The organism is Streptomyces coffeae, from assembly GCF_016741875.1.
GTDB classification, from domain to species: domain Bacteria; phylum Actinomycetota; class Actinomycetes; order Streptomycetales; family Streptomycetaceae; genus Streptomyces; species Streptomyces coffeae.
Map to the genome: position 1 here is coordinate 1 of NZ_JAERRF010000036.1, position 57,671 is coordinate 57,671.

Here is a 57,671-nt window from a genome sequence, read left to right on the forward strand (position 1 = left end):
TGCGGGTGCCGATAAATCATCCATGCAGGTGGGGGCTTGATCAGTAATCTTTGGCTCTGTTTGGGCTCGCTTTGGCGTCTTCACCAGCGCAGGGCCCCGGCGGCATCATGATCTGTCGTGCTGCTGCGTCTGGCCTACCTCGCCGCGACCAACGCCCTGGCCTTCCTACGCCTCCTGCCGATGAGCGACAGGGAGAAGGACGTCGAGATCCTCGTACTCCGGCACCAACTGCTCGTCCTGCAACGCCGGGTCAGCAAGCCGACCTTCACCGACACAGACCGCGCCATCCTCGCCGGCCTGCTCCACCACCTCCCCAAAGACAGACCGCGGCACCTTCTGCTCCTGGTCCGCCCCGACACGGTCCTGCGCCGGCATCGCAGCCTGCTCAAGCAGCGCCATGCCGCAACCTGCGTACCCCGACGACGCGGAGGCCCACGCACGATCCGATCGATCCGCGCCCTGGTCCTGCGCCTGGCCAAGGAAAACGCCTCGTGGGGGTATCGCCGGATCCACGGCGAACTCGCAGCACCGGGTATCAAGATCGCCGCCTCCACCGTCTGGGAAATCCTCCGCCAGCACGGCATCCCACCCGCACCCGAACGGCAGAGCACCACCTGGGCGGACTTCCTCCGCAGCCAGGCCAAAGCTCTACTCGCTTGCGATCTCTTCGAAGTCCGCACGCTGACCGGAGCGCGCCTGTACGTCTTCGCCGTCATCGAGCACACCACCAGGCGCATCCGGATCCTCGGCGCCACCGCGCACCCCACCGGGGACTGGATCGTGCAGCTCGGACGCAACCTCCTGATGGACCTTGAGGACGTGGGCAGCAGGGCGAAGTTCCTGATCCGCGACCGCGACTCGAAGTTCACCGACGCCTTCGACGCCCTGATGATCGACGCCGGCCTTAAGATCGTCACTACCGGCATTCGGATTCCGCGGATGAACTCCCTCATGGAGCGCTGGATACAGACCTGTCGCACTGAACTCCTGGACCGGACCCTGATCTGGAACCAGAGCCACCTCCTCCACGCCCGGCGCGAGTACGAGGCCTTCTACAACGAACACCGCCCGCATAGAGCTCTGCAACAAGCCGCTCCATGTCGCCCACTAACCACACCCATCACGCAACGAGCCCGACTCGCTCACCTGGAAGTCCGCAGACGAGACCGACTCGGCGGAACCCTCCACCAGTACCAGCATGCTGCCTGAACTGCACGGATGATTTATCGGCACCCACAAAGCCAGTCGCAGCAGCACGATCGATCATCATGACGTGCTGACGGCAGCTGCGCGACAGCGTCGGCTCAGACGACCGCGGCCAGATTTCGGGAAACCCGATGCACCGGCCCCTACCAGGGCGGATGAGGTTTCTGGCAAGGGCAGAGTCGAAGAAGGCAGCGGAAACACCGGGATCGTGAACTATCCCTCACGGCACAGGGGTTCGTCCGGCAGGGGGACGCCCAGGTTCCCCTTCTCCTCCTCGGTGAATTCCCGGTTTCCGATCACGCGGCACAGCTGCTTCTGCCACTGTGCGGGGGCGAGGTGGACCGGGCGGAGGTAGTCGCCGAGGGTGTTGCTGAGGAGAAGGACCTTCCCGTTGGCGGAGGCGTCGCGGTAGGAGTACTGGTCTTCCACGTCGCCTTCGGGAACGCCGAACGTATACGTATCTGTCGCGCGGCCCTCTCCGACGTCGTACAGGCGGGCCGTCGTCGTCGCGGCCTGTAGAAAGGTTCCACTGCCGGTGAAGCCGGCGACGAATTCCTGGTCGCCGTTGCCGAGGAGCAGCGGGCCGATCTTCTTCTGCCGCGGGCTGCGTTGCCACAGTTCCACCGTCAGGCCGCGATGCAGGACCGAGAAGTATTCTCCGGACGGGTCGAACTTGATGGAGGCGGTGTCCGATCCGGTGGTGAGGATGCCTGTCCGGCGGCCTGTCGCGAGGTCGATGATGTGCACCTTCGGATCACCCCACACGACGACGGAAATGTGGTGCGGCGTGTAGTGGCCCAGCACTTGGTACTGCATTCCGCTGCGGACTCCCGGGATGGCTTTCCGCACGTCGACGCGTGCGTTCTGGGTTCCGGTTTCGGGGTTCCACTGCTGCACCACGGAGCCGGACGACGTCACCAGTTCGCCGCGCTGGAAAAAGAACCCGTAGGGGATGGATTCGGAATCGGCGTCATAGGGGGGAGGTTTGGCGCTGGTGATCTTCCGCAGGGGCTTGAGGTCGGATGCCCGCCGGATCTCTACCGTGTTCTTCCCGACCTTGTCAGCGAGGAACTTTCCATTGGCGCCGTATTGGAGCAGCTCTTCCTTTGAAGTCAGCGGGGATGCCTGCCGCTTCGCCCGGTGGAGGACTCGTCCGCTCTCGTCCGTGGTGCGGGTCTCGATTCCCTTCCCCCCGCTGGTGTAGCCGGTCACGGTGTCCCCGTCGGGCGACAGGCGCGGCATGGCCAGGGGCTCTGGTGCTTTCCCGCCGGGTGGCAGCGGGGAGAAGGTGATCTTGTTCCCCAGCGGTGACGTCAGGGCCGTGGGCGTGCCGTCGACGGTCATCACCCCGACCAGCATCGACCCCACTGCCTCGGGGTCCGTCACCTCGGAGGCGACGCGGTTGCGCTTCAGGTCGAGAAGACGGAGTTTCTCTTCGTCCATTGCCGCAGCCCATCTGCCGCTGTCGTCTATTCGGTACTCGGCGGGGAGGTCCAAGGAGGTGATGAGTCCCTTGCCGGTGTACCGGTGCACCACCTTTCCGTTGTCGGTTCGCCGGAGGGTGAGCCGGGAGTCGTTCTTTCCGTACGAGACCGCGGCGAATTTGCCATTGTCCGACATTTCGATATGTGAGGTTTCGGGAATGATGGTGTGGGAGCGACGTGTCAGGCGGTCGAAGGCCACCAGGCTGGCCCTTTCACCCGCGTCCTCTTGTATTTCCGCGAGGACGGTCCGGCCGTTGGACCCGAACTCGAGCCCGGCGAACCTTCCCAGCTTTCCGGCTTCGGACGGAATACGGATCTCCGGGCCCGTCGTGCCCTTCTTGAGATCCCACGACGTCAGCCTCCTGGCGTCTTCGCCCGTCATGGCGACGAACCGTCCGTCCTCGGACATTGCCGCGTTGTCGCGCCTGCTGATGCGGGAGGACGTCAGCTGCCCGCGCATCCGGTGGGCCTCCCCGACGAGGTGTCCGGCGCTGCCGTCCGGATCGACGTCGAACCACACCAGTTCGCGGTCTTCCGTGATGAACCCGGCCCGTCGCCCGTCGCCCGAGACGACGTCCCTGACGGACTGGTGGGGCAGATCCAGCCGCTGTCGGCGTACCGTTCCGCTTGCCGCGTGGACGTACAGGGTGGGCTTTCCGTCTCTGGAGTGGAGGAGGATCACGTTGCCGTCCTGGCTTGTCGAGAAGCCCCCGACGGAACCGTCGGAGCCCGAGAGCATGCGCTGCTGCGGATGGTAGGAGAGCTTCGCGTGCAGGAGGGCGTCGCGCGCCTGTTCCGTGGGGGCGGTGCGGTACGCCGCGAGGGCCGTCATGACGGAGACGACCGGGTCGGTCTTGTCGAGGTCGGCGCTGCTCTGCGCCAGGGCGCGCGAGGCGGACTCGGCGGCTCGCTGATGGCTCACGTGGCGGTAGTAGGCGAACAGGGAGCTGAGGATCAGGGCGAGCGCTGTGAGGCAGGCCAGCGTCGAGGTGAGAATGCGGCGCTTGCGGGCGCGAGCTTGCTGGTGTTCCCGGCCGAGTCGCAGGTAGGTGTGTTCGTCGTCGGTGAGGTAGGAGGGCCGGTCGCGCAGCCACGGTTGGGCCGCTTCCAGCGCTGCCGGGGTGGGCAGGAGATCCGCCGGGCAACCGCCTTGTTCCCAGCGCTGTTTGTCCTGGCGGAGGGTCTCCCTCCAGGTGAGGAAGTCGCGGTCTTCGGACGTCCAGTCCGCCAGCCGTCGCCAGCCGCTGATGAGGGCTTCGTGGGCGAGCTCCACCGTGTCCCTGCCCTCGGGGCTGCGGCCTGTCACCAGCAGGCGTACGGAGGCGAGGTTCTGTGCTGTGTGCCAGGCATCGTCGTCGAGTTCGTCGCGGAACACCGTGCGGCGGGTGGCCGCGTCAGAGCCGGCGGGCACCCGCACCAGCGCGGTGAACAGGCGTCGCGCCGCCGACGCCGCCTCGTTCGGCACATGGGCGGTCCACAGCCGTTCGGCGTGGTGGCCCAACGCCCCGGTCACACCGCCGAGTTCCTCGTACGCCCGGTGAGTGAGCAGGCCGCGGCGCTGGTGCTGCCAGAGCCGGTCGAGGGTGAAGGCCAGCAGGGGAAGGGCGCCGGGCTCGTCACCGGTGTCGGCGAGGATGCGTTCGACGAGCCCGGACTCGTAGTCGACGCCCGGGACCGCCGCTACCGGGGCCGTGACGATCTCCCGCAGCCCTTCGGGGCCGAGCGCGCCCAGCGCGTAGAGGCGCTGTCGGAATGCGCGGCCCAACTGCGCGTGAGACAGGGCCCGTTCCAGGAAGTCCGCACGGAGAGTGGTGAGCACGTGCACCGTGGTCGGCAGGGACTCGGTGTACAGAGCCTGGGCCAGCTCGTCGATGAGGGAGGGGGTGGCGGCGAGGAGTTCCTCGAACTGGTCGACGACGACGAGGAGCCGACGGGTCCCCTGCGCCTCCAGGACGCGGGCGGCGGTGTCGGCCACGCCCTGCCGGGCCAGGACGTCGGTCAGGGCGGGAAGCCGGGTCAGCCGGTCCACTTCCGTCGAGTCCGGTTCCAGTAATGGCAGGAGGGCCGCGGCGAGCGCGGAGAGCGGCCGGCTTCCGGAAGCCGGCCGCAGCAGGGCCACGGACCAGTCCTGTGCGCGCAGTTGGGGCACCGCGCCGGCCAGGGCGAGTGAGGACTTCCCGGAGCCCGAGGGGCCGACCAGACACACCCAGCGGTCGGCGGTCACCTGTGCCGCCAGCTCGCCGCTCTCCTCGTCCCGGCCGTGGAAGGAGGCCGCATCCGCCTCCCGGAAGGCGGCAAGTCCCCTGAACGGCGAGGGCGGCAGGGCCAGTTCGCGCAGCGGCTCCCAACTGCGCAGCAGCGAATCCACGGGGATCAGGTAGCTGGCCGGGGGCTCGCCGGACTCCGCGGCCGTCACCATCCCGACGACGGCGCCCAACTCCTCGTCCCATACGGGGCTTCCGCTGAACCCGCCGGACACCCGGTAGCCGTCCGCCGCGAGATCGGCCTGAATCCATCCGTCCGCCTGCCGGGACCGCAAGACGCCGGCGTGCCAGACCCCCGCTGGGCGGCCCGCCGGGAAGCCGAAGGCCCGGGCCGGATGCCCCCACACGTCGGAGGCGTCGACCAGCACGGCCGGCCGACCACCCGGCAGGGCAGCCTCCAGCCGCAGTACGGCCACGTCGCCACCGCCGCCGGAGCCGCCGGGAACGAAGTGCTGGATCTCCGCCGGCACGGATCCCGCGCCGGAGCGCCGTCCGGGAAGCAGCGGCAGGTCCACGTGCACGCGTGCCGTGGGTGAGGGCTCGTGCCCCTCAGGGGTGCCGAGCGCTGCGCTCACGACGTGTGCGCAGGTCAGTGCCGTCTGCGAGCCCACCAGGAAGCCCACCCCCCAGGGGTTGCCGTCCTGGTCCGCGATGCTCAGCACGGCCGCATCGAGCGCGGCCGGGCCCCGTCCGGACGGCTGCGCCGAGTGCTCTGCCACCATCCGTCACGGCCCCATCTCGACGGGGTCGGCGGGCGCGGACTCTGACGGCTGCTCACGCCGATCCCACTTGAGTACGACCGCGAAATTGGCCTGCCCGGTGCTGCTGCTGATCACCACGTCCGCCTTCGCGGACAGCGACAGGCCGAACTGCACGGTGATCTCCTGCGGCCCCTGCGGCATGTCGGCGAAAGTGTCCACCAGGTTCTGTGCCACGGGCCGCACTCCCGAGAGCATCTCACCGAGAGACCGCGTGGCGCGGGCCACGACCTGCCCCGGCCGCGACACCTTGACCAACCCGTCCGCCGCCTGCTCCTCGATCTCGACCTGCACCACCCCGGCAGACTCGTCCCCGCTGTCATCGAGCGGCAGCTCCACCAAATACCCCATGACGATTCCCCCCTTCGTCCGACGCTCAGGCCCGCGTCCACCACGCGTCTCATTCACACGCCACATCACATGGACATATCACGAGATACTGTCAACGCCTGCGAGGCAAGCGATTTTCCGGCCAACGCACGTGCGGAGCCGGAGCTTTCCCCGGGCACGGCGGTCAAGCGGCGCCTCAGTGGCGCGCGTACACGGGAAGCCCCGTAATGCGGCCGCGCTGGCTGCGACGGCGGCCAGGAAGGCCAGGGCGAGCATGGCCAGGGTGATGTGCCGGTGCCACGAGGTCCAGTGCCTGACCTGGTAGTGATCCAGGCCGACCTGGCGCTTGGCGGCCTGGAAACACTCCTCCACGCTCCAGCGGGCGCCGGCCACGCGGACCAGTGCCGACAAAGCCACCTCGGTGGGTGAACAGCACAGGTAGAAGGCGAGTTCACCAGTAGTGCGGTTGCGGCGGACCAGCAGGTGGCGATGGCCGCCGGTGCCGATGTGGATCCAGGCCCAGTCGTAATAGCGCGGGCCCTTCGCACCAACCCCGGCGCTGTTCCGCTGCCAGGCCGTGGAGGGCAGGCCGTGGGCCAGGGTGTCAGCGCGGACTGAGGTGCGGCCCTGGTTGATCCGGACCCGGGCGAAACAAGCGACGGCCAGCACGTAGCCGATGCCGCGTGCCTCCAGAGCAGTCCGCAGGTGCGGGGTCCTGGCCGTAGGCTTCGTCGCCGGTCACCCAGGACGCGGTGATCCCGGCGTCCAGCGCAGCCTCGATCATCTCCGCCGCCAGACGGGGCTTGGTCGTGAACTGCACCTCCTCGGGTATCCCGGCCGCATGGCGGCGTTCGAGATCATTGCACCAGGAGTGTTCCGGGAGGTAGAGCCATCGGTCGATCAGGGCCCGTCCACGGCTGGTGGCCAGGGCCAAGAACACGCCCACCCGGGAGTTCTCGATGCGTCCGGCGGTGCCGGGGTACTGCCGCTGCACCCCTGCCGAGGACCGGCCCTTCTTCACAAAGCCGGTCTCGTCCACGCTCAGCACCGCGTCGTCGGTGCCGAGGTGGTCGGCGACGTAGGCGCGAAAGGTCATCACGGACCGCCTCGGCGTCCCAGCGGGCGTAGCGCAGCAGGCGCTGCGTCGGCTGGGCCGCACAAGGCCCGCCTGTTCGGCCAGCTGCCAGCAATTCTTCCGCTCGACACTCGACAGCAGCCCGAGCAGGTAGGCGCGAACTGAGGCCCGAGGCTCAACTCGCCTGAACCGCCCTGCGATCGAGCGGCACCGCGGATCCTGCTCAGCAGCGGTGTCGACGACGTCGACGAGATGCTCGGCCGGGTGACGGCGCTGGGCGGCTCGGTCCGCGGCGGCCCCAACGACATGCCGTGGGGACAGCGCGTCGCCCACATCCAGGACCCCGACGGCTCACTCATCCGCTGCCACACCCGCTCGGCCACGGCGAGCTCATCCCGCTCAGCCCGTACCTCCGACAGCTGCTTGACCAGCTGTTCTTCGAGCCCGTCCAACTCCGCACGCCGCGCGGCGATCCGCTCCAGCACTTTGGGATCCATGATGCGCCGGAGCGTAGGAGCGGCACCCCCGACGGACAGGAATCCGCAAACCCACCCCTGCCCAACGATCTACACCCCAGACTGCCGCCCACGACCAGCACGAGCACCCCGAACCGGCGTCACACCAGCACCCTGACCAGCTACTTCAAGATGGCGCAGCTTCACTGGGCGAAGCGCTGGACGAAGCACCGGCATTCGCGTTTTACCTGCGGCGGCGTCCGGATCTGGTCCCCGTCCGACCACCTCCGCCCGCACTGAAGCAGGACGGCCCCTGCAGACAGGTGCCGGCGTGGCAGAACTGCCTGCGGAGCCCGCTGCCCTTGATCCCGGACGTACTCGCTGGCCCGGTTGTTTCTCGGTCACCTGACGCGGGTGAGGTTGTGCAGGCGGGCGATGCCGGGCATGCCTTGGTGGACGCCGTCGCCCTTCAGGCGGCTGTCGCGGAGGATCGTCCAGCCCTTTATCCGAGCGAAGGCATGCTCGACGTGGCCGCGGGCCCGCGCTTCGCTCGGCCACTCCACGCCCCACCCTGTGGGGGCCGGCGGTTCTGGGGGAGGAGTTCGTGGCGCATGTACCGACGGGCGTTCTCAAAGGATCAACCGGTGGCCATCCGGCCATCCAGCCTTGCTACGACGTCGAGGCAAACTCCCGGATCAGACAGAACCCGGTGCACCACTTCCAGGGCGCAACCGCTTGGTGGCGCCGATCTCCGTGAGGATCGACAGGGCGCGGTCCCGGCTGGACCGCGCGGCTTGAGGTCTGCCCGTTGCCTTCATCAGGTCGGCCAAGGCCATAATGGTGTCTGCCTGCCCATGCCGGTCGGCGATGCGTTGGCGGATGGTGAGGGCCGCGTTCAGGTGCCGTTCGGCTTGGCCGTAGTGCCCGAGAGCTGTGCAGGCGCTCCCGAGGCCGGTCAGGGCTGTGGCCTCCGTGAATGGTTCAGCGGTTCTCCGGGCCAGACAGAGGGCTTTGTGATGCCACGCCGCGCCTTCCTGAGGTTGTCGGCGGACGCCGGAAGCGAGACCGAGCGTGAACATCGCCAGAGCCTCGCCGTGCGGATTGCTGAGATGCCGGGATTGGGCCAAGGCCCGCTGGGCCGTTTCTGTGCAGCTGCCGAGCCGTCCCGCGGAGAGCTTGGTCAGGGACAGGCCGAGGATGGCGTTGGACTCACAGTGCCGGTCCCCGATCGTCTGGGCGAGTTCGAGCGCCTTGTCGAGGTGCTCATGGGCTTCCTCGGTGCGCTTCAGACGCTGGCAGAGGAAGCCGAGGGACGTGAGCGTCCACGCCTCGGTCTGGCGGTTGCTGATGCTGGTGCCGAGCGTGAGGGCCTGGTTGAGGAGTTCCTCACCCTGGTGGTACTCACCTGTGACCCACTGTACATAGCCCAGGCGTTGCAGCGAGATGGCCTCCCCACGCCGGTCTGAGAGCTTCCGGAAGACGTCGAGGGCATACAGGTGGTGATCCCGCGCAGCGCCGGGTCGTCCGAGGTGCCAGGCCGCCAGGCCGAGCCCGTGGCGCGCGATCGCTTGTCCGCGCAGGTCACCGCTTTGCTTGAACAGGGCGAGTGCCCGCCCGTGGTGCCGGGCGCACTGCTTGTAGTTGCCGAAGACCCAATGCGCCAGGCCCAGGTTGCTGGCTTCGTGCGCCAGCCCGCGACCGTCGCCGGTCGTCTCGAACAAGGTCTTCGCCCGCAGGTGTTCCCTTGCGCTCTTGTGGTGATGCCCGGAGATGAACCAGCTGGCCATCCCCAGCCCTCCGTGCGACCGGGCCTGGCCGTGCCGGTCCGCGATCTTCGTGAACAGCGAGAGGGCCCGTCGGTGCTGCTCGGCGCTCTGTGGGTAGTGACCGAGGGCGTACGAGGTGCGGCCGAGCCCGGCGAGCGCCTCGGCCGCACCGCGCACATCCCCCGCCTCTTCGGACAAGGCCAGAGCGACATGATGCTGCGCGGCGCTCTCCTCGTGTCTGCCAAGCCCGTCGTACATGCCGCCCAAGTCCCGGAAGCACTGTGCCTGCTTGACGGGGTTCGACATCCGACGGGCAGCCTCCAGCCCCAGCCGGAGGCCCTCACGGCTGTCGGTGCCGTACGAATGCTGCGCGAGGAATGCGTGGGCCGCCGTCGCCAGCCGCCAGGTGCCGTGGTGCCAACCGGCGGCGTCGGCCTCACAGGAGACAGTCAGCAGGTTCGCGCGTTCTTGCTCCAGCCAGACGCGTGCGGAGATGGGGTGGGACAGCGAGGTGGGAATGCCGATCGGTTCCCCGTCGGCATTCCCCGTGCCGGGACCGGGTCGGCTGCCGTCCCCAGGGAGTTGCCGCCGCCAGGGTTCCAGGACGTGCCGGGCGGCCTCGGCGGCGCGGCAGTACCAGTCCACCAGGCGTCGCATGGCGGTGGACCGCTCCCGCTCGTCATCCTCGGAGCGCGCGAGTCCGGTGGCGTACAACCGCAGCAGGTCATGGTAGCGGTAGCGGCACGGTGCGAGGGTCTCCAGCAGTGAGATGTCGACCAATGACTCCAGCAGCTGCTCGCTGTCGTCGATGTCCAGATCGAGCAGAGCGGCGGCAGCCGACAGGGAGATGTCGGGGCTCTCTGGTAGTGCCAGTAGCCGGAAGGCGCGCGCTTGTGGAGGGTCCAGTTGTCGGTAGCTCATCGCGAAGCTGGCGGTGATGGTCTGACCACCAGCTTGGAGCGTGCTGAGGCGGCGGTGCTCGTCACACAGCTTGCGGGCCAGGTCGGTGATGGTCCATGCGCGACGGGCGGAGAGGCGTGATGCGGCGATGCGGACAGCGAGCGGCAGGCGCCCGCAGTCGGCGATGACTCGTGCCGCGGCCCGGCAGTCGCCGTCGGCGGGCCGTGGGCCAGCGATGCGGGCGAACATTTCCAGAGCCTCTTCGCAACCCATGACGTCGAGATCCACCAGGTGTGCGCCTGCCAAGCCGAGAAGTCGAGTACGGCTGGTGATCAAGACGGCGCAGCTGGCACTCCCAGGAATCAGGGGGCGAACCTGTGCGGCATCGCGCGCGTTGTCAAGCAGGACAAGGATGCGGCGGCCGTCGAGAACGGAGCGGTAGAGAGCTGCGCACTCCGCCGCCGTTTCCGGGATGGCGTCGTCCTTGATGCCCAGGTGCCGCAGGAAGGCGCCGAGGATGGCTGTGGGGTCGGCGGGCGTGTTTCCTGCTCCCTGCAGGTCCACATACAGCTGTCCGTCTGGGAAGTGCTGCCGCACGCAGTGGGCCACGTGCACGGCCAGGGTCGTCTTGCCCACCCCGCCCATTCCCGCGATGGCCTGGATCGTCATCCCCTGGCGTTGCTCCGCGGCCAGTGGACCGCGGAGTGCCTCCACGAGGGCTACGCGTCCCGTGAAGTCTGCGATGTCAGCGGGAAGCTGCGCGGGGTATGCGACCGCCACCATGTCGTCACCGCTACCGCGCGGCGCACAGAGTGCAGCCGGTCGGGCCCAAGCGTTCGGGCTGCGGTCAGCGGGCGGTGCTTGAAGCTCCCTTCCTTTGCGACCTTCGTCATCAGCGTTGATTGCCGCGGCAGCAGCGGTCCAGCGCGCTTCCCAGTCCGCGCGCTGTCCTCCACATGCCGTTGCGTAGGCGATCGCAACGTCGAGCGCTGGCAGACGGTCACCTTTCGCCGCCTCTGCCAAGGTGCTGGCCGCATAGTGAGCTCGACTCGCCAGCGTGCGGTAGCTCGGCCTGCCCGCCCCCTCCCGCAAACGGCGCAGCTCCCACGCCAGCCGTTCCACCGGTCCGGCCTCGGGATCCACCGGCTTCTCCGGCCGGCCCAACCGGGCACCACGCAACTTCGCAGATCCTTCCTGGCTGTCCCCCTCCACGAGCCCCCCTTGTCGTTCGGCGCTGTGTTGCAGCTGTACTCAACACTCAACCGCCATTATCCGATTTGTTTGTCGCGTGTGATCAGCACTTTCGGACAACTCAGCGCCATTGCAGAGTCGTTGACATCGGCGCCGCGACAGCGCCGACGGACGAACCGTTCAGAACATCCATTGAGAGGGGAAGACTTTGACGACGATGCGCCGTGTCGCTGTTGCGGGTACCGCGGCCTTGGTGATGGGGCTGGGTACCGTGCCTGCCATCGCCCAGGGCCAGGGACACTCCCAGCCCGATGCAGCACTCGCCGTGGCGCCTGCCGCCCGGCAGATGGCCCCCGACCAGAGCGAAATCCGGCGGCGGATCCCGTGGAAGACGAGCGGGCACGGCTATGTCAAAGAGTGTGCCCGCCACGGCAAGAAGTACGAGTTCAAGGTGAAGCTCCACAACAAGTGCAACCGCGGCGTCTTCACCTACCATCTGGAGATCGTGCGGGGCCCGGACCGGTGCAAGACGGTGCCCGCAAACGCGACGAGGACCGTGAAGTGGCGCTACCCGGGCCGTCTGGCGAAGGTCAGCAACGGCCGTTCCACCGGCCGCTGCTGACCTCCCGGCTGCCGGGGGGCGGGCCCGGAACACCTGGGGTGATGCCGTTGGCTAATTCGGTCTCTGCTGCTTCGTCCCGCCGGTCAGCCGGCGGGACGAAGTGGTTCGAAGTGGCTAGCGCGGAGCGGCGCTCACGTCAGCTCTCGCTCGAACGGCCGGCGCCGCGGTCGTCATCTATGGCCGTCAAGCGATGATGCAGGCCAGAGTACTGTGAACCCGTAAGTAGCTGTTGTCTTTCCGACCTTGAGGGGTGTGTGTCGAACGGGAGTCGCTGGGCTTCACCTCTGCACTCCGGCGCGGACGGCCACGCTGCAAGGCCGGGCCCACTGGTACGAACGACGCCGTTCCCGACACCGCGTGGCAGCCGATCCGCTATCCCCGGGCGGTCGTCGACCCGGACAGCGGCGAGCTGATCTCGGATGCGGAGGTCGCCGAGATACCCGACTACACCGGCTTCACCGGCCGGAAGAACGCCGAGCACGTCACCGCCCGGCTCATCGTGCGCCGGGTCCGTGACCTGGTCCAACCCGCCACCATCGGCGAACAGGACGAGCTGCTCCCGGTCTGGCGCTACCACCCGTTCTTCACCGTTCCCCGTCAGGCGTCATTTCCCATCTCAGGAAATACGGATCTGGCTTCTCAGGACGTCTTCAACATCCTCTCGCTGCTGATCCCCTTTATCCTGCTGCCCTTCCACGAGCTGACGGTCCAGTAGAAGACGTGGTTCTCCGCTATCTGGCGGCCGAAGTTGCAGATCTTCCAGCTGCCCTTGTAATTGCCATAACAGCGGTAACCTGGCATGCCGTTGGAGTTGACGGTGCCGCGTACCTCGATACGCAGGCCGTCCTTGAGGGTGTCCTTGAGCCAGATCCGGTCCCCCTTGGCATGGAAACACGCCTGGCTTGGCGGTCTCCATGTCGTGCAGACTGCCTGCGGGGTGTTGTCCAGCCGAGTTCCTGCGGTGCAGACTGGGACTTTTCAAGGGGGAACTGATGCAGGACATGGCGCGTGTGCCGCTTGAGGGTGGCGGATACATCCTGTTCGACGGGGTGCAGGAACTTGAGGGTCCGGTCAAGGCTGGACGGGTCGGGGACGCTCTTCACGACATGCCGGGTACCTTGCGGGAGTCTTTGGCTCCAGTTCGGGAGACGGCACGGACGGTCTTGGAGGAGTTGCGGCAGGCCGGTCCGGAGGAGGTCGAGGTGGAGTTCGGGGTCAACGTTTCCGCGAAGGCTGGGGCCGTGATCGCCAAGGGCGACGTCGCCGTCCATCTGAGGGTTCGCCTGATGTGGAAGAACGGCGAGGCCGCAGAGAGCGCGCGGTGAGGCACGGGGGATGAAGGACTCGGAGAGGCCCCCGTTAGATACGGGCAGTGGGAGCGAAGGGCGTACCGGGAGCGGCCCCCGCGGGCGTGCGTTTCCCACTGCGGTCGCGCAGATTTTCGGCGATGACGGCGGTGTGGCCGGTGCGGGGTTTCTGGTCGGGGAGGGCATTCTCGCCACCTGTGCACATGTGGTGGCCGCCGCCGGGCACGGGCCGGAGAGCAGGGTCGAGGTCGGCTTCCCCCAGTTGCCGGAGGCGTCACGCGTGGCGGGGTCTGTCGTTGCTGAGCAATGGCGGGCGCCGGAAGGGGAAGATATCGCCTTCGTTCAGCTGGAGAGCATCCCAGCAGGTGCCCATGAGCTGCCTTTGGGGTCGAGCGCAGGGGGCAGAGGGCATCGGGTGGCGTCGTTCGGCTTTCCCTCTCAGGCGCCCCAGGGCGGTCACTTCGGTTATGGAACGGCGGGCAACCTCCTGCAGGGCCCCGATGGTGTAGGCCCACTACTGCAGTTGACGGGGGCCAACGATCTGACCACCGGGTTCAGCGGCGGGCCGGTCGTGGATGAGGTAACCGGGCTGGTGATCGGCATGGTCACCTCGATCACGTCCCCGGATAGCCATCTCAAGGGGCTGGGCATTGCCTATTGCACCCCCATGGAGGTCCTCCGGCAGGTCCGGCCGCAACTCACCGAGTGCCAGGTGCGTCCCTATCAGGGGCTGGAACCCTTCACCGAGGAGCATGCCGAGTGGTTCCACGGCCGGGATGCCGCCGTGGAGAGTGTGCTGGCCGCGCTGGGTGGACAGCAGCGGCTGCTGTTGGTGCTGGGGCCCTCGGGCGCCGGGAAGTCCTCCCTGGTGCAGGCCGGTCTCCTGCCGGCCCTGGCCGCAGGACGGTTGCCCGGCAGCGACCGCTGGCTGCCTCTTGTCGCTCGTCCAGGCACAGACATCAACGCAGAGCTGCAGCAGGCTGGATTGCCCGGTGCTGAAGCCGACGGCCTCCTCGCCGCTGCGGAACGCCGCTTGTCCCGCGCGCCGGACCACGACCGCCTGCTGGTGATCCTCGACCAGTTCGAGGAACTTCTCACCCAGCAGTCCCCTGAGGCGCACAACTCGTCCGCAGACCGGTGCACAGCAGCAGCGGAGCAGCTCCTGGCGCTGTGCGACGGGACCGTTTCCACCACGGTGATGCTGGTCATGCGCGATGACTTCTACTCAAGGCTGGCTGCCCTGGCCCCGAAACTGCTGACGGCTGCCGGACCAGGGGTGGTCAACGTGCCAGCAACCCTGAGCGTTCCGGAGCTGCAAGCGATCATTACGCAGCCGGTCCTCAGAGCAGGCGCACGGATGGAGGATGGTCTGCCGGAACGCATCATCACCGACGTCTTAGCCGCCGCTCCCGACCAGCAAGCGCCCGTCACGCTGCTGCCTCCCTTGGAACTGGCGCTCAGCCAGATGTGGGAGCGTCGCACCGATGGCTGGCTCACACACCAGGCCTACCAGCGCATCGGCGGGGTCACCGGCAGCCTCGCGACGTGGTGCAACACCGCCCTCGACCAGTTGCCCATCGATCAGCGACCCACCGCTCGTCGCATACTCACTGCCCTGGTACGGCCCGCGGACGAAGCACACGCCATCCCGGCGACACGCCAACAGGTTCTGCTCGACCGGCTGCGGGACCTGGCTCGTGATCCCGCACCCGAGACAGTACAAGCAGATGCGGTGTTCGACGATGTGCTGGCTGCTCTGACCCGCCACCGCATCATCACCACGGGCACTACGCCTCAGCCCGGCGGGGCCGCGGGTGAACCGGCGGCGGAACTCATCCACGATGCCCTCATCCGCGACTGGAGCGATCTGCGCACCTGGGTGGCTCAGGACCGACGGTTCCAGGTCTGGCTCCATCGCGCAGCCGAGCAAGCAGCACGCCATCATGACAGTGGTCGGCCCGATGACCTGCTGTCCGGAACCGCCCTGGCGGAAGGCGCCGAGTGGGCTCGTCAACGCCCACTGCCGGCCGATGTCGAGATGTTTCTCAGCGCTAGCCAACAGCACCAGCAGGCCGCAGTTCGCAGAACCCGACGTATCAACACCGTCCTGGCCAGCATGCTCATCCTCGCCCTGGTCGCCACCGGAGCTGCCCTCTGGCAACGACAAGAAGCCGTCACCGCACAGCACCAGGCTCAGTCCCGGGAGTTGGCCTCCCAGTCGACCACCTTACTGAAGACCAACCCCGACCTGGCCTCCCTGCTGGCAGTCCACGCCTACCAGACCCATCCGACGAAGGAAGCCACCGCCAGTATCTACGCCGCGGCCGCCCTCCCTCTTAAGCGCCGACTCACCGGGCACAGCGGCACCGTGGAATCGCTGGCGTTCAGCCCGGATGGGCACGCTCTCGTGAGCGCCGACGATCACGCGAGGGTGCGGGTGCGGGATGTGGCCACCGGCAGGACGCGAGCCACCTTCACCGGACAAGCCCGCGGTGTGGCGTCAGTGACCATCAGCCCGGATGGGCGCACAGTGGCCAGTGGGGGCGAGGACGGGACGGTACGGGTATGGGATGTGGCCACCGGCAAGCTCCGCGCCACTTTCACCGGGCCCGCCCAAGATGTGATGTCGGTGGCGCTCAGCCCCGATGGGCGCACCCTGGCCACCGGCAGCTACGACGAGACCGTGCGGGTGTGGGATGCGGCTACCGGCAAGACCCGCGCCACCTTCACCGGACACACCGACAGCGTGATGTCGGTGGCGTTCAGCCCGGATGGGCGCACCCTGGCCACCGGCAGCTACGACGGGACCGTGCGGGTGTGGGATGCGGCTACCGGCAAGACCCGCGCCACCTTCACCGGACACACCAGCGCCGTGGGGCCGGTGGCGTTCAGCCCGGATGGGCGCACAGTCGCCAGCGCCGAAGACGGGACCGTGCGGGTGTGGGATGCGGCTACCGGCAAGACCCGCGCCACCTTCACCGGACACACTGGCAGCGTGGAGTCGGTGGCGTTCAGCCCGGATGGGCGCACGCTGGCCAGCAGTGACGATGATGCGAGGGTGCGGGTGTGGGATGTGGCCGCCGGCAAGACCCGCACCACCAGCAAGTCCCGCGCCACCTTCACCGGACACACCAGCGGCGTGGAGCCGGTGACGTTCAGCCCGGATGGGCGCACCCTGGCCACCGGTGACCGCAGCGGGACGGTACGCCTTTGGGATGTGGCCGCCGGTAAGCCCCGCACCACCTTCACCGGACACACCGGCAGCGTGGCGCGGGTGGCGTTCAGCCCGGATGGGCACACCCTGGCCACCGGCAGCTACGACGAGACCGTGCGGGTGTGGGATGTGGCCACCGGCAAGACACGGGTCACTCTCGCCGGACACAGCTTCGAAGTGGGGTCAGTGGCCTTCAGCCCTGACGGGCGCACCGTGACCACGAGCGACGACGAGATCGTGCGGGTGTGGGATGTAGCCACCGGCAAGACCCACATGATCCGACCTACGGGAGACATGCTGAGGACGGTGTTGAGTCCTGATGGACGCACGGGTGCCAGCCTCAGTAAAAAAAACGTGGTGCGGGTGTGGGAGGTAGCCACTGGCAAGACGCTCACCACTCTCCCCAGGCACAACCAAAGCGCAGGCGCACTGGCCATCAGCCCTGACGGGCGTACTGTTGCCAGCGCCGGTCGCAGTCAATCTCTCCACCTCACCAGCGAGGACAGGACGGTGCGAGTGTGGGATGTAGCCACCGGCAAGACACGAGCCACCCTCACCGGTCCCCCCGGACATACCCACGGTGTGTCGAAAGTGGCCTTCAGTCCCGATGGACGCTCAGTGGCCGTCGGCGACCGTGAAGGGACGGTGCGGGTGCGGGATGTGGCCACCGGCAAGACACGGGTCACCCTCGCCGGACGAAACTACGGTGTGAAGTCGCTGGCGTTCAGTCCTGATGGGCACACATTGGCTACCGGCAGCGACGACGGGATGGTGCGTGTGTGGGATGTGGCCACCGGCATGACACGGGTCACCCTCACCGGACACACCGGCAGCGTGGAGTCAGTAGCGTTCAGCCCGGATGGGCATACATTGGCCACCGGCCACGAAGATGAGACGGTGCGGCTATGGGATGTGACCCTACCTGGCCCGACCGAAGCGATCAGAAAAGTATGTCGTGCCGTCCACCGGGATCTCACCCGGAACGAACGATCGGAATACCTGCAAGACCAATCCCCCCGCCGCGTATGTGCACCTGCGACCTGAGGTCGACAAGGGCGGCCTTGAGCTTGATCGTGGACGGCGTCACGGTGAGCCCCTCGCGCGGTGGGCCCGCTCGCTAGCGCCAAGCCCTGGACCTGCATGTGCCCCCGCAGTAGATCGCGTCGCTGCGGCGGCCGCCGCCGGCGAAGGTGATCGTGCACATGTACATCGGCGGACTGCGGGTGCCGATAAATCATCCATGCAGGTGGGGGCTTGATCAGTAATCTTTGACTCTGTTTGGGCTCGTTATGGCGTCTTCAAGGGCATCGGCGGCATCATGAGGTGTCGTGCTGCTGCGCTTGGCCTACCTCGCCGCGATGAACACCCTGGCGTTCCTGCGCCTTCTGCCGGTGAGCGACAGAGACAAGGACCTCGAGATCCTTGTGCTTCGGCACCAACTACTGGTCCTACAGCGTCAGGTTGGCAAGCCGACCATCAACGACAGTGATCGCGCTGTCTTCGCCGGCTTGCTCCACCACCTCTCCCGAAACAGGCTGCGGCACCTTGTGCTGTTGGTCCGCCCCGACACGGTGTTGCGCTGGCATCGGGAATTGCTCAGGCGACCCCATGCCGCGGCTTGTATGCCCAAGCGACGCGGTCGCCCACGCACCATCTGATCGATCGGCGCCCTGGTCCTACGCTTGGCCAGGGAGAACGCCTCATGGGGATATCGCCGGATCCACGGCGAGCTCGCGGCGCTGGGTATCAAGGTCGCCGCCTCCCCCGTCTGGGAGATCCTTCGCGAGCACGGCATCCCACCCTGCCCTTGCCGGAAATCTCATCCGTGCAGGTTACGCCGCATGTTGGTGGATGCCGCCGAGGCGATCGTGTCGGCGTATGTCGAGGCGGGCCAACGCGTCGGGATCGTCGATCGGCGGGGGCAAGTGGTGGAACGGTTTGGCGTTTGCGATGGCCTGGTGTGGTCGGTGTCCGTTGTAGAACTGCTCGAACTCGCGCAGGGTGTGGAGGAGATGTCGCTGGTTCCAGATCAATGTCCGGTCCAGGAGCTCGCGGCGGCAGGTCTGTATCCACCTTTCCATGAGCGAGTTCATTCGTGGCATCTGGATGCCGCTGAGGACGACTTCGATCCCCGCGTCCTTGAGGACGGCATCGAACAGTTCGGGGAACTTCCCGTCCCTGTCCCGGATCATGAACCGTGCCCGGCAGCCGCAGTCTTCGAGGTCCATGACGAGGTTCTTCGCTGCTTGCGCTACCCAGGATGCGCTCGGATGTGCGGTGGCGCCCAGGATGCGGATCCGGCGACTGCCGTGTTCGATCACCACGAGTACGTACATCCGCATCCCCGACAGGGTGACTGTTTCCATGAAGTCGCAGGCCAGCAGGGCATCAGCTGGGGAGCGCAGAAAACTGGCCCAGGTACTGGAGTTCCGCTTGGGTGCAGGATCGATGCCGGCCTCCTTCAGGATCTCCCAGACGGTGGACGCGCCCACCTTCACCCCCAGCACGAGCAGCTCGCCGTGCAGGCGTCTGTACCCCCAGCTTGGGTTCTCTGTCGCCAGGCGCAGAACCAGGAGGCGGATGGAGCGCACGATGCGTGGTCGTCCCGGCGTTTGGGTCGGCAGGAGGAGACATGGCGGCGTGCTCCCAACTCGCAGATAGGTCAACCCTGTCCGGTTTGTCCGTCACTCGATCCGGTCGATCTGTCGCGCGGGTTTGCGCCGCTGTGCGCTGTCGTCAACCGTAGACCGCCAAGGTCACCCAGCTGGTATGGATGCTCTCGCCATCGAGAGGCATAAGAACCCCTTGACAGCTCCCGACCCCCTTCCGAGGTGGGAGCACGGCTCCCTGCTCCCCATGTGACGGGGGACGTTTGGTCGCGTTGGCGGCATTCGGCGGTCGTAGCCGCAGGTCGTCGCCGTGTGGGCTCTCCGATCGCCAGATGCTTGCCACATCAAGGCGGGGCAAAGCCCCTTGGCTCCGGGCGGCAGACGGGGCACTCCCAGGGCAGGGCCGTAGTCGGCTCTGTAGCGCCGTAGCGAGACATCCGGGAGGGGCTTCAGGGGAGAAGAAATAGTGTGCTAAGCAGCCGAAAGAGAGGTCGGTAGCGTCAGAACGCATCACTTGCACAGCGGGGGTTCGTGCGCAGGGTCGGCCCCGTTGCCGTTCGCGTTGCTGGATCCGTGCTGGATAGACTGACGTCTCGTCACCCGTGGTCATTCGTTGTTTGCGCACCGCTGCTGGGTCGGTGCTGGATCAAACTGACGGGACATCAGCTGTATGGGGTGTCGTGCGGCCGCGGATGGAATGCGCGGTCGGCTTGATCACCTGCTGCATCCGCCACGCCAGGCGGGCCCGCACTTGCGCCGCCTCCCACGGGCTGGAGGTGATGAAGTGCGCCAGGTCCTGCCGTTTGCCGCCCTCGCCCAGGCGCGCGGCCATCGGCTCCACCGACTTGCGCCGTCCATCCAGCAGCAGACCCCGCAAGTACACCGCACCCCATCGACGCTGATCCGCCCGCGCGAACGGCTCGAACACATCCTCCGCGAATTCCTCCAGATCACACCGGCTCGCGGCCAACCCCGCCTCGGGGCGGCCGTTCCATACCGCCAGGTCCCGCATGGGTCCGCTGCTGGCAGCGGACTACGGAAGGGCCAAGGTGGCTGAGTGGTGGGTGGTGTCGGTGTGGTGGGTGCTGGTGTGGCTGGCGAGGGAGGTGATGATGTGCCGACCGCGGCCGTGTTCGTCGGCGGTGTAGCTCGTGGCCCAGGGGCTGTCCTCGGGGGCGGGGCCTCCGTCGGTGACGTCGATGTGGAGCCCGGTGTGGCCGTCTGCGGTGGTGATGGTCCACAGGTGCAGGGCGACAGGGGGAAGGGCGTGTTCGACGGCGTTTGTGACCAGTTCCGTCAGTACCAGCAGGGCGTCGTAGGCGGTGTCCTCGTCCAGCCCCCAGGCGGACAGGTCCGGTCGGGCCTTGCGGCGGGCAACCGCAGCGGCCGTGAGGTGGTGCGGCAGCTCGTACTGGCGGTGCTGAGCTGACTGGGCTGCCGCGGGAGGCGAGCCGAGGGGCGGGTGCGGCACGCTCGCGAGGCTGTGAGCCGAGGCGGCGGGCAGTGCCGTGGAGGTGGGAGTCATGGCGATCACCGCTGGTTGGAGTGGGGATTCCGCTATGTGATCCTTTCTAGGCGGAACCTCCGAACCAGGCATTAGGGGAGGACTCTAACTCTTGCCCTAGGACCGGAAACGCTCGCAATACCGGTATAGGGAATTCTCCTCCGACTACGACATGGGTCACTGGCGGTAAGAGCCGGTCGCCATTCCACGACCAAACCAGGATCTCACTAGTTTCGGCTCAGCCCCGGTGTCGTCGTGGCTTTCGGTAGCTGGTCGGGCACCTCGCGTAGTTCAGCGGGGGGATGCGGCGCCAGAGTTCTGCGCGGTGCACAAGGCGAGAGATACTCAAAGCGTGAAGAGTGGTGCGGTTGATCTTCTGGAGCGAGAAGACGCGCTCCGTGTCCTGAGTCGCAACCTGGCGTCGGTGGAAGCCGGTTCGGGCAGGTTTGTACTTGTCGAGGGTCCTGCCGGCATTGGGAAGACTCGCCTCCTTGAGGAGGCAGAAGTCATGGGAGCCTCATCGGAAGCCCGCACGCTGACCGGGCGTGGCACCGAGCTTGAGCAGCAGTTTGCCTTCGGTGTTGTGCGACAGCTCTTCGAGCCGCTTCTCGCAACCGCGTCTTCCCGAGAAAAGGAGGAGTGGTTCGCTGGTGCAGCGGTGAGCGCTGAAGCAGTCCTCGGGCCAGTCACTTCTCTGACACCAGGGGGTGACTTCGCTACGCTGCATGGCCTCTACTGGCTTACGTCTAATATTTCCCAATCCCGTCCACTAGTTCTCTCTTTTGATGACCTCCAGTGGGCGGACGCGCAATCACTTCGATTTCTCGCGTACCTGCTGCCCCGCCTTGATGTGCTGCCAGTGCTGGTTGTAGCCGCTACGCGCACAGTTTACCGAAGAGAGACTGCGCATATCATGGAGATGATATCCGCCGACCCGGCGATTATCATTGTTCGTCCGCAGGCGCTGAGTCAGGCTGCTGCTGCTGTTTTGGTAAACTCGCGACTGGGAGCCGATACTCAAGCGGATCAGGCCTTTGTTTCCGCGTGTCACGATGCTACAGGCGGAAACCCATTGCTCTTGAGGCAGTTGGCTCAGGTCGTTGTAAGTGAGGAACTGGCGCCCGTAAGTGCTAATGCCTGGAAGATTGTGAAGCTTGGCCCGCGTGCCGTGGCCCGTTATGTTGCCGTGCGCTTGAGGGAGCTTTCTCGCGATGGAGAAAGAATCGCACAATCTGTAGCTGTTTTGGGGAACGACGCCAATCTGCGGGATGTTGCGGCACATTCTTGTCTCCCGTTCGATGTTGCGGCTCGTATCGCTGGCGACCTTCAACGAGTTAATATTCTGTCAGAGTCTCCTGCGCGCCCTGAAGACGCAGGAATCATCCGCTTGAATTTCGTGCATCCGCTGGTCCGGTCGGCCGTTTACGGTAGCCTGGAACGCGATGCTCTGATTGAGGCGCATTCCAGGGCAGTCGATATTCTTATGGCTAACGGAGCGGATGCTGAGCACGTTGCTGCTCACCTGATACACACGCCCCCGTCTGGAAGTGATGAGGCGGTCAAAGCGCTTCGCGAGGCTGCCACGAATGCACTGCACAGAGGTTCTCCAGACAGCGCATACGTGTATCTACGGCGATGTCTGGTTGAACCGCCAGCCGAAAGCGATCGCCTTGACGTGCTCCTGCATGCTGGGACGTGCGCACAATTGTTCGATATCGCTGCTTCTGTCGATCTTCTGCGGCAGGCTCTTCAGATTTCTGCGGACCGGTCACAGCGAATGAATATTCGATCGCTGCTGGGAGGTGCTCTCCTCTACCTGCAGCGAACGCGTGAGGCGCTGGAAGTGTATCAGGATGGCATTCGAGAAGCCGAAGGAGACGATGACGGCAAAAGGACCATGGCGGCAGGGGTTCTGTCAGTAACTTTTCTAGAGCAAGGTCGTCCTGATTTGCTGGAATACGCTGATGAACTCGAGAGGTTGGAGCCGTCCGAGACTCTCGGCGGGCGGATTCTGGACAGTATGATCGCCATGGTCCGCAGCTTGCAGGGAGATCCAAGGGCCATTTACTATGCACGCCGCGCAATCGACGGTGGCCAACTTGTCGATTTGGCGAACGGGGAAGCCTTCCTTCCCGTCGGGGTATGGCAACCGCTTCTGGCGGCGGATTGCGTGGAAGCCTTTGTCAGCATAGAAGACGCGATGAGTAGATCTCACCGCATTGGCTCAATAAGGGCGCTTGCCCCCGCATCAGACTTCAGAGGTCTAGGTTGGCTTTGGCGGGGCTATTTGAACGATGCCGAACCAGACCTCGTTCAGGCCAAACGCGCAATAGAGGCGGCCGATGTCAGAGTGGGGAGATCATTTAATGGTTCCTTCAGGGCTGAACTCTTTATGGCGCAGGGCCGCTTGCAAGAAGCCGAGGATGCTTTGGAATGGGCCGAGCGCGATATGCCGGCACAGCCGTCGAGTGCAATCTATCTCGTTCTGAGCGCGCGAGCCCGCCTTCACCGATTGCGGCACGAATACAGTGAAGGGCTTAGTGTAGCCATCAGGGCCGGTCAACGATTCAGCGCTATCGGGGGGAAGAACCCTGCCATCGTGCCCTGGCGTTCAGAATCAGCTCTCTGCCTTCTGGGGCTAGGGAGGACAGATGAAGCGCGTCAGTATGCAGATCGTGAGGTGGAGCTGGCGCGTCAGTGGAAGGGAGCTCGCGCGCTCGGTCATGCCTTGCGAGTCGCAGGGCTCGCGCACGGAAGGTCAAAAGGGATAGAACTGCTGCGGGAGGCGGTGGAAACGGTTGCTTCCTCGCCCGCTCGTCTTGAGTATGCAGAGTCGCTAATAGACCTAGGGGCGGCTCTATGCCGGGCAGGGCTACGGGCTGAGGCTCAGGAAGCATTGCGCCAGGGCGCAGAGCTGGCCCAGAAATGCGGCGCCCCTCCCCTTGTGCAGCGTGGCATAACTGAGCTGAAAATGGCTGGTGCCAGGCCGCGTAGGATCAGCCTTTCTGGCCCTGAGGCGCTTACACCCAGCGAGCGTCGCGTAGCTGAACTTGCCGGTGCGGGGTACGCGAATCGAGATATCGCTCAACGTCTGTTTGTTACGGTGAAGACCGTCGAGGTGCATCTGACCAGCGTTTACCGAAAACTTAACATCACGAGCCGAGAAGAGATCAAGCAAGTGATGGGAGATGCCTCGGAAAGCTAGGACTCTCGTGGCACGACTTCGACATTGACGTGCCGGCCGCCTACCGGCCCCAGGACAAGGGCCGGGTCGGGTGGCAGACCGGCATCGTCCGTGACCAGGTGCTGGCCGGGCCGGCCTTCTTCTCGGTCGGGGAGTTGAAACCCCGCGCCTGGGTGCCGCTGCGGCGATCCACGGTGCACGGCACTCACGGTAACGTGATCGGACTCAGGGCCGTGCGCAGACCGTCGGCGGCACGCCGGACGGCCTCCTCCGGACCCCGCCCGTCACACTTCACCTGGCAGGCGGTTGTGCGGTCGTCACCCGAGACCGTCCGCGCCGACCTGTACGGCCGACTCGTCCACGAGGGCATCGGAGACGGACAGCGGACGCCCGTCGAGGCCGAGGACGGGGGTGGCCTCCTTGTACCAGGACTCGATGACCGCGTTGCCCCAGAAGTCGCGGCGGCGGTCGTCGTGGACGTTCCAGCGGTAGGTCTCGTGGTCGGGGTCGCCGGTGTAGTAGTCCGAGGTGTAGATCTCGACGCGGTGGCCGTCGGGGTCGCGCAGGTACAGGTAGAAGGCGTTGGAGACGCCGTGCCGTCCGGGCCCCCGCTCGATGTGGTGCTCCTTGCGCAGTGAGCCGAAGATGTCGGCGCAGCGCAGGATTTGGTGCGATTCGTGGGTGGCCACCCCCAGGTGGTGCAGGCGGGGTCCGGCGCCGCCGGTGAAGGCGACGTCGTGGACGGTCTGCTTGCGGTACATCCAGGCCGCGTACAGCTCGTGCTCGTCGCCCTCGATGGTCTCCGAGCAGCCAAAACCGAGCGACTTGTAGTGGGCGTAGGCGGCCGGGATGTCCGGGGTGCAGATGTTGAAGTGGTCCAGGCGGGCGATCTCGGCGCCGCGACGGATGTCGTAGCGCTGGATGAGGCGCTCGGCGTGCTCGATCTCGTGGAAGAACTCGACGGGGAAGCCGAGCGGATCGATGACGCGGACGGCGTCGCCGACGCCCTGCGCCCCCTCGCCCTGCTTCAACCGCCTTACCGGGCAGCGGAGCTGGGTGAAGAACTTCTCCGCCTTGTCAACGTCCTCGGGGGTGCGCACTCGGTAGGCGATGTGGTCGAGGGCGGCGAGCTCACCCTTGCGCAGTACCAGGGAGTGGTGGGTGAGTTCATCAGTGCCGCGCAGATACAGGGACGTGGAGTCCTCGTACTGCAGGTGGAAGCCGAGCATGTCCACCCAGAACCAGCGGGCGGCGCGGAGGTCGGTGACGGCGAGTTGGGCGTATGCGGACCGGATGACGTCGGGGGCGTCGGTGTGCACGGGCGTGTTCATCGGGCGGCTCCGAAGCGGGGGGTGTGCACATCGCCGAGGGCGACGTGGACGATCTTCGATTCGGTGTAGAAGTCGATGGAGCGGGCGCCGCCCTCGCGGCCGACGCCGGATGCCTTGACCCCGCCGAAAGGGGTACGCAGGTCACGGATGTTGTGGGAGTTGAGCCAGACCATGCCGGACTCGACGGCGTGCGCGAGGCGGTGGCCGCGCTTGAGGTCGCCGGTCCAGATGTAGGCGGCAAGGCCGTACTGGGTGGCGTTGGCCAGCTCGATCGCCTCGTCCTCGTCGTCGAAGGGCGCAAGAACGACGACCGGTCCGAAGATCTCCTCCTGGAAGATACGGGCGTCGCGCTCGACGTCGGCGAAGACGGTCGGCTGGAGGTAGTTGCCCTCGGCGAGATGGGCTGGGCGTGTGCCGCCCGCGACGAGCCTGGCCTCCTTCTTGCCGATCTCCACGTAGTCCAGGACACGTGCGTAGTGCTCGGGGTGGACCAGCGCGCCGACCTCTGTGGCCGGGTCGGAGGGCAGCCCGACACGCACGTTCGCGGCCCGCTCAGCCAGTCGGCGCGTGAACTCCTCGTACAGCGGACGCTCGACCAGCACCCGCGAACCAGCCGTGCAGCGCTCGCCGTTGAGTGAGAACACCCCGAACACAACGGAATCCAGGGCCGCTTCGAGATCGGCGTCCGCGAAGACGACGACCGGCGACTTGCCGCCCAGCTCCATCGAAGTGGTCTTCAGATGCTGGGCCGAGGACCGGATGATGTGCCGGCCGGTGTCGGTGGACCCGGTGAAGGAGATCAGCGGCACGTCCGGGTGGTCGACGAGAGCCTGTCCGGCCTCCTCGCCGATGCCGTGGACGATGTTGACGACTCCGGCCGGAACCCCGGCCTCGTCGAAGATCTCCTGCCACAGACTCGCCGACAGCGGCGTCCACTCGGCGGGCTTCAATACGAGCGTGCAGCCGGCGGCGAGGGCAGGGGCAAGCTTCCAGCTTTCCAGCATGAACGGGGTGTTCCAGGGCGTGATCAGCCCGGCGACCCCGACGGGCTGGCGTACGACGTAGGAGAACTGGGCCTCGCCCTGTCGGTACGCTTCCTCGCCGAGCGCCACGATGACGTCCGCGAAGTAACGGAAGTTCTCGGCCGCGCGTCGGGCCTGGCCACGGGCCTGGGTGATCGATAGTCCGGAGTCGAACGACTCGAAGGCGGCGAGTCGGTCATGGCGTGCCTCGACGGCGTCGGCGATGCGGTACAGCGTGGTTGCGCGCGCTCGGTTGGACAGCCGGGACCACTCGGGGAAGGCGACACGGGCGGCAGCCACGGCCCGGTCGACATCGGCCGCGGCGCCGCGCGCGGCCTGAGCGTAGGGCGCGTTGGACACCGGATCGGTGACGTCGAAGGTGCGGCCGTCGGCGGCGTCGGTGAGTTCGCCGCCGATCCAGTGCCGGATGACCGGGGGCAGGTTCTCGGGAAGGATCACTGGATGGCTCCGATCTGTGCGGTGAGGTCGCCGCCCTCGGCGAGCAGCGCGCGGATCCGGGCGAGGCCCGGGTCGGTCGGCTGTATGAGCGGCGGCCGCACGAACGCGCTGGCGATGCGCCCCTGTTGGGCGAGGACCCACTTCGCAGGGGCCGGGTTCGTCTCGACGAACAGGAGGTCGACCAGCGGGTGCAGGCGGTAGTGCAGGTCGCGGGCGGCGTCGAAGTCGCCTGCCTCCCACAGCTCGTACATGCGCCCCACGGCACTGGGCGCGAGGTTGGCGACCGCGCTCACGAATCCCGCTCCGCCCAGTGCCAGCAGCGGCAGACACAGCAGCTCGATGCCCGACCACACCAGCAGCGAGCGGCCGCAGGCGTGCAGTACCCGGGAGAAATGCTCGAAGTCCTTCGTGGTCTCCTTGATCCCGACGAAGTTGTCGAAGTCGGTGAACAGCCGCTTCACCGTTTCCGGCGCTATGTCCACGGCGGTGCGCGAGGGCACGTTGTAGGCCACGATCGGCAGATCCGGGAACTCGCGGGAGACCGTGGCGTACCACTGGTAGAGCGCCTCCTGCGTGGGTCGGGCGTAGTACGGCGTGATGACCAGTGCCGCGTCCGCGCCCACGTCCCGTGCGGCGGCCGTGATTTCGAGGGTCTCGTCGAGCTTGTGGGAGCCGGTGCCGGGCAGGAACGGCACACGGTCACCGACCTCCTCCACTGCGGTGCGGATGCCAGCGATCCGTTCGGCGACGCTCTGCGCGCTGGGTTCACCGGTCGAGCCGCCCAGCGAGATCCCGTGCGAACCCGACTCCAACTGGAAGCGGATCAGGCCGCGCAGACTGTCGTGGTCGACGGCGCCGTCCGCGGTGAACGGCGTGACGACCGGGGCGATGGATCCGCGGATGACGGACGGGTCGCTGCGGAATTTCACTGTGACTCTCCCTTGCACCAGTTCTCGTATGCGTCCCGCCAGGCCGGGCCCAGCGGATACAGGCTGTCGACGCTCTCGCCCGCGGCGACCTGCTCGGCGATGAACCGCTCCTGCCGCTCCTGCTCCTGGCAGTCGGCGACCAGGTCGTCGGCGAGGTCCGGCGGTACGACGACCACACCGTCGTCGTCGCCGACGAGCAGGTCGCCGGGCTGGACCAGGGCCCCGCCGCAGGCGACGGGCGTGCCCGTGTCCCAGGGGACGTGGCGTCGGCCGAGGACGGAGGGGTGACTGCCTGCCGCGTACACCGGCATGCCCATCCCGGCGATGGCGGCGCTGTCGCGGACCGCGCCGTCGGTGACTACGCCGGCCGCGCCCCGCCGCATCGCCCGCAGCGCGAGAATGTCGCCGAGCGTTCCGGCGGTGGCGTCCCGCCGGGCGTCCATCACCAGGATGTGTCCGGGCCGCAGTTCTTCTATGGCCCGCTTCTGGGCGTTCATGCCGGTGCCGTACTTCGTGAACAGGTCCTCGCGCAGCGGCAAATAGCGCAGGGTGTGGGCGACACCGACCAGGTTCCCGGCCATGGAGGTGACGGGCCGTACGCCGTCGACCGACATGTGGGGCAGGCCGCGCCCGCGCAGCTGGGCGCTCAGCGTCGCCACGGCGACCGAGCGCAGTCCGTCCGCGAGACGAGGGTCGAGCACCGGCTCCGGTTCGTACGCCGCTCCGTACGCGGCCTCGCGATCGGCCGCATCGGTCCTGGGCGTCGCCCCGTAGGGGGCGAGGGCGTCGCCCTTTGCGATCGGGTTCCTGAGGCGTCCGGTGGACAGCTCACCGCCGGTGACCTCGACCTCCACCACGTCACCGGGCCGCACGACCGAGGCACCGGCCGGAGTGCCGGTGAGGATGACGTCGCCGGGTTCCAGGGTGACCAGCCGTGACAGGTCGGCGATGAGCTGCCCGAAGGGAAAGAGGAGGGTGTCGGTGGTGTCGTCCTGCACCAGGTCACCGTTTACCCACGTTCTCAACCGCAGTGCGTCCTGGTCGAGTCGGCGTGCATCCAGCAGCCGTGGCCCGATCGGCGTGAAGCCGTCGGCGCCCTTGGAACGGAGGTTGGAGCCGCGGTCGGCGTACCGCAGGTCGTAGACGCCCGCGTCGTTGGCGGCCGTGACCCAGCGGACGTGCGACCAGCCGTCCTCCGGCGCCACGCGTTGCGCGCGCGAGCCGATGACGAGTGCGATCTCGCCCTCGAAACCGAGGAGTTCGCAGTCGGCCGGCCGGACGATGGCCTCCTGCGTCCCCGCGAGTGAGGAGGGCGGCTTGAGGAAGTAAGACGGCTGGGCGGGGACGCGACCGCGCTCCTTCGCGCGGCTGAGATAGTTGAGATGAACCGCAATGATCTTCGAGGGGGGATTGCCCAGGGGGTGTGTCATGTCGGCCCCCGGGTCAGGCGCGGTCGAGGAAGGCATGGACCTTCGCCTTGTACGGCTCGCGATCGTACGACTTCACGTACGCGCCCGCCATCCGGACCGGGTCGCCGAAGAAGTAGTACTCGTACAGCGCCTGGCGGCTGGAGAACGCGGAGATGCAGGTGTCCCACACCAGGCGGAACAGCTTCACTCGCTCAGCGCCGGAGAGGGCCGCGGACTGCAGGTACGCCTCGATGTCCGCGGACGCGGGGCCGGTGACGTCGAGTTCGGTCGGGGTGGCCATCAGACCGGAGGCGCCGAGCTTACGCAAGATCTGCGGGAAGCGCTGGTACAGCTTCGGGTAGAGGTTGCGGGCCGCGTTGAGCGGCGCGAAGGCGGGCGTGAGCACGCCGTACTCGTTGACCACGGCGTCCGCCTCGGCGGCGCGCAGGAAGGCGCGCAGCATCTCCAGCGTAGCGATGATCTCGGCGATGTCCTCCTGGACATGCTGGAACTGCTCGATGCCGATGGCCTCGGTCAGCAGCGACACCAGGCCGAGGATGTACTCGGTCTTGGCGGTGGTGCGGGTGACGACCTGGTGGGTCATGTGCACCACGGACGACGTCTGCGAGTAGAAGCCGTTGCACAGCTCGGCGTCGCCGAGCGCGAAGCAGCGCTCGTAGGGCACGTGCACGTTGTCGAAGACGACGACGCAGTCCGACTCCTCGAAGCGGGAGGCGAGCGGGTGGTCGTGGCGTGGGCGGTCGTAGTCGAGGGGCTCGCGGGCGATGTAGCGCAGACCGGGGGTGTCGTTGGGGATGGCGAAGGCGTACGAGTACGGCTTGTCCTCGGGCGTGCCGCGCAGCACGGTCGAGGGGAAGACCAGCATTTCGTCGGCGAACGGTGCGATGGTGGCCAGCATGCGCGCGCCGCGGATGACGACGCCGTTGTCGTCCTCCTTGACGATCCGCGCCGCCAGCTTGCCGCCGGCCTGCTCGGTGCCGGCCACAGCGCGGTTGACCTGCGGCGGGATCAGCGTGTGCGTGCACAGAAGGTCCTCTTCGCGGACCTTCTCGTAGTAGCGGCGTATATTCTCGCCGAAGTCAGGGTTGGACTGGGCGAACCAGTCGGCGGCCGAGGCGAGCGCCATGAGGGAACTGTTCATGTAGTCGCCGGTACGGCCGAGCATGCCGAGGCTGTGGTCGGCCCAGGTCTTGAAGGCGGCTCGCCGCTTGGCCAGGTCCTCCGGGGTCTTGGGGACCATGAAGGACGTACCGACGGGCTCGTTTGAGGTCGGCGAGGTGTAGGTGAGCACGTCCTTGTGGGCGGAGTCGTGCTGCAGGTCGTACAGCTCGGAGTAGGTGCGCACCACGTTACGGAAAGCGGGGTGGTCCTGGACTCCTCCGGTGAGGGTCTCGCCCTGGATGTGAATCGTGGGGCGGGAAGCAGCCAGGCGCTCCAGGAACTCTTTTCCGGATCGTGCGGCCATGGGAATCCTCCTTGTGAGGTGTGCAGGCGGTCAGATGAGGTGTTCGTGGCCTTCGGCGGCCTCCATGGCCGTGCCGAAGCGGCTCCACGTGTAGGTGAGGGCGTCGCCGTCGCGATGGCCCAGGCCGGTGACTCGCCCGACGACGAGCGTGTGGTCACCGCCGTCGTACGCACGCCATGGATCACACTCGACCCAGGCCAATGGATTCCCGAGCCGCGGTACGCGTGTGCCTGCCGCCCAACGTGGTTCCGCGTGGCCCGGGGAACCGGCGAACTGCAGGGCCAGGGGCACCTGCTCCGCCCCGAGGATGTTCACGCAGAACGGGCGGTCGAGCAGCTGGCCGTGGCAGCGGGCCCGGCGCGCGACGCTGATCAGCACCAGCGGCGGGTCGGTCGAGACGGAGGTGAACGAATTCATGGTCGCACCGCGCGGCCCGTCGTCCCCGGTGAAGGTGACGACGGTGACGCCGGTGGCGAACCGGGACATGCACGACCGCAGGGCACCTGGGCTCGGCGGGGCAAGCGTTTCGGACATGGGGAACTCCCTCTGATCGGTCGCCGGCCGTAGAGACGGCGAACGGGCCGGGAACGCCTCACAGGCAGACGGATCCACTGCCGGCGTCGCGGGGCCGGCGGGCGGAATGCCCGGTGCCCCGGGGCGCGGGGTGCTCGGCAGCGCTGAGCAGTGGCAGATAATCAAAGCTTTGATTACTTGGGGGACCGTACGCCTCTGCCGCGCGCTTGTGAAGCCCCTTATCCCGAAGAGTGCCGTCATGGACCGCCCCGTGGCGCTCCTGCCCGGTCACCCCAGGGCGGCCGGCCGTCCGACCTAGACTCCCGGTGTGACCCAGGACGATTTCGAACATTCCGACGGCGATGACCTGCACTTCTGGTCCTTCATCGATCATGCGATCGCCCGTACGACCAAGGAACTGCCCGGCATCGACGCACTCGCGATGCGGATGGTGCTCAGCCTTCATCGCGCCGCGAACATGCTCGTGTATGACCTTGAGTCCACGGTCCACCGCCCACGAGGGTGGTCGTGGCCGGGCTTCCGGGTGCTCTTCGCGATCTGGCTCACCGCACCGCTGGAAGCTCGCAAAGTCGCAGAGCTGTCGGGCATGAGTCGCGCCGCGGTCTCCGCTCTCGTCAATACGCTTGAGCGCGACGGCCTGGTGAGGAAGGAACGCGCCCCCTACGACGGACGCGCCATACTGCTCGGGCTCACGCCGAAGGGGCACCAGGCCATTACCGAAGCCTTCCGAGCCCACAACGCTCGGGAGCAGGACTGGGCGGGAGCTCTCAGCAAGGACGAACAGCGCACGTTGATCTGCCTGCTCGAAAAGATCAGCGCCCACTCCGCCGACATCGAAGCCAAGCAGCGCTCCTGAACGGGCACCGAGCCCGTTCTGTCGCGGCGCACCGAGCGCCTCGGGCTCTTTGCGGATGTCACGGAAAGGCAGCTGCTCCGAGCTCCTCGCACCCGATCGCTCACTCCGATGCCGCAGCCAGGCAGACTGCGGCATCGCGCAGCAGGACAACTGCCCGCTCCTCGTCCACCCCGCCCGCCGCGAACAGTACGCACACGCTTGCCGCTCCGGATCGCGGCAACGGCGCGGGCACCGCGAGCGATACGATCCCGGGCACGACCTCGCCCTGGGTACGCACGTGCTCCAGCTCGCGGGCGAGCGTGACCTCAGGCGCTCGTCGAGCCGGGGTGGCAGTGCCGACGGATGGCCAGGCCGGGTGCGCCCAGGGTCAAAGGAAGCCGCGCACCGGGCCGGTACGCGACCGGTCCCGCGTGGGTACGTGGTTCGACGGTCGTCACGGTCAGTGCTGCGTCACCGTGGGGCACGGTGAGGAAAGTGGTCGTGCCCAGCTCGTCGGCCACGGACCGCAGCTCGATGCGAGCCTGCGTCTGCAGGTGGCAGCGCGCAGGCCTGTGGCCGCGGACACCTCGGCGGCAGTGGAGGCGCCCTGTCCGGCGATCGTCTCCAGCACGACCAATCCCGGTCCGAGGTCTGCGGGCTGATGCCCTCCTTGCCGCGGGCTGTTCTGCGCTCCGTGTGTCACTCTCTGTGTTGTTAGGGGCAACCTAGGGGGTTCCGAGGCTTGTGATGCGCATGGCGGTTCATTAGGTTGCTCAAAACGAAATAAGAGCAAAGTACTCGATTATAGAACAGGTCTCCTATGTCGGGTGTAGGAATCATCGGTGCCGGGGTGCCCGGTCTCCACCTCGGTTTGTTGCTGCGCCAACGCGACGTGCCCGTAACGCTCTACGTCGACCAGCCCCACCACTACGTTCTGAGGGAGACGAGGCGCTGCACTTCCGGGCTGACTTCGCCCACCCGTCACGTGCCGTGCATCACAGGCTGTACCTGCCGCGACCGGCCGCCGACTTCGCTGAGCGCGGCGGCCGTATCGAAACGCGAGCCGTGGGGCCGCGCGACCTCGGCGCGCCGGCGGCGGCGCACGACGTTCTGGTGGTCGCCTCCGGGCGCGGGCTGCTCAGCGGCCTGTTCCAGCGCCGCGCGGACCATTCGCCGTTCGACCGGCCGCAACGACGGTTGTGCGCGGGACTGTTCCACGGGATCCGCGGTGCGGGAGGACTTCCTTCCGCTGGGGGGAGGGGCGCGTCGCACTCGCGCTGGGCGATGGAATTCACCGACAACGTCGGTCATCCCGACCGGCAGTGGCGTGCCCTGGCGACCCAGCAGCGAATCGGCGCGTTCATCGAACGTACGTGGGATGGTGACCGAACCATGGAGGTCGACGTGAAGCAGATCGACAACGCACGATCCGTGGGCTCTGCGATGGCCGGCCGGCTGATCAGCACGGGTGACGTCGGGCCGTCGGAGCGTCTGGACTACTGGCGCCACGTGGTCTCCCATGCCTTCGCCCCGCTGGAATCCAGCGCCGCTGGGGCCGCCACGTTCGCTGCTCGGATGCGTGTGCACAAGCTGGGCAACGTCCTGGTGTCCGAAGTCGAGGCCGACGCCCACACAGTGCACCGGACGCCGGGACTCGTGGCCCGGTTCCCGCGCGGCTACTACAAGCTCGGCGTACAGGAGCAGGGCCACGGACTCCTCGTGCAGGACGGTCGTGAAGCGTTGATCAGGCCGGGCGACTTCGCGCTGTACGACACGGATCGGCCGTACACGCTCGCCTTCGACGAGCCGACCCGCATGGCGGTGTTCATGTTCCCCCGCGAGCGGCTGCTGCTGACTCCGGCCCAACATCGCAGTGTGACCGCGTATCGCATCGCCCGGGACGACGAAACCGGATCACTGCTCGCTCCTCTGCTGGCCCGCCTGACCCGGACGCTGCGCGAAGGTAGCGGGAGCTCCGGCGCCGCACTGGCCGACGCCGTGGTCGACGTCATGTCTGCCCTGTTGGCAGAACGGCTCGGTGACGAGCACGACAGCGGTGCCAGCGCGTTCCTGCTGCGGGCCAAGACCTTGATCGACGACAACCTGCGGGATCCGGACCTGTGCCCGGACTCCGTGGCCGCGGCGCTCCACGTCTCCACGCGCTACCTGCAGAGACTGTTTGCCGAAGACGGCAGTGGCGTGGCCCGATGGATCCGGCTGCGACGACTGGAGAAGTGCCGTCACGACCTCGTCAGCGCCGCCCACCGCTCGCGCCCGGTGAGCGCCGTTGCGGCCAGCTGGGGGATTCCGGACGCCGCACATTTCAGCCGGCTCTTCAAGGCCCGGTACGGAATGAGCCCCACCGACTTCCGTCAGCAGGCCCAGTGGTGAACGCGACTCGGCCGTTCGCGAACTGACAAGGTCCCGTTCCGTGACGTGCTAGCCCGCACGGAGACCCCGGGCTGATGGTGGTCCGCATCAGCCAATTCTGGCGGCACGACAAGGGGATCAGCATGTTCGTGAAGGGGCAGTTGTTCATAGGGGGAGAGTGGGCCGACGCCAGTGGCGGGGGGCAGTTCGAGACCACCGACCCGGCCACAGGCCGCCCGCTGGGGCTGGTCGCCGACGCGGGCGGCGCCGACGTGGATGCCGCGGTCGCGGCAGCCCGTTCAGCCCTGGAGGACCCCGCATGGGCCGGCCTGAGCCCCGCTGAACGAGCCCGGATGCTATGGCGGATTGCCGACCTGATCGAGGCCAACGCTGACGAACTCGCGGAGCTGGAGACCCGCGACCAGGGCCAGCCATTGTCGATCGCGCGTGACGTTTCGGTCACCGCGGCCGCCGAGCACTTCCGCTACTACGCGGGCTGGGTCACAAAGATCGAGGGAGAGACCTCGCCGGTCTCGTTCCCCGGAGTCTTCCAGTACACACGGCGCGAGCCGGTCGGGGTATGCGCGCTGATCACGCCCTGGAACTTTCCGCTGATGATCGCGAGCTGGAAGTTGGCACCCGCACTGGCGTGCGCCAACACCGTGGTGATCAAGCCCGCCGAGCAGACCCCGCTGACCACGCTGCGGCTGGCTGAGCTGATTCAGCACGCCGGGGTACCCGCCGGAGTCGTCAATGTGCTCACCGGCGGGCCGCGGACTGGGCAGGCCCTGGTCGCGCACCCTGACGTGGACAAGGTCTCCTTCACCGGTTCGACCGAAGTCGGCCGGGAGATCGTGCGAGCCTCGGCCGACAACCTCAAACGGGTGTCGCTGGAACTCGGCGGCAAGGCGCCTGCAGTGGTCCTGCCCGACGCCGACCTCGATGCGGCCGTCGCAGGCTGTCTGCAGGGAGCACTGCTCAACTCCGGTCAGGTGTGCGCCGCCTACACCCGCTTCTACGTGCACTCCGACCGACTGGACGAGTTCACCACGAAGCTGGCCGCCGCCGCCGAGACCATGGTGGTGGGCCCCGGACTCGACCCGCGCACCCAACTGGGCCCCCTGGTCTCCTCCGAGCACCTCGCACAGGTCGAGCACCTGGTGAACGGTGCAACGAAGCAGGGCGCCCAACTCGTGTCCGGCGGCCGTGCCGTCGGCGACACAGGGCACTTCTACCGGCCCACCGTGCTGAGCGCGGTGACGGACGACATGACGATCGCGCGCGAGGAGGTGTTCGGACCGGTCCTGGCCGTCATGCGGTTCGACGACACCGACGAGGTGGTGCGTCGTGCCAACGACACCGAGTACGGGCTCGCGGCATCCGTCTGGACCCGGGACCTGTCGTCCGCACACCGAATGGCTGGGGCAATACGGGCCGGCACCGTCTTTGTGAACATGCCCAACCCCACCGACGCGGCCGCTCCCTGGGGCGGGTTCAGGGCCAGCGGCTGGGGACGGGAGATGGGCAAGCACGCGTTGGAGCTCTACACGGAAATCAAGAGCGTCTGGACCCATCTGGGCTGACTCGGCCCGTCAAAAGCATCTGAAGGAGGCATGGAATGCCGAATATCGGCATCGTCGGGGCCGGTGTCGCCGGCCTGCATCTGGGACTGCTGCTACGCAAGCACGACGTCCCAGTCACGATCTACACGGACAAGACGCCGCAACAGATCGCCGCGGGAAGGCTGCTGAACAGTGTGGCCCACCATGCGCCGACACTGGAACGGGAGAGGCATCTCGGCGTGGATTTCTGGCCGGTGGAGGAGTACGGCTACACCTGTCACCACCACTACGTCGGGGGTTCCGGACCGCTGCGCTTCCGCGGTGATTTCTCTCGCGGGTCCTCCGCGATCGACTACCGCCTGTACCTGCCCAAATTGACCGAGGTATTTCAGCAGCGCGGTGGAGATCTCCGGATCGGCGCCCTCCGGACCGAGGACGTCGAAGGGGTGGCGGGCCAGCACGACTTGGTGGTCGTCTCGGCCGGACGGGGCGCTTTCACCTCGCTCTTCCCGCGCCGTCCGGAGTACAGCCCCTTCGAGGCACCGCAGCGCCGCCTGTGCGTAGGCCTGTACCACGGTGTGACCCCGTCGGAACCCAAGGGCGTGACGATCAGCATGTCTCCGGGCCACGGCGAGCTCCTGGAGATTCCCATGTTCTCCCGAGAGGGCCACGTCACGGCGTTGCTCTTCGAGAACATCCCCGGCGGAGACCTCGCGATCCTCGCCGATTTGAAATATGACGACGATCCTGCGCTGTTCACCAAGACCGTGTTGAGCAAGGTCGCACAGCATCACCCAGACACGTTCGAGCGCATCGACCCGGCACAGTTCCGACTCACCAGCCCGCAGGACCTGCTCCAGGGCGCACTCGTGCCAACGGTACGAGCCGACTACGCCGAACTCCCCGGCGGGACCTTCGCCCTGGCAGCAGGCGATGCGCACGCCGTCGTGGATCCCCTGCTCGGTCAGGGCGCCAACTCGGCTTCGCACTCCGCCTGGGTCATTGGAAGGGCGATCCTCGACGATCTCGGATTCGACGAGATGTTCTGTCAACGAGTGGCCAAGCTCCGCAGCGACGTGGTTCTCAGCGCCGCGCAATGGACCAACCTGATGCTGCAGCCGCCACCAGCGCACCTGCTCGGCCTCATGGGCGCGATGAACGAGAACAAAGCCGCAGCCGACGAGTTCACCGACAACTTCGACTACCCGGACCGGCAGTGGCGGATCGTCGCCACAGCAGACCGCACGCGCGCTTTCCTTGCCAAGCACGGCACCGTTCTGCCGTAACGGGCCGTCGTCCGGCCAGACTCTGACCTGCTGACACGACTGAGGGATACGAATCCATGCACAGACTGACCGTGCTCTACCCGCACCCGGTTGACCCGGACCACTTCCGGGACTATTACACCTCCGTCCATCTACAGCTCGCCGCGAAGCTCCCCGGAATGAGAGCGATGCGTCACAGCTTCGACGTCTCTGCCGTGGACGGTGAGAGTCCGTACTTTGCCATTTGGGAGGCCGAATTCGATTCGGTGGAGGCCATGGGCAAGGCGATGGAATCGCCACAGGGCCATGCCGTCGTCGCCGACGTACCGAACTACGCCACCGGCGGCGCTCACGTGCTGCACTTCCGACTGGGTGACTGAACTTGTCGGCATGGAGCTTCGCAGGCCGTCGACGGCGCGGGCCACGGGAACGGAGCCATATCATGTGCCGATCCGCGATTGCGGGTGCCGATACATCATCCGCACAGCTCAGGCCGCTCGCTGGTACTGGTGGAGGGTTCCGCCAAGTCGGTTTCGTCTGCGGAGTTCCAGGTGGGTGAGCTGGGCTTGTCGGGTGGTGGATGTGGGTAGCGGGGGCAGGGAGTGGCTTGTTCCGGGACCCTGTGCGGGCGGTGTTCGTTGTAGAAGGACTCGTATTCGCGCAGTGCGTGGAGGAGGTGGCTCTGGTTCCAGATCAAGGTCCTGTCCAGGAGTTCGGTGCGGCAGGTCTGTATCCAGCTGCGGTCGCGGATCAGGAATTTCGCCCTGCTGCCCGCGTCATTGAGGTCCATGAGGAGATTGCGTCTCAGCTGCACGATCCAGTCCCCAGTAGGGTGTGCGGTGGCACCCAGGATCCGGATGCGCCTGGTGGCGTGCTCGATCACGGCGAAGACGTACCGGCGCGCCGCCGTCAGAGTGCCGACTTCGAAATCCGCAGGCGAGAAGGGCCTCGGCCTGCCCGCGGAGGAAGCCCGGCCAGGTGGCGCTCTGCCGTTCGGGTGCGGGTGGGATGCCGTGCTCGCGGAGCATCTCCCAGACCGTGGAGGCGGCGACCTTGATCCCCAGGACCGCGAGCTGGCCGTGGATCCGACGATACCCCCCGTAGCGCTTCCCAAAGGCAGTGAGGCGGTGAGTCCGTAGCCGGGGGAGTCGTCGAGGAGGCCGCGGCGGCGGTTGTATCGCTGTGTGGTGCGTGCGTCCTTGTGATCGGCCCAGTCCTGGACTTTCTCGATCCGGGCGCCGGGCTTGGCCAGGGCGTGGGTGATGGCGTCGTGCTTCATCACGTGGGGGGTGGATGGAGTCGGCCTGGGGGAGGCCAGCTCGCTTGGCCAAAGAGCGGACGAGCCGCCACACCTGCGGCTCGTCCAGCGGCTGGCCGGTGGCGGTCTGGAAGATCAGGCCCTCGGTGCGGCCGTCGAGGTGGGTCATCAGGGCGTTCCAGGCGACGGGCGGGACGGGCTTCTTCTTCCGGGCGCCGCCCTTGATACGGGCGTTGATGACGTGGTGGCCCCTGTCGTAGCCGAGGTCTTCGACCCGAGCGGTCAGGGCGGAGTCGATGCGCAGACAGACGGTGTAGAGCATGAGCAGCAGCGCGTAGGCCCGAGGCCGGTACGCGGCGGGCTGGTGCCGGTCGCGGGCGGTGGCCAGCAGGAGGGCGGTCTGCTCCTCGGTCAGTCCCTCGGTGGCTGAGTAGTCGCGGTCGACCATGGGCCGCAGCACCGCGGCGAACGGGTTCTCCCGCCGTGTGTCATCGCTGATCTTGTCCAGGTAGTCGTAGAAGGACGAAGCGATGGAGAGCACATTGGCGCGGGAGGCATCGGAGCGGGGTTTGCCGGTGGGAGCCATCTCGCCGCGCGCTCCGCCCTTGACCCGTACCCAGGTAGGGGCGGTCTCCAGGTGCATGCGGAAGGTGTCGGCGAGCATGAACCGCACCTCGAAGGGGTGCGTCCCGTGTTCGCGGGCGTACTCCTCGAAGGTGCGGAAGCCGCGGGCGTAGGACTTCTGCGTGTTCGCCGAGCGCTGGTGGGCGATCCAGGAGGCCGCGAGGGTCGGCAGCGGGTCGTCCTCGCCGTAGATGCCGAGAAGGAAGTCGTACAGCTTCCTCGTGTGCTCGGGCCACTGGTCGCGCGGGTCGCGTCGCAGGGTCGCGAGCGTCGCCCGCGGTGCGCGGGCAAGCTGCTTCTCCAGCATGTCGGGCGATTCGCCGGATTCCGGGGCATCCTGATCCGGCGTCAGCCAACATACGCACAGGATGCCCGCGGCCCCGGCGATCCCCTCGAAAAGAGGGGATCGAAGTTGCCGACAACATCCCCTCGCCGGAGACCTCACGGCGCACAGCCTGAGAACCAGGTTACGGGGGCACAGACGATGGGCGCAGCAGGGCAAACCGGTCCTCTGCTCTCGGCGCTTTGGTCGGTGCTGCCCGGCGTCACAGGTATGGGAGACGACTGGACGTCGGCGTCTCACTCGACGTTGTCTCTGCGCAGGTCAGGACGTTGCCCTACGGCAAGATCGAATGAGACGGGACACACCCCTCACCCCTTCAACCACATGGCCGGGTTGCTGGTGGAGTGAGGCACGACGGTCGAATGCCTGGCTGGGGTCTCTACGCGAGTATGAGCCTGTGGTGGTGTCGGCCGAGTGCATGAGCCGTGGTCGGGTCGAGTTCCGGTCATCCCGCGAGTGAAGGGGCGAGTCCTTGTGCTTCGCGGAGACGGTGGTGTCAGTCTCGGTGACGACAGCCAGAACGAGGGATGGTGAGGAGGGGGTTCCATGCTGGGAGCGACGGTGTTTCGGACCGGCGAGGTGGACCCGGCCGGCAGGTTCGACTGCTGGCGGGATCTGATGTCGAAGACTCTATGCCCTTTGGATATGAACAGTGAACACGCGGCGCAATTCCAAGCTGAGGCACGGTTGTTGGAACTGGGCCCGGTCAGCGTGTATCCGACGATCGTGGAGCCCATGAGCTGGCGGAGGACGCCCCGTCTGATCCAGCAGTCCGATCCGGAGTGCTACTACCTCACTTTCCCGATCACCGGTTCGCTCGGCATCACCCAGGCGGGCCGGGAGGCCGTCCACGGGCCCCGTGAGATGTATGTGGTGGATACCTCGCAGCCGTTCCAGTGCGTCACCAGCGTCGCCCTGCACGCGGTGGGTTTGGAAGTGCCCAGGAAATTGGTGTCCCTGCGCAAGGAGAGAGCCGACGTGCTTCTTACCCGGCGGCTACCGGGAGATGATGGTTACGGAATCCTCCTGGCGCAGCTGCTGGAGCAGCTAGCGAACGACACCGGACTGTACGGGCCCGCGGACGGTCCACGGCTGGGCTCGATCATCGTCGACCTGCTGTCTTCGCTGTTGGCCCACACCCTCGACAGGGAAACCTCTCTGCCGATGGAGACCCGACAGCGCACGCTGGTCTTACGCATCCGGGCCTTCATCGAGGACAACCTGGACGATCCCGAACTCACACCCCGCTGTGTCGCAGACGCGCACCACATCTCTCTCAGCTATCTGCACCGCCTCTTCCAACGGGAGGAGGAGACACTTGCCGCCTGGATCCGCCGCCGGCGCCTGGAACGCGTACGCTGCGACCTCACTGACCCAGCCCTGAGCGGAATCCCGATCTACTCCCTCGCCACCCGCTGGGGCTTCCCCGGCGGCGCCGACTTCAGCCGGATCTTCCGCAGAACGTACGGCGTGACGCCGCGGGAATTCCGCCAGCGGTACTGAGAGGCCACGGAGTCCAGGCATACCTTGCAACTTTGCAGACGGCGAGCCGACCGCTGCGAGAGAGGGCTTCCACCAGCAGCGCGTATGGGCGTTGGGCGCCGGCGCCGGAGGCGCTGACCCAGTACGGCGTCAAGTACAGGATGGGGTCTACCTCGTCGGTGCCGACGTAGCCGAGCACTTCGATCACGTGCTTGGTGGCCAGGGGGAGGGCTTCGAGGCCGGTGTCGCGGAGGATGACCTGACGCCCGCCGGGGGCCTCCCACGCGCGGGCGATCTGGTCCTGCGGGACCTCGACGTTTTCAAGCTCACAGACTCGTCGATGTCGGATTCGCCCCCCGTTCTCTGGGGGTTCAGACCCCGTCGCGTGACGTCGCTTTGAAGCTCCTCGTTGAGGATGGCGCGACGAGCCCGAACGAAATCGTGCCGCTCCAGATGGCCCGCATGGTCCGACGGTAGGGCGGGCTGTCCCGTCTCATCGAAGGATGACCGATCTCACCGAACTTTGATCGGACCGCTTCAAGGACAGTTCGCCAGTCATGGCGGCGTGGCCCTCACCGATTCCCGTCTCACCCTGGACGCCGCATCCATTCTCTGACTAAAGTCAGAGAATGGATGCGGCGCAGATCGACCAAGTGCGGCAGTTCAACCGCACCGTCACTGAACGCGTGGGGGTACTCCACGACCACTACCTCGGTCGCGGCCGACCCGTCGGCGAGGCCCGGTTGATCTGGGAGATCAACGAGCAAGGCCAGGACGTACGGCGGCTGCGCGCACGCCTGGGGCTCGACTCCGGGTACATGAGCCGACTGCTGCGCTCTTTGGAGACCGACGGCCTGGTGACGGTGGAGCCGCAGCCTCAAGACAGACGGGTGCGCACCGTCCGGCTCACCGACGCAGGCCGCGCGGAGCGCGCGATGCTCGATGACCGAAGCGACGAACTGGCCGGCTCACTGCTGGAGCCGCTCAACACTGACCAGCGGGCCCGGCTGGTCGGCGCCATGGCCGAGGTCGATCGACTGCTGACCGCCGCGACGGTCACGCTGGATGCGCTCGACCCGGACCACCCCGACGCCGAGCACTGCCTGCGCGCCTACTTCACGGAGCTGCAGGAGTGCTTCGAGACCGGCTTCGACCCCGCGCAAAGCCTGCTGCCCGACGCAGGCGAACTCCGGTCGCCGCGCGGCCTGTTCCTAGTCGCCCGGCTGCACGGCGAACCCGTCGGCTGCGCCGGCCTGAAGCTGCCACCCAGCACTCCGGCCGAGATCAAGCGCATGTGGGTCGCACCCCACGTCCGGAGCCTCGGCCTCGGCCGCCGGCTCCTGGCCGAGTTGGAGACGCAGGCGGCCCGGCACGGCCGCAGCGTACTGCGCCTGGACACGAACAATGCCCTCAACGCCGCGATCGGCCTTTACCACTCCTACGGCTTCACAGAGGTCGCCGCCTTCAACAACGAGCGGTACGCGCACCACTGGTTCGAAAAGACGATCACCACACCGCCGTCGGGGTGAGGGGCCGGGGACGCACCGGACCGCGGTCCGCCGTCCTTCAATCAACGTACTGAAGGAAGGTCGATCATGGGGAACCGCAAGGTGTGGCAGCAGCCCCCAAGCAGCCCCCCGTCAAAGTTCGGTGAGATCGGCCAACCTTCGATGAGACCGGACACCCGACTTCTCTGGGGGAGAGGCGCAGACCGACTGGTGCCTCGCGGACGCCGCCCCGGCGGCGAGCACCGCCACAGGCCGTCAGCGGTTGCGAGAGCTGTCAGCACGCATCGCCGGTCACCCGTACTGGCAGGGTCCCTCCGGCGCGCCCGCCGCCCGCATGGAGCTCAAGGAACTCGCCCGACGTGAGGCTGGCAGGTGAGCCTCACTGTCCGCCAGGAGGTCCTGGCCCGCGCGTCTCGAGACTGGATCGCTGAGCACGGTGAGGCGCTCTCCCTGCGTGAGCTCGCTGCCGCGGTTGGTCTCGCCTCGCCCTCGTCCGTCAGCTACCAGCTGCGACGGATGCGGGCGAGGGGGATCGACGTGAAGACGCGCGGCCGCCTCCGTTCCCAGTAGCTCATCATCGGCGAAGCCAGCGGTCTGACCGTCATCGCTTTCGAGGGCTCTATGGCCGCCGCCCGCCGTACCCACGGGCCCCAGGCCGTCCTCGACGTCCTCGGCCAAGCGAGCCCGGCACCCACCCCTGCCCAGCCCGGGCCGTCGCGGGCGATCCCGGACGGCACCGTCGGCGCACGTCTCCACCCCTACGCCGATCGAAGTGGACGGGTTCCTGAATTCCTGGAGGGGAGTGCCCGTGAACCCACCGGTCAATCGCGTGCGTGAGGAGGTTTCTGCCATGGGTTCGGCAGGTTCCCAAAGCCTCTTCGGGGACAACGCGTGCCGATGGCCTGCGGGCCAACTACTGGTACCAGTCGTCTCCGCCGTCATCTGCCAAGGAGCGGCCGAGGTAGTCCTGCAGATCTCGTGCGACCCACCGGCGGCTGTCATCTTCGTGCTGCCATACGAAGACATCGGGTCGGGCCGGTGTGCGGACGAAAGTGAACTGGTCGCCGCCACCGTTGTCGCCGAAGAAGAGCAACGCTCCGAATGGCATGTAAAGGTCGGCGAACGAAGTATCCGACCAGAAGTGCAGATTGTCTGTGACGATGCGGCTCAAGGGCCAGACCGTGCCTTCCCCGTAGGGGCCCTCAATGCCGTCGGTCTCCCGGAGCAGGTTGGTGAGCTCAATGGGCAGAAGACACCCCAGTCGCTGTTCGGCCTCAACCAGGTCAACCGGGTCCACCGGATCGTTGAATCCGGCCTGGGAGGACGCCCGGCCTGCAATTTCTCGCCACATGGGCGAAGCCTAGCCTCAATACCGGTAACTTAGGGCTTTGGTGTGCGTTTGACTCGTTTGGGTTTGGTGGCGCCGACGAGGGTGATGGCCGCGGTGGGTGGGCGGTCCGGGGCTCGGTGGGCGGCGCGTTTGAGGGGCCAGCCGGCGACTTTGCGTCTGATGACGCGGGGGTTGGTCCGGTGGCGTCGTGGTGGCAGGAGGCGTTCGAGGAGTTCAGCATGGGTGGCTTTGACTGCGCGGGTGAGTCTGCCGGGGGGAAAACGCCGCCTGGTCGGTGACCTGGCGGCGCACGACACGCAGTGAGCGGGTGAAGGAGATCCGGTCGGGGTCCCGGTCGGCTTGTCGTGAGGCCTGGTGCATCAGGTGCCGGATGGCGTGGTGGACGAGCAGGAAGCCGTAGAGTTCCTGCTCGGCTCCCTCGGGGTGTTGCGATCGCAGTACCAGGTGCGGCCCGCCGAGGTGGGTCTTGATTTCGTCGAGGGTGGACTCGAACTCCCATCGCTGGGCGTAGAGTTCGGCCAGTTCCGCAGCCGGGGCCTTGCCCGGGTCGAGGATCGTGGTGATGAGCCGGTAGACACCCTCATGGCCGACGATGGTGTACTCCACCGCGCGTACCGGCACCCCGCGACGGGTGTGGTGAATGTCGCTCCGGTCGAAGATCTCGGTGAGATACGAGCCGTCCGGCAACTGCTCGAGCACCGGCAGCACGAGGTCTTTGCGGACTCGCCACAGCAGGTCCGCCCCCGTCGCCGCGGCTTTGCACCACAGGTCCACGCCGTAGAAGCCACGGTCGGCCAGCAGCAGCATGCCCGGCCGCAGGGACACCAGGACCGCCCGGGCCAGAGCCTGCTCTCCGGTGCGCAGAGCTCCGAGTGCAGCATCGAAGACGGCGTGGGTGCCGCACTCCACCAGGCCGACCATGCGCAGCTGCGGGTGGCCGACATCCTGTTCACCGCGCCCGGAGCGGGGCGGACGACCGAACGCCTCCACGTTCGCTTTCGTGTCGGGCAGGTCAAATGTGGTGCCGTCGATCGCGGTCAGCCGCCAGTCGCGGTAGAAGGCGCCCTGAGTGTCCGGCGTGGCAACCGGACGGCACACCCGCGTGAACAACTGCCGCAGCGGCGCCACCCCCAGCCGAGACCGGGCTTTCCAGATCGCCGCCGTACTCGGCACCACCCACGATGTACGCCAACGCCGCGCACCCTGCAAACCCGCGGTCAGCAGCCGGGCGACCTCCTCATAGCTCTGCCCGGAGAACAGGCACATCGCCAACACGAAGTAGACCACCAGCCGGGCCGGCAACAGCCGGTTCCGCCGCTGCACCCGACCCGTCTCCGCCAACACCTCGTCCACAAGCGATTGAGGAAACGCCTGTGTCAGCACACCGACCGCGACCCGGTCCGACAACCGCTCACCAGATGACTTCAGTTGACCCGCTCTTGCCACACCAACAACAACGACCGGATTGCCCCTAAGTTACCGGTATTGAGGCTAACCTTCCTTCGCGGCCTGGTTAAAGAAGGTGATCATCCGGTCGGGATCGATCCGGGCCCACGGCAGAGCGCTCATCCAGCCGTCCCACGCCTCGCGTCCGTACACATCGATGAGGAATGACGTCAGTCCCGGGTCCTCTGCCGGGGACACCTCTTGAGCCCTGCCGTGCACGGTGATCTGCAGCCATTCGCCGTCGATGACGGAGGCCGAGACGGCAGAACGAGCACGGATATGCCGGAACCGCAGGGAGTTGGCCCCCGATCCGAAGTGGAGCCGTCCCCGATAGAACAGTCCGTCGACTGGACCCACCCGGGGCTCGCCCCTGGCCGTTGTTGTGGCCAGCGCCATCACGCGCATGGCGCCCATCTCGGCGACTACACCCGCGGCGTCGAGACGGCGCTCCTCATTGATGATTGAACGGAGGTGAGGGCCTGCCGCGGCATACGAGTCGTCGAGCAAGCGCTGTAACCACTCCAGATCTTCAAGGCTCTCATGCATGCCATCAGCTTGCCAGAAGACCAACCAGCATCTCGACTGCGCTTCCGACACATGCCCAGGCGGTGAGCTGAGGCTTGATGTGGGCGTAGACCAGATCCTGTGCAGACCGCGTGCCTGTGCCCGCACAGAACTGGACCGCATGTGCGCCATCGACCGCCCCCTCACCTCCTGGATACGTCGCTTCGCCGACCCGGGACAGAAGACGCCCTGGCAGACCCTTGATCAGGCTGTCTGTAAGCACTTCTTTGGGCTCCACCGCACGGAACTGAAGTGGCTCTAGGCGTAAGAAGTTGATCTGGCTCCCTCTGCGCTCATGGCGCCGCATGGATCTCGGACGTCGGGATAGGGTCCGGTGGGAGGTGCGGGGGAATGAGTTTCCGGCTGGCGGCGTACGCCGTGTGCATCGAGGGCGGGCGGGTACTGCTCGCCCGTCACGTGCCGCCGAAGGGCGAGAGCAACTGGACCCTTCCGGGCGGCAGGGTCGAGCACGCGGAGGATCCGTTCGACGCGGTGATCCGGGAGGTCGCTGAGGAGACCGGCTGCGATGCGGTGGTCGAACGCCTGCTGGGCGTGGACTCCCGGGTGATCCCCGCGGCCGAACGTGTCATCCCCGGCGGACCAGAGCATCAGAATGTCGGCGTCTTCTACCAGGTTCGTATCACCGACGGCCAGCTGCGGTCGGAGCCGAACGGCGAAATCGCTGAGTCGGTCTGGACTCCGATGCCCGATGTCGCTCGCATGCGCCGGTCATCGCTGGTCGACATCGGCCTCGCCCTGGCTCAGACGCTTCCGGCGACCGGCCACGTCGCTGCCGTCCCGGTCGGCGGTCTGATCCAGCACTGAGGCGGAACATCCGAACTGGCTGCCCCGCAGGCCGCACCATCGTCCGTTCTCGTCCAGCCGCCGCGGCCACCGGGAGGTCCGCGGCTTGAGTCGAGGCGGGTCGGCAACCTTCCACGCACCTGTCGGGGATGCGCTGACGGAGGTCCACCGAGGCTCCAAAACTACCGTCAACACCCCCTACCCGGGCCAGCGGAACCACCCGATCGAAGTGGGGCCAAATCACACGCCTCCTCCACCCCGGCAGTGGAGCCAAAACAACTCCGTGCACTGGAGCCCAAAGAAGGGTCTGGCCCAGGTTGTGTGGGCTGACGACGCCGGGTCACGCGAGGAGGACGCGTTTCCGGAGGAGCAGGAAGCTTGCGCGGCCGAACATCTGCCTCTTGAGTATCTTGATCCGGTTCACTGCCCCTTCAACGGGGCCTGAGTTCCAGTCGGTGGTCAGTCCGGCGGTCACTGCGTCGAAGTCGGCTTCCAGGCCGACGGCGAAGGTGCTGACGCCGGGGAGACCGGCTGTCATGGCATCGGTGATCCAGTCGGTAAGCCGCCCGCCGTCGAACGTGGTGAGCATCTCGGCGAACGAGCCGACCAGCTGAGCGGTCGTCTCCAGCTCCGGGCACTGGTCCAGGACCGTCTTCCTGCGGATCTTCTCTTCTTCGGTGAGGGTAGCGGGGTGCCGGGTGAGCCAGCCGGTGACCTGGCGGATCGACGGCGTGGCGGGCGCGGGCGGAGTGCCGTTCGACGCGGGCAGGGCCTTGCGGACCCATAGCTGGACGGTGGAATAGTGACCGCGGAAGCCACGGGCCGTGATCTCGCGGTGGAGATCGAGGATGGTCACCTTCCCTTCGGTTTCGGCCCAGGGTTGCGTCAGGTAGGGCTTGAACGGGTCGAGTTTGCTGGGAAGGTGGCGCTTTCGGCCTTTGACCATGTCCTGCCAGCGGGCGGCCCGGGCGTACCGCTGGACGGTGTGCCGTCCCCAGCTCAGGTGCCGGGCGATCTCCCGGAGCCCCAGTCCCTGGGCGAGCAGGTCATGGACGAACGCGTGATGCACCCGGGCGCGTTCGGCGAACTTTCCGGACGGCTCGTCGTCCTCGGCGGCCGGCGCGTCCATGGTCTCCCACTCGGGTTCGGGCTCGGGCACCGGGGCGGGAAGGTCACGAAGGCAGGGTCGATGGGCGGCGACTGTCTTCTCGACCGCGTTGGCGAGGTTCTGCCACAGATGGAACCGGTCGGCCACTTGCAGAGCCTCTGGTGCGGCGGCGTGAGCCGCGTCGGCGTAGGCCCCGGACCGGTCGCGGCAGATGACCTCGATTCCCGGATGCCGGGACAGCCACGGTGCGAGAGCGGCGGCGTCCCGTTCGGGCAGGAGGTCCAAGACCCGGTGCGTCTCCGCGTCGATCACCACGGTTCCGTAGACGTGCCCGCGGCGCAGTGCGAAATCGTCCACCCCGACCGCCCTCGGTTCCGTCGCAGGCGGGTCGGGCAGGTCTATCACCCGCCGCAGCAACGTATTGCGGCTGGTCACGATGCCCAGGTGCGCGGCGAGGCGGGCACCGGCCCGCCCGGCCAGCGCCAGCCCGACCTTGCTCATCGTGGACCGCAGACGCTCGGTGGTCCGGCCGTGGCGCCTAGTCAGTCCGGGCACCCGCTCGACGAACGTGCGCCGCGGGCATTCCGGGGTCGTGCAGATGAACCGGCGGACCCGCAGCGCCAGTACGCACGGCCGTCCGGCACAGGCCAGGTCCGCGGGGAAACGCAGGTAGGAGCCGTGGATCTGAGCCGACCAATCCCCGCAGGCCGGGCAACCGCTCGCGGTGCATCGCGCCTCGATCCGTATCGCTTCGCCGTCCATCTCGGCGGACGTGATCACGACCTTCGTGTTCGACGGGAACAACAGCTCTTGTACTGGAGGCGGATCTTCGTTCACGGCGACCGAAGGTCGAGCACATCAGCCATACGAGGAGCGAAATCAAGGCGACTTCCGAGCCCCCGCCACAAAGATCAACAGCTACAACGAGTAGTCGGCCCACACAACTTGGGCCAGACCCCCAAAGAAGTGCTTACAGACACCTTGATCTTCGCGCCCGCCGGCTTGCTCTGCTCGTGGGAACGGGAAGAGTTGCCTGCCTCGATTACCGGGTGCAGATCCTCGTCTTCGGCACGCTCGGACTGGCCGCAGCCGCTCTGCTGGCGATGGCCAGCCGCATGACGCGGTCGCCAGCGCGGGATCAGCGCATGGCCGGTACCTGAGACACGGCATGGGAGGACAAGCATTGCTGGACGGGGCCAGACGCAGGGCAGGGCGTCGATGAGCCCCATGGATACGGGCGGCCCTGTCCGTGAACTGCGCCGGGCAGCGCGAGATAACATAATAGGCTTTTGGGTATATTTTCCCTTCGATAGACGCGAAAAGCGAAACTGTGCACACTGGTTTGCGCGACCGGTCGCTCCTCGGTTCCACGGCCTGATTTTCAAGGCTTCACCTGAAGGAATGGAGAATCATGGGCACCAAGAGGTCCACCGGTATTTCTCTGGCCGTCCTCGCTCTCACCTTCTGGGCGGCGACCAGCGCGACGGCACAGGCCGCAGCTCACCCCGCAGACCTGGCAGCGGGTTCGCCGTCGGCCACCACCACCCCGTCCGTTTCGCGTGCGGCATCCACACCCCGGGCCCAAGCGAGCGAAACCGTCGCGCTCGGTTTCAACAGCACCGACTGGCGGTATCTGCAAGTGCCGCCCGCGACCGACCAGCCCTGGTTCTTCAAGCGCGGCTTCGACGACAGCGACTGGCCGACCGGGCAGGAGGCTTTCGGTAGCGTCCGCGGCGGCTGTTCCTGGAACACTACCGAGACCGTCAAAACGAGCTGGGCCCCGAATACGGACATTCTGACGCGGCACTGGGTCCACATCCCGCGCGACGCGCAGCAGGTCCACATCAGCGGAACGATCGACAACGACGCGCAGGTCTTCTTCAACGGCAGCCTCGTGGAGGCCGTCAACAGCGGCTCCTGCCGGCCAAACGCCATCGACGTCGTTGTCCCGGCGAGCGACATCGAATGCTGCAACCTGCTCGCCATCCGCGGCCACGACAGTGGCCTAGCGACCTTCCTGAACGTCCAGGTCACCTACACCACCTAGCCGACCACCAGCGGCTGAGCGGCGGTACAGGGCGCGTTCACCCGCCCCATCCCCAAGACCGTCGGCGCCCAGATGCGCTACCTCGTCAAGCAGCACAAGGGCAGCACCAGGCGGGTCGCCGAGCTGCTCGGCATCACCCAGCGCACCGTTGAACGCTACGTGAAGAACCAGATCAAAAAACCCCGCAAAGACCTCGCGGCGCGCAGAGAGCGAGAGGTGAAGAAGCGCTGGCAGCCACAGATCCGCGCCAAGGCCAAACAATCAGCGGCCACCACCGCCGGCATCCTCATCGACACCCGCGCCCACTTCGGCTTCACCGCAGCCCCCGGCACCACAGACGACGCACGCCTGCGCCACCTCACCCCCGCCCTCCCACCACGCCACGCCGCCCGCCTCTTCGAAGCCCAGGAACAGGGCGCGACCGAACAGCAGCTGCGCAACATCACAGCAGAGGCCCTGGGCGAGATGTACTTCCGCGACAACGGCCGCCGCGCCCATGGCCTGGAGGTGGAGTTCACCGACCTGGAACACGTGGAATTCGACCTTCGACTCGTGCTGTCTTCTTCTTGAGGTCGCCGCCTGCTTGAGCCGAAGCATGCTAGAGATCTTTAACCTCGATCTTGCATGGGGGTCTGTCAGCTTGCTGACGGACACTGCTCTCCGTGGTGCATCCAGTGGAGTGCCTGTCCGATGACCGCCATCGCCGGCGACCGCTGCCCCATCAGCTCGCCGAGCGCAGGGACGTCGGTGTCGGCACCGAGGACCCATGTCGCATTGCGCACGTCATGTCTCGCGGCTGTGTCCCTGGCGAGCCGAAGCATGTCCGGCTCGGGATCCATGCCGATGACCGAGCCGACCCGCGAGGCGAGCGGGACGGCCAGCTGACCGGTCCCGCACCCGAGATCGAGCACGATGTCGTCCGTGGTCAGTGCGAAGGCCGTTTGCAGCGCGTCGAGAGCCTGAGGCGGATAACCACGCCGGAACTTCGCGTAGTACTCGGCAACGTCACCGCTGAACCCCACAGTCATGGCGTCCACCTTGCCCAAGCGCGGGCCCGGGAGACAGGTTCCCGACGCACAGATCGCTACCGGCTAAAACCAGACTGGACCGCGGGGTCGCCGACACAGTCGCCGTTTGCCAGCTCCAGGCGCCGTCGAAACTCGTCGACATCTCAGCCTCTCAAGATCAAGAAGTGCCGCCCAGACCCATCAACAAACGCTGTCCGAAGCAATCAACGAAGCCACTACGACGTTTCGGAACTTACGCATGACAACCTCTCATTCCTGTGTCGTGGTCCAAGCGGGACAGCGCTCCGCGCATGGCAGCGATGGCCGCACGCGGTGTCTTGCCTGTCGTGGTGTGTTGGGCCGGTCTCCCTGCCTCCCCCGCAGCGGGGAGACCGACGCCGACATCACCTGGTGGTTAAGTGCGTGACTTCCCCGGGATTTCAGGGGTCGCTGTCCCGTACGTTTCTCAGCTTCCGTCCGAGGCAGGTGTGCGAGCAAGGTGATTCGGTCTGTACCGAACATCGACTGCGCTGAACAATGAACGCATGACGTTACGCATCCACTTCACCGTTGAAGACCTGGCTCGCACGCGCGTGGCACAGGCCCCCCGACCGTTGTTGGAAGTGGGACTGGCCCTCTGGATGCTGCGACAACCGGCCTGTGTCGAGCGACTGTACGTGCGCACACCGGAGGGCAAGGAGCGGCTGATGCGCGGCATCGCCCAGCCCAACCAGGCACAGACCGCGTCCGCACCGGTCACAGCCGTGATCGCGGTGGACACCCAGTACCCGGAGTACTGCCGGTGCTTGCGCCGTCCAATCCGAACTTCCGGTCCATGCCGGAGGCCAACGAGGAGCTGCGGATCAGCCACGGCGACTTCAACACCACCTTGCAGGCCGGCTACTTCATTCTCGCGGTCCGCGCCGCCGGGCTGGTCGTCGGTCCGATGAAGGGCTTCAACGCGGCGGCCGTGGACAAGGAGTTCTTCGACGACGGCCGGTGGCGCTCGATCCTTCTGGTGAACATCGGCTACCCGGCCGAAGACGCGTTCCGCGAGCGGCTGCCGAGGCCGACGTTCGAGGAGGCGGTGCGGATGGTCTGAGCCGCGTGCCGCCGCGAGGGCCTGGCTACCGCATCGACGCGGTGGCCGGGCCGGACGGCTGTTCCGCATGCCCAACGAGTGCGGCTGGACTCCGCACGCGCGCTGCAACGAGGTGTTCGGTTCCGCCGTCGAGCGGGGCTACGGCTCACCTCCGCTTGCGCGGAGAGCACAACCGCTCCATTTGGCAGTCAAAGGGTGGCCACGGCAGCGGCGGGGCCTCCGCTTGCGCGGAGAGCACAGTTCCGGGGCCATCTCCAGGGACCCTCGGGTCGCGGGGCCTCCGCTTGCGCGGAGAGCACCCTTCGACACCTGCGGCGTTATGACGGCTTTGCAACTTCTTGAATCAAGGAGCAGCGTTCGTACACGAACCCAACCTATCGCTCGCCTCCTCAGCGCGGTCGGGCGGAGAATGCCTCGTTCCGCTCAGGCCCGCCTGTTCGGTTCACCTTCGATTCCACGGGCTGCGTCCCGCCACGGTGACAGGCCGCGGCTCGCTGCTGCCGGTGCGGTCTGCCGACCGGGCAGTGTGGGAGCACAGCTCACCTCCGCCTGTCTGGGGAGCACATCCCACGGGCCACCGCGCATGTCGGCACACCTCCGCCTGCGATGAGAAGAGCCCAGGCATCTCGGGCTATCGGCTGCGGGGCAGAGCCTCGAGCAAGGGGCTCCTCTGCGCCAGCTTTCAGGGGAGAGTTGGGACGGGGTTGTCCGGCTGGTCGAGCCAAACGTGTTGTCCGGGTGGGGCGACCGTGAGTCCGAACCGGGTCCGGGCTGGCCGCCCGGCGGCCGTCCACCAGTCGTGCGCTGCCTCAAGTTCGTCCCAGAGCCGCCGGGGCCCGTACTGCTCCACCTCGAAGTCGGCGGCTTCTGGCTCGTAGTCGACCGACGCCCATGAGCCGTCAGCAGTGTCGGCCAGCCACAGGGTCCACGCCCCGTCAGGGCCGTGGCCCACGGCCTGCTGGCAGCCCGGCACGAGGACTCCCGCCGCGAACCACGCGTCGTCGTCGCTCAAGAAGTGCGGATCCAGCGTGGTACGGCTCCTGACGCCTGCGCTCCCGGAAGCGGCAACGGCTAGGACGTTCCGGGACGGGGCCTGCGCCCGCATCCACATGAACGCCGTGTCGCCGAGGACCGGACCACTCGCGGTGTGCCCGCCTGGGGCGACGGTGAGCTGGACGAGGGCTCCATTGCGCATGGTGGTGCCCCAGGGGAGGACGATGATGCCACCGGGGGTGGTCTGTTCGATCCAAGCTGGGGGTATGTGGTGGACGGAGCAGGTGGCGATGACCCGGTCGTAGGGGGTGCCGTCCGGCCAGCCTTGGGAGCCGTCGCCGGTGATGACAGTGGGTGAGTAGCCAGCATTTTTGAGGCTGGTGTGTGCCCGGTTGGCGAGATCGGGGTCGACTTCGATGGTCGTGACGAGGTGGTCACCGAGCCGGTGGGCGAGGAGGGCCGCGTTGTAGCCGGTGCCCGCGCCGATCTCGAGCACTCGCTGTCCGTCGTGGATGTCGAGTGCCGCGAGCATGGCGGTAACGATGCGTGGCATGCTCGCCGAGCTCGATGGTGTTTGGGCCACCGCGGTGCCTGGAGGGTCCTCGACTTGGGTCACCAGCGGGATGTCGCTGTATACGAGCTGGTGCCAGTGGTCAGGGTCGTCGGCCTTGTCCAGGGGCTGGTATCCGTCGGGGCCGCGGGTCCAGATGCGGTCGGGGATGAAACGGGCCCGGTCTACGTAGGTGAGGGCATCCCGCCATCCGGTGGGGAGGTGTCCGTCCTCGGCGAGCTGCTCGACGAGGGCGGCTGAGCCTGGCACGGTCATCCCCTCGGTGCCTCCGGCCGCTTCGGATCCGGCGGAGGGATGGGCTTGTCTGGCTTGTGCCCGTCACTCTCAGCTGGGTCCTGCTTGCCGCTGTGTTTGCCCACGAGCTCTCCCTTTGTTCGAGGCGAAGGTTCATGGTGGCTTGAAGGCACAGTGCTCGATAGAGCGCATCGGTGCATTCCGGTCAGCGTCACGCTCACAGCACCACAAATCTTCACCGCCCCAGCACAGAAAACACCACGACAGGCGGACGCCGGACGTCCTTCTGGTTGTGCGGCCACCGCCTGTTCGTACAGCACGCCCCGGGAACGTGGCTCACCTCCGCTCATGCGGAGCGCACCCAGCCGCGGCGAGACCCTGGCCAACGTGGTTGGCTCACCTCCGCTCGCCCGGAGAGCACTCTCCGGGTTTCAAAGCAGGGCGCTGCCGAGCGTGGCCAGTGCGGTACCGGCCAGGTCGAGTCGGGGGCGCGGTCTTAGCGCACACGGGGCGTGGCGGCCAGGAACGGCGGCGAGGGGAGGTTGACGAGGAAGACGGGGCGCCAAGAGGCGCCGGGCAGGTCGGCGTGGGTGAGAATGCCGGCACACGTTCGAGAAAACGGCATTCTCAAGTTTGTGCACAGGCTGGCGCCGTGTCGCGGCTTGCCTGCTTGACGGGTTACCCGGCCCGTTCAGTCCGGACGGCAGACTCCTTGGACCGGCAGGTCCTTCAGCAGGAAGGCGAGGCGGGGCGCGTCATATCCGGCGTCCGCCACGATGAGGATGTCCGGGACACCCGCCTGCCACTGCCCGGCGGCGATCAGCCGCTCGACCAGGTCACGCAACTGCCGGGCGGAGATGCCCGGGGTGGCCACTGGCGGGTACGGGCCGCTGGAGGACCTGGCACGTAACCGGGTGAACCTGAACAAGGTGATCACGCACTGGCCGGACATGCTACGAGTGGCCGGCTCCCTGGTGACCGGGCAGGTCCGCGCCTACGACCTGCTGCGGATGTTCGGCCGCGAGGGCCGCCCCACCCCGATGGGGCAGGCGTTCGCCGAGTACGGGCGGATCGCCAAGACCCTGCACCTGCTGCGGGTGGTCGACCCGGTCGACGACACCTACCGCCGTCAGATGAACCGGCAGCTCACCGTGCAGGAGTCCCGCCACCAGCTCGCTCGCGACATCTGCCACGGCAAGCGCGGCCAGATCATGCAGGCGTACCGCGAAGGACAGGAAGACCAGCTCGGCGCGCTCGGCCTGGTCCTGAACGCCGCCGTACTGTGGACCACCCGCTACCTGGACGCCGCTGTCGCCCAGTTGCGTGCCCTGCCCGCCGAAGAACGGGAGTATGAGGTCCGGGAGGAGGACGTCGCCCGCCTCTCCCCGCTCAGGCATGCCAACCTCAACTGTCTGGGCCGCTACAGCTTCCGCGCCACCGTTCCCTCCGGTGGCGGCCTGCGGCCGCTGCGGGACCCGACTACGGCCGAGCAGGAAGAGGGCGAGTGAGTACAGCGGTGCCAGCGGCTACGGGGTTGATGGGTGCCATGGCGCGTCGGCCCGGGTGGACAGCGCGTCGGCGGCCAGTTGAAGGGCATACACCGGCTGTTCGTCGCCGTGGACAGGGCCGAGGTAGTGGTGGCCGGTCATGTGGCACCAGGCGGGCAGGTCGCGCGGTGCGGCCGGGTCGGTGGCGATGACGTGGACGACGGTGCCGGGCTCCGCGTCGTCGATCTCCTTGCGGAGGTGGGGAAGGAGGGTGACGCAGAGCAGGCCGGTGCCGTCGACGGTGATGCCGGGCGTGGGGGTCTGGTGGTTCGTGGGGTTCATCGGCGGTAGGTCACTGCGGGGCAGCCGCCTGGATGAGGGCCGCTGCCGCCGTCTCGATGTCGCCGGCCGTGCTCCAGCGGCCCAGACACAGCCGCAGCGCCCCGAGGGCGCGGGCCGTATCGAGGCCCATGGCGGTCAGTACGGGGGAGGGTGTGTGGGTGCCGCTGTGGCAGGCCGAGCCGGTCGAGGCCGCGATCTCGCCGACGACGGTCAGGAGCTCGTGCCCGAGGACGCCCTCCATGCTGACGTTCAAGGTGTTCGGCAGGCGGTTCTTCTCCGGCCCGTTGAGGTGCACGCGGCCGGGCAGGGCAGCTGCCAGCCGTTGGTGAAGGTCGTCGCGCAGAGCCGCGATGCGGGCCGGGGTGCCGTCGGTGAGTTCGGCGGCCGCGAGCTGTGCGGCGGTGCCGAGTGCGACGGCCAGGGCGACGTTCTCCGTCCCCGCGCGCAGGCCGCGCTCCTGCCCGCCGCCGTAGACGACCGGCTCCAGCCGTACGCCGTCGCGCACGTACAGGGCGGCGGCGCCCTTGGGCGCGTACATCTTGTGCCCCACGATCGTGAGCAGGTCCACGCCCAGATCACCGACGTCGAGGGGGATCTTGCCCACGGCCTGGGCGGCGTCGCAGTGGAACAGCGCCCCGCGGGCGTGGGCGAGCGTAGCGAGTTCTGCGATCGGCTGGAGGGCGCCGGTCTCGTTGTTCGCCGCCATCACCGACACCAGCATCGTGTCCTCGGTGAACGCGTCGGCCAGCGCCGCCGGGGAGAGGAGTCCGTCGCCGTCGACCGGCAGCACGGTCACCCGCGCGCCGTGCAGCCGCTCAAGGGCTCGGCACGTCTCCAGAACGGCCGGATGCTCGGTGGCCTGGGTGATCACGTGCGGATGTGGGCTGCCGGAGGCCAGGACCGCACCGCGCAGGGCGAGCAGGTCGGCTTCCGATCCGGATCCGGTGAACACGATCTCGCCGGGCCCGGCGCCGATCAGGTCCGCGACCTGGGCGCGAGCCTCGGTGAGCGCCCGCCGCAGCTCTTGAGAGAAGGGGTGGCTGCTGGAGGGGTTGCCGAAGAAGTCGGTCAGGTACGGAAGCATCGCCTCGGCAACGCGCGGGTCGACCGGGGTGGTGGCGTTGTAGTCCAGGTAGACCGGCCCGCCGTCCAGTCCCGGATGCGGCGGGAGGTCGCCGCCCGAGCCGGTCACGTCAAGTCCGCGGCGTCGACGGGCAGTTCCGACAGGCGCCACTCCAGCATGCCGTCATTGAGGCGGATCGCCCGCCGTCCGCGGTCGGTTAGCAGCCGTACCGCGTCGTAGGCCAGCACGCAGTACTCGCCGCGGCAGTAGACGACGATCTCCAGGTCCTCGGGCAGCTCGTTGATCCGGTCGGCCAGTTCCTCGACCGGGATGGAGAGGGCGCCGGGAATGTGTCCCGCCCGGTACTCCTCGACCGGCCGCACGTCGAGCACGACGACATCCCCGGCGGCGATCCGGACCCGCAGCTCCTCACGGCTGAGCTCGGCGGCGGTGTCCTCGCCGAGGTAGGCGTCGCGGGCAGCGGGCACGGCGGCCTGGTGGCGGTCGGCGACCTTGCGCAGCAGCGCGAACAGCTGGGCCACGTCGTCACCGGCGAGCCGGTAGTGGATGCGCACGCCCTCACGGCGGGTCGCGACGAAACCGGCCTGCTTGAGGGTCTGCAGATGCGCGGACGCGGTGGTCAGGTTCAGCCCGGCCGCGTTCGCCAGCGCGTCGACGGTGCGCTCGCCCTGGGCCAGCAGATCCAGCAGCTCCAGGCGCTTTCCGCTGGCCAGCGCCTTTCCGCTGGCCGCGAACGCGTCATACAGCCGCGCCTTCGTCCCGCTCTTCGTATGCTTCGACATGGCATCCTCCATAAATCCATGGATTATTGTAGTTGAGTCTGGTGGGTGTGACCACACGCCCCCGTTCCCGAGATCTTGGAGGACGCCGTGGGCTTCGCGGACGATCACCTCATACCGCTGGTCGACGAAGGGCTGGGCAACAGCGCCTATCTGCTCGACCTCGGCGACGGGCGTGCCTTGGCCATGGATGCCAGCCGTGACCTGCGCGCTCTGCGGGCGGCGGCCGAGCGGCGCGGGCTGCGCATCGCGTTCGCCGCGGACACGCATCTGCACGCAGACTTCCTCTCCGGCGCCGTCCAGCTGGGCCACGACACCGGGGCCACGATCCTGGCGTCCGCCGCCGGACGCCGCGCCTTCGGCCATCAGGGCCTTGCCGACGGCGACGAGGTCGACCTTGGCGGACTGGCGCTGCGGGCCCTGGCCACCCCCGGTCACACCGACGAGCACCTGTCCTTCCTGCTGC

Annotated in this window: 42 protein-coding genes and 10 pseudogenes (1 of these 52 running past the window's edge); 23 read left to right on the plus strand and 29 right to left on the minus strand. The window is 67.2% G+C overall.

The genetic code is table 11. The features are described 5' to 3' along the window. Positions 1 to 117 precede the first annotated feature (117 nt). On the plus strand, positions 118 to 1,209 hold the full coding sequence (locus JK363_RS36225; RefSeq protein WP_201882057.1) for an integrase core domain-containing protein: 1,092 nt from the start codon (positions 118 to 120) through the stop codon (positions 1,207 to 1,209). A gap of 210 nt (positions 1,210 to 1,419) precedes the next feature. Here the strand turns inward: JK363_RS36225 and JK363_RS36230 are convergent, their stop codons facing one another. The 4 genes from JK363_RS36230 to JK363_RS36245 form a co-directional block, all read right to left on the minus strand. Next, entirely contained in the window at positions 1,420 to 5,676 is a 4,257-nt protein-coding gene (locus JK363_RS36230; protein WP_201882059.1) for an nSTAND1 domain-containing NTPase, read from the minus strand. Between the two features lie 3 nt (positions 5,677 to 5,679). Then, positions 5,680 to 6,063 carry a CU044_2847 family protein gene (locus JK363_RS36235; RefSeq protein WP_201882061.1) on the minus strand — a complete coding sequence of 128 codons (384 nt, stop codon included), beginning with the start codon at positions 6,061 to 6,063 and terminating at the stop codon, positions 5,680 to 5,682. 78 nt (positions 6,064 to 6,141) lie between these two features. Next, positions 6,142 to 6,711 (minus strand): hypothetical protein, encoded by a 570-nt coding sequence (locus JK363_RS36240; protein WP_201882063.1) that lies wholly within the window; start codon positions 6,709 to 6,711, stop codon positions 6,142 to 6,144. After that, positions 6,647 to 7,318, minus strand: coding sequence for an IS701 family transposase (locus tag JK363_RS36245; protein ID WP_307822012.1), 672 nt, complete (start codon positions 7,316 to 7,318; stop codon positions 6,647 to 6,649). Before JK363_RS36245 ends, JK363_RS36240 begins: the two co-directional genes overlap by 65 nt. On the opposite strand from JK363_RS36245, the pseudogene JK363_RS43230 reads away from it, so the two are divergent. Further along, positions 7,316 to 7,471 (plus strand): annotated as a pseudogene (locus JK363_RS43230) (VOC family protein); the annotation flags it as partial. The gene JK363_RS36245 and the pseudogene JK363_RS43230 overlap by 3 nt on opposite strands. Positions 7,472 to 7,973: 502 nt before the next feature. Here the strand turns inward: JK363_RS43230 and JK363_RS36250 are convergent. Both JK363_RS36250 and JK363_RS36255 read right to left on the minus strand, forming a co-directional pair. After that, positions 7,974 to 8,108 (minus strand): annotated as a pseudogene (locus JK363_RS36250) (IS5/IS1182 family transposase); the annotation flags it as partial. A 159-nt stretch (positions 8,109 to 8,267) separates the two neighbouring features. Continuing rightward, positions 8,268 to 11,381, minus strand: a complete 3,114-nt coding sequence (locus JK363_RS36255; protein WP_201882067.1) for a tetratricopeptide repeat protein — start codon at positions 11,379 to 11,381, stop codon at positions 8,268 to 8,270. A gap of 319 nt (positions 11,382 to 11,700) precedes the next feature. On the opposite strand from JK363_RS36255, the gene JK363_RS36260 reads away from it, so the two are divergent. From JK363_RS36260 to JK363_RS36280, 5 genes and pseudogenes are all read left to right on the plus strand, one after another. Next, positions 11,701 to 12,051 carry a hypothetical protein gene (locus tag JK363_RS36260; RefSeq protein WP_201882069.1) on the plus strand — a complete coding sequence of 117 codons (351 nt, stop codon included), beginning with the start codon at positions 11,701 to 11,703 and terminating at the stop codon, positions 12,049 to 12,051. 337 nt (positions 12,052 to 12,388) lie between these two features. Next, positions 12,389 to 12,640 (plus strand): annotated as a pseudogene (locus JK363_RS43235) (IS1380 family transposase); the annotation flags it as partial. Positions 12,641 to 13,043: 403 nt separating this feature from the next. Then, complete coding sequence (locus JK363_RS36270; RefSeq protein WP_201882073.1) at positions 13,044 to 13,376, plus strand: CU044_2847 family protein; 333 nt, start codon at positions 13,044 to 13,046, stop codon at positions 13,374 to 13,376. A gap of 133 nt (positions 13,377 to 13,509) precedes the next feature. Then, positions 13,510 to 17,616, plus strand: a complete 4,107-nt coding sequence (locus JK363_RS36275; RefSeq protein ID WP_307822008.1) for an nSTAND1 domain-containing NTPase — start codon at positions 13,510 to 13,512, stop codon at positions 17,614 to 17,616. 284 nt (positions 17,617 to 17,900) lie between these two features. Then, positions 17,901 to 18,392 (plus strand): annotated as a pseudogene (locus JK363_RS36280) (integrase); the annotation flags it as partial. A 12-nt stretch (positions 18,393 to 18,404) separates the two neighbouring features. Here JK363_RS36280 and JK363_RS36285 read toward each other — a convergent pair. The 3 genes and pseudogenes from JK363_RS36285 to JK363_RS36295 form a co-directional block, all read right to left on the minus strand. Continuing rightward, positions 18,405 to 19,225, minus strand: a pseudogene (locus tag JK363_RS36285) (integrase core domain-containing protein); the annotation flags it as partial. Between the two features lie 656 nt (positions 19,226 to 19,881). Beyond that, positions 19,882 to 20,193 (minus strand): annotated as a pseudogene (locus JK363_RS36290) (transposase); the annotation flags it as partial. A gap of 21 nt (positions 20,194 to 20,214) precedes the next feature. After that, positions 20,215 to 20,706 carry an ATP-binding protein gene (locus JK363_RS36295; RefSeq protein WP_201882079.1) on the minus strand — a complete coding sequence of 164 codons (492 nt, stop codon included), beginning with the start codon at positions 20,704 to 20,706 and terminating at the stop codon, positions 20,215 to 20,217. Positions 20,707 to 21,037: 331 nt separating this feature from the next. Between JK363_RS36295 and JK363_RS36300 the strand changes: the two genes are divergently transcribed. Beyond that, entirely contained in the window at positions 21,038 to 23,890 is a 2,853-nt protein-coding gene (locus tag JK363_RS36300; RefSeq protein WP_201882081.1) for a helix-turn-helix transcriptional regulator, read from the plus strand. 296 nt (positions 23,891 to 24,186) lie between these two features. Here JK363_RS36300 and hpaD read toward each other — a convergent pair whose 3' ends face one another. Genes hpaD through JK363_RS36330 form a run of 6 tightly spaced genes read right to left on the minus strand, consistent with a single transcriptional unit; the run spans position 24,187 to position 31,039 of the window. Further along, complete coding sequence (hpaD, locus tag JK363_RS36305) at positions 24,187 to 25,200, minus strand: 3,4-dihydroxyphenylacetate 2,3-dioxygenase (RefSeq protein WP_201882082.1); 1,014 nt, start codon at positions 25,198 to 25,200, stop codon at positions 24,187 to 24,189. Next, the gene (gene hpaE / locus JK363_RS36310) at positions 25,197 to 26,681 is read right to left on the minus strand and encodes a 5-carboxymethyl-2-hydroxymuconate semialdehyde dehydrogenase (protein ID WP_201882083.1); all 1,485 of its coding nucleotides are present in this window, start codon (positions 26,679 to 26,681) and stop codon (positions 25,197 to 25,199) included. Before hpaE ends, hpaD begins: the two co-directional genes overlap by 4 nt. Next, positions 26,678 to 27,610: a 4-hydroxy-tetrahydrodipicolinate synthase gene (dapA, locus tag JK363_RS36315; protein ID WP_201882084.1), complete on the minus strand. Its 933-nt coding sequence runs from the start codon at positions 27,608 to 27,610 to the stop codon at positions 26,678 to 26,680. The genes hpaE and dapA overlap by 4 nt, the downstream gene beginning before the upstream one ends. After that, positions 27,607 to 29,040 (minus strand): fumarylacetoacetate hydrolase family protein, encoded by a 1,434-nt coding sequence (locus JK363_RS36320; protein WP_201882085.1) that lies wholly within the window; start codon positions 29,038 to 29,040, stop codon positions 27,607 to 27,609. The genes dapA and JK363_RS36320 overlap by 4 nt, the downstream gene beginning before the upstream one ends. A 13-nt stretch (positions 29,041 to 29,053) precedes the next feature. Further along, positions 29,054 to 30,505 carry a 4-hydroxyphenylacetate 3-monooxygenase, oxygenase component gene (gene hpaB / locus JK363_RS36325; RefSeq protein ID WP_201882086.1) on the minus strand — a complete coding sequence of 484 codons (1,452 nt, stop codon included), beginning with the start codon at positions 30,503 to 30,505 and terminating at the stop codon, positions 29,054 to 29,056. Positions 30,506 to 30,535: 30 nt separating this feature from the next. Next, positions 30,536 to 31,039: a flavin reductase family protein gene (locus tag JK363_RS36330; RefSeq protein WP_201882087.1), complete on the minus strand. Its 504-nt coding sequence runs from the start codon at positions 31,037 to 31,039 to the stop codon at positions 30,536 to 30,538. A 307-nt stretch (positions 31,040 to 31,346) separates the two neighbouring features. On the opposite strand from JK363_RS36330, the gene JK363_RS36335 reads away from it, so the two are divergent. Further along, positions 31,347 to 31,895 (plus strand): MarR family winged helix-turn-helix transcriptional regulator, encoded by a 549-nt coding sequence (locus tag JK363_RS36335; protein ID WP_307822009.1) that lies wholly within the window; start codon positions 31,347 to 31,349, stop codon positions 31,893 to 31,895. 305 nt (positions 31,896 to 32,200) lie between these two features. Here JK363_RS36335 and JK363_RS36340 read toward each other — a convergent pair whose 3' ends face one another. Further along, entirely contained in the window at positions 32,201 to 32,395 is a 195-nt protein-coding gene (locus JK363_RS36340) for an IclR family transcriptional regulator (RefSeq protein WP_201882089.1), read from the minus strand. A 469-nt stretch (positions 32,396 to 32,864) separates the two neighbouring features. Between JK363_RS36340 and JK363_RS36345 the strand changes: the two genes are divergently transcribed. From JK363_RS36345 to JK363_RS36360, 4 genes are all read left to right on the plus strand, one after another. After that, a complete protein-coding gene (locus JK363_RS36345; RefSeq protein WP_201882090.1) occupies positions 32,865 to 34,265 on the plus strand; it encodes an AraC-like ligand-binding domain-containing protein in 1,401 nt (466 codons plus the stop codon). A gap of 74 nt (positions 34,266 to 34,339) precedes the next feature. Then, a complete protein-coding gene (locus tag JK363_RS36350) occupies positions 34,340 to 35,827 on the plus strand; it encodes an aldehyde dehydrogenase family protein (RefSeq protein ID WP_236076393.1) in 1,488 nt (495 codons plus the stop codon). 35 nt (positions 35,828 to 35,862) lie between these two features. Then, the gene (locus tag JK363_RS36355) at positions 35,863 to 37,092 is read left to right on the plus strand and encodes a styrene monooxygenase/indole monooxygenase family protein (protein ID WP_201882091.1); all 1,230 of its coding nucleotides are present in this window, start codon (positions 35,863 to 35,865) and stop codon (positions 37,090 to 37,092) included. Positions 37,093 to 37,148: 56 nt separating this feature from the next. Then, complete coding sequence (locus tag JK363_RS36360) at positions 37,149 to 37,451, plus strand: EthD family reductase (protein ID WP_201882092.1); 303 nt, start codon at positions 37,149 to 37,151, stop codon at positions 37,449 to 37,451. Positions 37,452 to 37,546: 95 nt separating this feature from the next. Here the strand turns inward: JK363_RS36360 and JK363_RS43245 are convergent, their stop codons facing one another. Beyond that, entirely contained in the window at positions 37,547 to 37,861 is a 315-nt protein-coding gene (locus tag JK363_RS43245) for an integrase core domain-containing protein (protein WP_236076394.1), read from the minus strand. Then, entirely contained in the window at positions 37,848 to 39,260 is a 1,413-nt protein-coding gene (locus JK363_RS36365) for a tyrosine-type recombinase/integrase (protein ID WP_236076395.1), read from the minus strand. The genes JK363_RS43245 and JK363_RS36365 overlap by 14 nt, the downstream gene beginning before the upstream one ends. A gap of 582 nt (positions 39,261 to 39,842) precedes the next feature. On the opposite strand from JK363_RS36365, the gene JK363_RS36370 reads away from it, so the two are divergent. Further along, positions 39,843 to 40,799, plus strand: a complete 957-nt coding sequence (locus tag JK363_RS36370; protein WP_201882093.1) for an AraC-like ligand-binding domain-containing protein — start codon at positions 39,843 to 39,845, stop codon at positions 40,797 to 40,799. Here JK363_RS36370 and JK363_RS44860 read toward each other — a convergent pair. Then, positions 40,738 to 41,127 carry a Ku protein gene (locus JK363_RS44860; protein WP_201882135.1) on the minus strand — a complete coding sequence of 130 codons (390 nt, stop codon included), beginning with the start codon at positions 41,125 to 41,127 and terminating at the stop codon, positions 40,738 to 40,740. The two genes, JK363_RS36370 and JK363_RS44860, sit on opposite strands and share 62 nt — an antisense overlap. A 280-nt stretch (positions 41,128 to 41,407) precedes the next feature. On the opposite strand from JK363_RS44860, the gene JK363_RS36380 reads away from it, so the two are divergent. From JK363_RS36380 to JK363_RS36385, 3 genes and pseudogenes are all read left to right on the plus strand, one after another. Continuing rightward, positions 41,408 to 42,307 carry a bifunctional helix-turn-helix transcriptional regulator/GNAT family N-acetyltransferase gene (locus JK363_RS36380; RefSeq protein ID WP_201882094.1) on the plus strand — a complete coding sequence of 300 codons (900 nt, stop codon included), beginning with the start codon at positions 41,408 to 41,410 and terminating at the stop codon, positions 42,305 to 42,307. A gap of 220 nt (positions 42,308 to 42,527) precedes the next feature. Beyond that, positions 42,528 to 42,662 (plus strand): annotated as a pseudogene (locus tag JK363_RS45205) (DUF8825 domain-containing protein); the annotation flags it as partial. Continuing rightward, positions 42,659 to 42,856: a LexA family protein gene (locus tag JK363_RS36385; protein ID WP_201882095.1), complete on the plus strand. Its 198-nt coding sequence runs from the start codon at positions 42,659 to 42,661 to the stop codon at positions 42,854 to 42,856. The pseudogene JK363_RS45205 and the gene JK363_RS36385, both read left to right, overlap by 4 nt. A 343-nt stretch (positions 42,857 to 43,199) precedes the next feature. Here the strand turns inward: JK363_RS36385 and JK363_RS36390 are convergent, their stop codons facing one another. The 3 genes from JK363_RS36390 to JK363_RS36400 all read right to left on the minus strand — a co-directional run bounded on the left by JK363_RS36390 (position 43,200) and on the right by JK363_RS36400 (position 45,629). Continuing rightward, positions 43,200 to 43,637, minus strand: coding sequence for an SMI1/KNR4 family protein (locus JK363_RS36390; RefSeq protein WP_201882096.1), 438 nt, complete (start codon positions 43,635 to 43,637; stop codon positions 43,200 to 43,202). A gap of 213 nt (positions 43,638 to 43,850) precedes the next feature. After that, a complete protein-coding gene (locus tag JK363_RS36395) occupies positions 43,851 to 45,083 on the minus strand; it encodes an IS4 family transposase (protein WP_201882098.1) in 1,233 nt (410 codons plus the stop codon). Positions 45,084 to 45,128: 45 nt separating this feature from the next. Then, positions 45,129 to 45,629, minus strand: coding sequence for a pyridoxamine 5'-phosphate oxidase family protein (locus JK363_RS36400; RefSeq protein WP_201882099.1), 501 nt, complete (start codon positions 45,627 to 45,629; stop codon positions 45,129 to 45,131). 369 nt (positions 45,630 to 45,998) lie between these two features. On the opposite strand from JK363_RS36400, the gene JK363_RS36405 reads away from it, so the two are divergent. After that, entirely contained in the window at positions 45,999 to 46,472 is a 474-nt protein-coding gene (locus JK363_RS36405; protein WP_201882101.1) for an NUDIX hydrolase, read from the plus strand. A 319-nt stretch (positions 46,473 to 46,791) separates the two neighbouring features. On the opposite strand, the gene JK363_RS36410 is transcribed toward JK363_RS36405, so the two are convergent. After that, positions 46,792 to 48,339, minus strand: a complete 1,548-nt coding sequence (locus tag JK363_RS36410) for an ISL3 family transposase (protein WP_307822010.1) — start codon at positions 48,337 to 48,339, stop codon at positions 46,792 to 46,794. Between the two features lie 631 nt (positions 48,340 to 48,970). Here JK363_RS36410 and JK363_RS36415 point away from each other — a divergent pair. Together JK363_RS36415 and tpg are read left to right on the plus strand one after the other, a co-directional pair. Further along, on the plus strand, positions 48,971 to 49,606 hold the full coding sequence (locus JK363_RS36415) for a hypothetical protein (RefSeq protein WP_201882103.1): 636 nt from the start codon (positions 48,971 to 48,973) through the stop codon (positions 49,604 to 49,606). 21 nt (positions 49,607 to 49,627) lie between these two features. Further along, positions 49,628 to 50,176 (plus strand): annotated as a pseudogene (gene tpg / locus JK363_RS36420) (telomere-protecting terminal protein Tpg); the annotation flags it as partial. A gap of 65 nt (positions 50,177 to 50,241) precedes the next feature. Here the strand turns inward: tpg and JK363_RS36425 are convergent. Beyond that, positions 50,242 to 50,634 (minus strand): class I SAM-dependent methyltransferase, encoded by a 393-nt coding sequence (locus tag JK363_RS36425; RefSeq protein ID WP_236076398.1) that lies wholly within the window; start codon positions 50,632 to 50,634, stop codon positions 50,242 to 50,244. An 814-nt stretch (positions 50,635 to 51,448) separates the two neighbouring features. Between JK363_RS36425 and JK363_RS43255 the strand changes: the two genes are divergently transcribed. Beyond that, positions 51,449 to 51,715, plus strand: coding sequence for a nitroreductase family protein (locus JK363_RS43255; RefSeq protein WP_236076412.1), 267 nt, complete (start codon positions 51,449 to 51,451; stop codon positions 51,713 to 51,715). A gap of 682 nt (positions 51,716 to 52,397) precedes the next feature. Here the strand turns inward: JK363_RS43255 and JK363_RS36435 are convergent. Together JK363_RS36435 and JK363_RS36440 are read right to left on the minus strand one after the other, a co-directional pair. After that, positions 52,398 to 53,528 carry a methyltransferase domain-containing protein gene (locus JK363_RS36435; protein WP_201882104.1) on the minus strand — a complete coding sequence of 377 codons (1,131 nt, stop codon included), beginning with the start codon at positions 53,526 to 53,528 and terminating at the stop codon, positions 52,398 to 52,400. Between the two features lie 685 nt (positions 53,529 to 54,213). After that, positions 54,214 to 54,372 (minus strand): annotated as a pseudogene (locus tag JK363_RS36440) (transposase); the annotation flags it as partial. Here JK363_RS36440 and JK363_RS36445 point away from each other — a divergent pair. Continuing rightward, a pseudogene (locus JK363_RS36445) lies at positions 54,362 to 55,021 on the plus strand (Tn3 family transposase); the annotation flags it as partial. The pseudogenes JK363_RS36440 and JK363_RS36445 sit on opposite strands and share 11 nt — an antisense overlap. Before the next feature lie 18 nt (positions 55,022 to 55,039). Here the strand turns inward: JK363_RS36445 and JK363_RS36450 are convergent. The 3 genes from JK363_RS36450 to JK363_RS36460 are packed head-to-tail and all read right to left on the minus strand — an operon-like array spanning position 55,040 to position 57,208. Next, complete coding sequence (locus JK363_RS36450; RefSeq protein WP_201882105.1) at positions 55,040 to 55,342, minus strand: sulfurtransferase TusA family protein; 303 nt, start codon at positions 55,340 to 55,342, stop codon at positions 55,040 to 55,042. 10 nt (positions 55,343 to 55,352) lie between these two features. Beyond that, positions 55,353 to 56,534 carry a cysteine desulfurase family protein gene (locus tag JK363_RS36455; RefSeq protein ID WP_201882106.1) on the minus strand — a complete coding sequence of 394 codons (1,182 nt, stop codon included), beginning with the start codon at positions 56,532 to 56,534 and terminating at the stop codon, positions 55,353 to 55,355. After that, positions 56,531 to 57,208 carry an ArsR/SmtB family transcription factor gene (locus JK363_RS36460; RefSeq protein WP_201882113.1) on the minus strand — a complete coding sequence of 226 codons (678 nt, stop codon included), beginning with the start codon at positions 57,206 to 57,208 and terminating at the stop codon, positions 56,531 to 56,533. The genes JK363_RS36455 and JK363_RS36460 overlap by 4 nt, the downstream gene beginning before the upstream one ends. Before the next feature lie 87 nt (positions 57,209 to 57,295). On the opposite strand from JK363_RS36460, the gene JK363_RS36465 reads away from it, so the two are divergent. Beyond that, a protein-coding gene (locus JK363_RS36465; RefSeq protein WP_201882115.1) for an MBL fold metallo-hydrolase crosses the window boundary here: on the plus strand, positions 57,296 to 57,671 show its 5' end (the start). The gene runs 1,004 nt beyond the window's last position; only the first 376 of its 1,380 coding nucleotides appear in the window; it begins with the start codon at positions 57,296 to 57,298; the stop codon falls past the right edge of the window.

Coding starts and splice junctions, on each gene's coding strand:
- JK363_RS36230 (WP_201882059.1), bottom strand. CDS start 5,676: ATGGTGGCAGAGCACTCGGCGCAGCCGTCCGGACGGGGCCCGGCCGCG.
- JK363_RS36235 (WP_201882061.1), bottom strand. CDS start 6,063: ATGGGGTATTTGGTGGAGCTGCCGCTCGATGACAGCGGGGACGAGTCT.
- JK363_RS36270 (WP_201882073.1), top strand. CDS start 13,044: ATGCAGGACATGGCGCGTGTGCCGCTTGAGGGTGGCGGATACATCCTG.
- JK363_RS36295 (WP_201882079.1), bottom strand. CDS start 20,706: ATGACTCCCACCTCCACGGCACTGCCCGCCGCCTCGGCTCACAGCCTC.
- hpaD (WP_201882082.1), bottom strand. CDS start 25,200: ATGAACACGCCCGTGCACACCGACGCCCCCGACGTCATCCGGTCCGCA.
- JK363_RS36320 (WP_201882085.1), bottom strand. CDS start 29,040: ATGACACACCCCCTGGGCAATCCCCCCTCGAAGATCATTGCGGTTCAT.
- hpaB (WP_201882086.1), bottom strand. CDS start 30,505: ATGGCCGCACGATCCGGAAAAGAGTTCCTGGAGCGCCTGGCTGCTTCC.
- JK363_RS36330 (WP_201882087.1), bottom strand. CDS start 31,039: ATGTCCGAAACGCTTGCCCCGCCGAGCCCAGGTGCCCTGCGGTCGTGC.
- JK363_RS36350 (WP_236076393.1), top strand. CDS start 34,340: ATGGTGGTCCGCATCAGCCAATTCTGGCGGCACGACAAGGGGATCAGC.
- JK363_RS36355 (WP_201882091.1), top strand. CDS start 35,863: ATGCCGAATATCGGCATCGTCGGGGCCGGTGTCGCCGGCCTGCATCTG.
- JK363_RS36360 (WP_201882092.1), top strand. CDS start 37,149: ATGCACAGACTGACCGTGCTCTACCCGCACCCGGTTGACCCGGACCAC.
- JK363_RS43245 (WP_236076394.1), bottom strand. CDS start 37,861: ATGGACCTCAATGACGCGGGCAGCAGGGCGAAATTCCTGATCCGCGAC.
- JK363_RS36365 (WP_236076395.1), bottom strand. CDS start 39,260: ATGCTGGAGAAGCAGCTTGCCCGCGCACCGCGGGCGACGCTCGCGACC.
- JK363_RS36370 (WP_201882093.1), top strand. CDS start 39,843: ATGCTGGGAGCGACGGTGTTTCGGACCGGCGAGGTGGACCCGGCCGGC.
- JK363_RS36380 (WP_201882094.1), top strand. CDS start 41,408: ATGGATGCGGCGCAGATCGACCAAGTGCGGCAGTTCAACCGCACCGTC.
- JK363_RS36390 (WP_201882096.1), bottom strand. CDS start 43,637: ATGTGGCGAGAAATTGCAGGCCGGGCGTCCTCCCAGGCCGGATTCAAC.
- JK363_RS36400 (WP_201882099.1), bottom strand. CDS start 45,629: ATGCATGAGAGCCTTGAAGATCTGGAGTGGTTACAGCGCTTGCTCGAC.
- JK363_RS36405 (WP_201882101.1), top strand. CDS start 45,999: ATGAGTTTCCGGCTGGCGGCGTACGCCGTGTGCATCGAGGGCGGGCGG.
- JK363_RS36415 (WP_201882103.1), top strand. CDS start 48,971: ATGGGCACCAAGAGGTCCACCGGTATTTCTCTGGCCGTCCTCGCTCTC.
- JK363_RS36425 (WP_236076398.1), bottom strand. CDS start 50,634: ATGACTGTGGGGTTCAGCGGTGACGTTGCCGAGTACTACGCGAAGTTC.
- JK363_RS43255 (WP_236076412.1), top strand. CDS start 51,449: ATGCCGGAGGCCAACGAGGAGCTGCGGATCAGCCACGGCGACTTCAAC.
- JK363_RS36450 (WP_201882105.1), bottom strand. CDS start 55,342: ATGAACCCCACGAACCACCAGACCCCCACGCCCGGCATCACCGTCGAC.
- JK363_RS36460 (WP_201882113.1), bottom strand. CDS start 57,208: ATGTCGAAGCATACGAAGAGCGGGACGAAGGCGCGGCTGTATGACGCG.